Consider the following 57,671-nt stretch of genomic DNA (forward strand, 5'->3'; position numbering starts at 1 on the left):
TTGATTGCACGATCTGCTTACAATACCGGCGAAGAAGGGAAAAATTCATGCGTTCTCGGCTGAGGATTTTAGCAAAAACCTCTCGCTCCACCAGATAGAGATAATCTAGCTTCATCTTAAACACCACGCCGTCTAGAAACGCTCCATCCCGGCTCAATCTTTCCAAATGGGCAAGTCGCAATCGAAATACGCGAATCTCTTTCTCCATCCCGAGGTGAGAACTTGAACCAAACCCAGACATATTGTTATTGTGTATCCTGTATTTTCCCAAGGCCCGATCGATGTGCACCACCCGGCCCTTGAAAGGGGCGGCTAGGTAGGCAATGCCATCAATTCCGAAGTCGTAGTCGATGGCGCCAATCGTGAAATACACATCGCGACGGTAAATATTGCCCGAAGTTGGCGGCGTTGGATAGTATCCGTGACGATTGATACTCGCGATCATCTCTCGATTGTCGTAACCAGGTCTCAAACGCGGAAAGGCATCCCCTATCTCATGGCCCTGTGCATCTATGGGCTGCAGCATATACTGAATTTTTGCAACATCGGGCCCGAGATAGCGGGACACAGTGAGAAGAGCGTCTTTGTCCAAGACATCGTCGGCATCGAGAAACAGGACGTATTGACCGCGGGACGCCGAGAGACCGGTCAGGCATGCAGCAATAAAGCCGCGGTTTTCGGTATTGATTCCTATTAATCTGTCTGAATATCGGCTGATGACACTCCACGACGTGTCAGTCGATCCGTCATTGACCACAATAAGCTCAAAATCAGCAATCGGCTGATTGAGGACACTCTCGATAGCAATCGCGACATAGTCCTTGTAGTTGTAGCAGGTAATAATAACGCTAAAAAGCGGCTTTCCGTCGGCGATCATTGATCTCACTCCAAGCCCCACAGATCAACCACGATGCCCACGCTGTCGCGGAGGACCCACGCCCTGCTCGAGAAGTCCACCCACCAACAATGTGAGCACAAGCGATCGGCACCTTGAACGACGTTGAACACGTGGCTTACTCCGGAAGAGATTCAGTAGGCGTTCCTCGATCGAAACGCGGAAAGCGATACGACATTGGTGGCGCCGACGTTAGGATGTGAATGCTGACAGTAAGCCCGAAGCAACACGGTTTTCAGATCCGTGGAAGGCAGACCAGTTATCGGCTGGTTGGGAATACTTATGTTCGGCTTTCCCGGCACGTGTGACAACAATGCGCTTTTCACAGTCGCTCTTCGCACAAGGATCGGGTCAGCCTCATCTTTGATGAGGATGTCGATCATGGTGGTCTGCGAGCCGACGCCCGCTGCGCGTAGCGTGATCTGCTTGATTGACGACCAATGAACAATCTGACGCGAGAAACGGTGGTAGACGATCCCATCGGTCTTCACGGTGAACAATCGCTTCCACGGATTTCGTTTGCGCATAGACCATCCCAGAATGCTGAGATACACACAAAACAGACCTGTGACCCAATGGTTTAACATATCGCTCTGACGAAACAAATCGTACCGCTGGGCCGAAATATTGGCTGTATAGCAGGCGACCAGCACCGCACACACAATCAGACATCGCCATAGTTCTGTATAGGAACCGCAATAAATGACGATCTCATTGGGGTGCGCGGCCCCTACCACGGCTGGATGATTTTCTTCAAAGACGGCAATGGTCAGTGTTTTCGATCTGCTAGCACGAATTATGGCCATTGCCTGTCCCTTTCAGTGAAACGACTCCACGGCTACCGCCGAAGGTGTCAGGGCGTTGGTCTTTCCTTGACCATCTGTGGATCATGAGGACTCAGATGCCACCGGCTGACCTGCCGCGGCGATCGGCAAAATAAGCGACTTCAACGCGTGCCTCATGACTGCCGGAAGATGGACCGGTTGGACCGCGTTGCGGTACCGTCCGATGAAATCGCGCCCAATTCGCATCGAAAGTCGCGGCCCAGACAGATGAACTCCGTTGATATCCACACCAGATAGGACACGTATGCGAGGCACGGCGACGCCATTGATCGACGAGTCGCGTGTCATGTGTGTGCGCCCTAGGATGGAAACCAGATCATCGTTTGCGGTGTTGCCCCCAACCTTTTTGATAAGCTGGTGCAACTTTCCGCCAACAGGCCGTGTATGGCAGACGGTCACACTGTCAAGGATAGCAACGGATTCGAGGTTTCCGCTGAGTTCAACCGCTAGTTTTGGCCAAACGAAATCCATTCCGAAACCGCTCTTGGAATCTTTTAGACTTTCCAGGGTCTTTGCCAATATCGCTCGGCTGAGCACCGGCACCATAATCTCAACGAAGTTGCTATACCGCAGGTCAAAGCTCGGGTGCTGGAGCGTGATCAGATGAGAATAATAGGAATCGCGATCTAATGACGGCTGATACACCAAGAGGCCATGACCCCGTCCCGCAGCGAACAGTCGATTTATATCACTGGTCGTGGCCCTGATATCGTCGTCAGGAAACCAGAAATAGTCATAGTTCTCCAGCGCTTCAGGGTGCTCTTTAAAAAAGCCATAGATTCCGTCCCACTTCCCGCCCTTGCCGCGATGCACATAATTGGCCTCTGGAAATCGCTTTATTTCGTCCGATCCGAAGTAACTTACCGCCACATCGAATTGCCGCCCTTCTCCGCACCAACTGTGATGAAGACTTTGATCTCCGCAGCGCACCACGGCCAGTGTAGGTGCCAATACAGGAGCCATACAAACCTCCGACCAAATAATAATGGCACAACATTGGAGATCATACTATCGCACGGCCTCAATATTTCAAGCTTAATTTCTTATTAAAAAATGGGGTAATACATTCTTCCGACATATAGAAGTATTTACAAGGCAATAGACAAATGCGAAAGTCGACATATGAAATTTTTGTTTCTTAGACAGAGCAGAGAGCGCTGATGCCTATTGACTATAGAAGCTCGGCCGATCAATTTGCTGAAGTGGCAACGTCCATCAAATCACGCGAAAAGTGTATACCTTTACTTCGGGACCGCATGTTTGAACCTGTAACTTCGAAACTCTGGAATAGATAGTTTTATGAACAGGCATAATCTCTCAACATTGGAGGTTGACGACCTCATTAGCCTGTGTGGTGGAGACCCTGGCGCGATCATCATGCGAACGTCTATTGCGTCTGCTACCTTCTTTTTTCTTTATTTCAGTTTGTATGCTTATGGCTTAGGTGGAAGCTTGCTTTTTTGGGGACCCTGCACCGCTGGGGCACTTACTTGCTTTATTCCATTGGCAAAAATGCAACGTCGGTTTGAATCTCTCTAATTGGCTGCCTCAAAAAGAGGTGGGTGATTTCAACAGGTTATGATTCCTTCGGATTTGCAAAGATTCGATGGAGTTCACGATGGCCTGGACTGAAATCACCCGTCGGCAATATGCCCGGCGAACGGCTCGCTATGCAAGTGACATGACGGATCGGGAATGGGAACTGGTTGCGCCTTTTTTGCCGATGCCCCGCCGCTTGGGTCGACCTCGCACCACTGATTTGCGCGAGGTCGTAAATGCTCTGCTTTACATCGCCACCACCGGTTGCCAGTGGCGGATGCTGCCGAAGGATTTTCCGCCCTGTTCAACGGTCCAGCGCTATTTTTATGAATGGCGGGCACTGGGACTTTGGACACGCATCAACCATCATCTCGTGATGGAGGCACGCGAGTTGGAGGGCAGAGAGGCAAGTCCGACGGCTGGTGTGATCGATAGTCAGAGCGTGAAAACTACGGAAAGCGGTGGCATACGAGGCTATGATGCAGGTAAGAAGACGAAAGGGAGAAAGCGCCATATCATCGTCGATACGCTTGGCCTGATGGTCGGTCTCATGGTGCACAGCGCCGACATCCAGGATCGCGATGGTGCTCCTGATCTTCTGAAATCCATCCGCCACAGGTGGCCATGGTTGCTGCATGTCTTCGCTGATGGCGGCTATGCAGGCGATAAGTTGAAGCGGCGATTGAAGAAGATCGGACGCTGGACGGTCGAGATCATCAAGCGCTCGGACAAAGCGAAAGGCTTTGAAGTTCTGCCACGACGCTGGGTCGTCGAGCGGACCTTCGCGTGGCTTGGCAGATGCCGCAGGCTAGCAAAGGACGTCGAAAAATCCATCGCCTCCTCAGAGGCATGGATTATGATCGCCCACATTCGCCTGATAACCCGGCGGCTCGCAAGGTATCGATATCATTGAAGCCTTTTCGAGTCCGACTCTAAAGAACAGTTGGTATTGCACTTTGGGGCATTTTAATTGCGTTGCCGGGTGCAGTTAAGCAGCAAGACTATTCACAATGCTCGGCAGATCGACGGTTGCTGACGCACTCCATTATCAGGCGAGTTTTGTCGACATGGGGCCATTTTCCTAGGCTTGGCTTTCTACCGAGAACTGAATGACCGAGATCGGATACGACTTGGCTTGCCATTGCAGCCTCGAACGCGCAAGTCCTTGCCACACGGGGTCGGCATCGTTTTCGTGATTGTCCGGTCCAAACACGAACATGCCGCGACCAGTCGTCTGCATGTAAGCTGTTTCTATCATACACTTCAGAAGGTGCGACGCTGCACCAGTGACCACATCCTCTGCCGCTGCTGCCTCCATGAAGAACATGATCCGTCCAAACGTGATTCCCATAAAGCGAGCCAACGCCCTGTCACCACTAACGTTTCGAGCCGTGAAGCTAAACCTGAAGGTTGCAAGGACCCGGCTCAACGACCGAATGATCAGGCCTGGCCGTGACGTCAAAATGCGTTTCTTTTTAAAAAGGCGAAGTCTAGAGAGCTCCAGTGGAACGATGTCCCAGAAAATCGGCCATTTACGACGGATTACAAAATCAAGACCTGGATAGGACCGTTCGGCTTTCTGGACATTTCGTCGGGCATTTTTGCTGACCCCTTTGTAAAAAGCCTCAAAACTCTCCCACTGCTTGAAATCAATCGCAATCATATCGACGGCCGCTGTCGATATGACAGACACTCCGGCGAGCGCGTGGAGCTCCGCAGATCGGCATCTATCCAGGCACCAGTCAGATCCATAGCGATAGTATCCCTCTCCCAGATGGCTAAGCACCGCCCGCATCGACAACGACCAAAGATGCCGATAGTCCGGGAGCACTTGAATGGCGTCGCAGAACACATGGTCGCTCTTACGAATTCCGATCGCACATTGACCAATTTTCACCTGCTCATTGCCGGTACACAATACAATCTCGAGCCGCACCAGCCTCATCAACGGGTTGTAGTCGATCTGCCACATCCGGGATGCATGATAAGCGCAACGGAAAGACGCTTCGCATCTTTGAGCGAAAGCGTCCCAACTGGCAGCTCCCTGGGTGAACGCAAAAACACGGACAGCCACTTGGCTTTGCCGCGAGTTGCGGGACGCTACGTACAACCCTTGCGCCAGTTCATCCAAAACACATTCCTGCATACAACAGATGGGTAGCTTTTCCGACATTTTCTGCCACGTGCACTAAGGACTATTTTGCCGATGCACAAGCATATCAGTTGAATTAGTGTAAGCGGGTAAGGTTAATTAATCAATACGCGGACCTCGCGGCAACAACGCTTACTTCAGATATGTTGCAAAATGATAGGCAACGCCTTTTTCCCGACATCGATGCCTTGCCTCTGACCTCAATAGAGGACCAATACTTCAGTCGATAATATATTTTTTTGATTTTCAGATGGTGCGAGCAGCGGAGTTTCGGCCAGCTTCTGGCAGGGACGGTGGCCGCGCGCCGCGCAAAACGACGCGACCTGTGGGCGGCAACGAGTGCTGGCTTTGGCACCTCTTGGAGTGCGTAGCGAGGAGGAGGCTCGTTCGTCTGGAGAGGCCTGCTCGATCTCATACTGTCTTGGCATTTTCGATGCACTCGCCCTTTCACGGGACGTCGATTGAGCGACATCGGGCCAGATGTCTTTCTGTGCGGCTTGGCGCAAGTTTCAAGACCTATCGCTTGCCTAGCCGTTTTGTAGAACATCTTTAGGGTTAGCGATGATCGCACTACTTTGTATTCCCGCCGCAGCTTCATCGATGTTTGTTCTGCTGGCGGTTTTCGCGCCGAGACTGGTACCATTGGTCGACGACTTCGAGGAGAGCAATATTCTGCCCTTCAAGAAGCCACATAGAAGCAGCCATCTATCAGTCTGACAGGTGTCAACCACAAGCTTCGCTGTTTTGCTTGCGGGAAAGAAGATTGCGCGGTGAGAGGCTTCTGAGCGCTCACGTCGTATTCGCCTTTGCGTTATTTCCGGTAAGCGTGGACTATGACGGGGAGCTAAGGTCTGGGTTCCAACCGCAGACCCATCGTCGAAAAGCGGCCCAAGGGTCGGGGAGCTTCGCTTGATAAGGTGCATCGCCCCAACCGCTCTTATATCCCTGACGATCTTCCTTTTGATTCCGATGTCCACAGTCGGTGCGCGTGGAGGCAGAGCGAGCCCGGCTTGTCTCTATTCGATGACTGACGCCCCAGGTCGGGCACTTTGCATTCATGCCGGGAGCTTGAACCGCGACATTTGCAGCGCGTTGGAAAAGTTTGCGACGAGAAGCCAGCTACCCCCTGACTTCTTTGCACGTCTGATATGGCGTGAAAGCCGTTTTAGGGCGGAAGCAATCAGCCCAAAGGGTGCTCAGGGCATAGCGCAGTTCATGCCAGCCACCGCAGCGCTTCGTGGCCTCAAAGACAGCTTTGATCTCTTGGAAGCCCTCCGGGCATCATCGCAATATCTGATGAAGCTCCGGACCCGCTTCGGCAATCTTGGGCTCGCAGCTGCAGCCTACAATGCTGGCGAGCAGCGCGTTTCGACATTCATGCTTGTTGGAGACTTACCGTCGGAGTCCAGGAACTATGTTTTCGGGATCACGGGGCACACCGTCGACGAGTGGAGGCGCTCACCGAGCGACCTCGCCCTTCCGCCACTTGACGAACACAGGGCGTTCATGGATGCCTGCGTCGCCCTTGCTGCCACACGACGGCTCGTGGAGCCGGCAGAGCAGTCTGAAGGTGTTTGGACGCCATGGGGAGCACAATTGGCAGCAGCAGCAAGCAGTGTGACTGCACGGACGCTGTTTGCACGTGTATCTGCCAGGTTGCCGGCCCCTTTAAACACGGAGGCACCCATAATTCTGCGCAAGATTGATCGGGATTTTGGATATAGACCCCGTTATTCTGCTCGAATAGGAAGGACACAGCGTAGAGATGCGGAAGACACCTGCAAAATTGTCGAGCGCGCCGGTTTTCCATGTTTGGTGTTCAAAAACTTTTAACGCGTGCACGCGCTGACTTACCGCCGACGAACTATTCAATTCACTTGAGGGCCGTAAGGTTGCCAAGTAATGACAGACGGTCGACGTCGAGTTCGTGACGGTCTCCGTTTACAGTCAGCGAGACCTTAGATGTGAAGGTCGCTTCGCTCCCCGCCATTCAGTTGCCATTGCCTTGCCCGCTATCCCGGACCCCACCACGGTCGCGGTAGACGAAATGAGGAGGTCGCGGCGGGACTGTTCCAGATCGATGGGGCTTGGCATGGTCGGCTCCGCTTCGTTGGCAAAGATCTGGGCGCAAAAGTGCTCACACGGCGCCCGTGCCTTTTAAGCTTGCGCTGTGGGCGGCGACAAATAGGGGCGTCGTCGCATGCCTTCATCGTCCACCATCATATATCTGTGATGGTGCGCCGCGTCATATCGACCGATCAGGTCGACCGTTCCTGTATGGCGGACATAGTCGCACGCCAACACTTCACCTCATAGGATCGATCCGAGACGGGTCATTTGCCTTCCGCACGGACTTTTGGGAGTGGGCTCCGCTGAGGATCGGGCTCGGCATGGAACTCGTCATGCCGAACTCGGAAGGAGCGCACAAAAATGTCCCGCGGTCTGGGCGACGGTGCCCGATCTCTTGCGTCTCCACCTCCGGCAGAGCCATGGGCAAACTCGTCTCCCCGGCCCGCCGGCAAATTGAACGCGATCTCCCGGTCTGCAAGGCCGGACAGATCGCCTGACAGGTCGAACAGCTGCTGGGCGACGAGATGGACGACATCGCCTTCCCGCTGGATTTTGCCGTTGATCGCCATCATCGAGGCTCCCAGCACAACCCGACGCCGCCTTTCAAACAGCTTTGGCCAGACCACGATGTTCGCAGGTCCGGTTTCATCCTCGATCGTGATGAACATCACACCTTTCGCGGAGCCCGGCTTCTGCCGCACAAGAACCAGGCCTGCCGTCAGGACCCATCGACCATCCCGTGCCGTCATGGCCTCCTCGCAGGTCACGATGCTGCGCTTTGCCAGATCGGTTCGCAGGAAGGCGATCGGGTGGTCGCGAAGCGTGAGCCCGGTATGGCCATAGTCCTCCACCACATTATGGCCTTCGGTCATCTGCCTGAGCGCGACCTCGGGCTCCCGCTGCTCGGCGATCGTTTGCATCTCGCGATCGGCAGCAGCGGCAAACAAAGGCAGCGGCTCGTCGCGCAGCGCCTTGATCGCCCAAAGGGCGTCGCGTCTCTCGAGCTTCAGGGCCGGCCGAAACGCATCTGCCTCCGCAAGTTCGACCAGCGAGGCAGCCGGAACACCCGACCGGCGCCACATGTCATCGACGGAAGCAAATTCACTGTTCATTCGCGCGGCGACAATCCGGGCGGCGTCCGAGACGGCGAGACCTCTCACCATCCGCATGCCCAGCCGGACAGCATGGCGCTCGGTACTGCCGATCCGCTCCAGCGTGCAATCCCAACGGGATTGGTTGATACAGACGGGGCGGATCTCGACGCCATGGGCGCGGGCACAGCCGACGATCTGGGCGGGCGCATAAAAGCCCATGGGCTGACTGTTCAACAGGGCCGCGCAAAAGACGTCCGGGAAGTGGCACTTCACAAAATTGGACGCATAGGCGATCAGCGCGAAGGAAGCCGCGTGGGATTCCGGAAAGCCATAGGAGCCGAACCCCTCGAGCTGACTGAAGGTCTTTTCGGCGAACGCGGCGGTATAGCCGTTTCGCACCATACCCGAGACCAGTTTATCCTTGAACCGCGACACGCCCCCGCTGAACTTGAAGGTCGCCATGCTCTTGCGCAATTGGTCGGCCTCTCCGCCGGTAAAACCGGCACAGACCATCGCGACCCGCATCGCCGATTCCTGAAAAAGCGGCACGCCCAGCGTCTTCCCAAGCACGGCTTCCAGTTCCGGGGTGGGATACTCGACCTTCTCCTTGCCCTCACGCCGGCGCAGGTACGGATGCACCATGTCGCCCTGGATTGGTCCCGGGCGGACGATCGCAACCTGGACAACCAAATCGTAAAATGTCCTGGGCTTCAGACGCGGCAGCATCGCCATTTGCGCCCGGCTCTCGATCTGGAACGTCCCCAGCGTGTCGGTCTTGCGGATCATCGCATAGGTCGCCTGATCCTCCTGAGGAATTTTGGACAAATCCAGGTCTTCGTCCTTGTGCTCGCGGATCAGGTCGAACGCCTTGGACATGCAGGTCAGCATGCCCAGCGCCAGAACGTCCACCTTCATCATTTTCAGGGCTTCGACATCGTCCTTGTCCCACTCGATGATCTGCCTGTCTTTCATGCTGGCCGGCTCGATGGGAACGAGATCATCGAGACGGTCCCGCGTTAGAACAAAGCCGCCGGGATGCTGCCCGAGATGACGGGGTGCGCCCATCAGTTGCTGGGCCAGCTGCAGCGTCAGGACCAGCCGACGATCGTCGGGATTGAGATTGAGCTCTTTCACGTTACGGGAGCTCACCTCTTCCGACCACGACCACATGCCCGACGACAACGCCTTGATCAAATCTTCCGGCAGGCCCAGCGCCTTGCCGACGTCACGGATGGCGCCCTTGGCGCGATAGCGCGTCACGGTCGCGCAAAGGGCAGCCTTTTCCCGGCCGTAGGTCCTGTAGATCCACTGGATGACTTCCTCGCGCCGCTGGTGCTCGAAATCGACATCGATGTCCGGCGGCTCGTCCCGCTCCTGGCTGACGAAGCGCTCGAACAGGAGATCGTTCGTTTCTGGATCGATCGAGGTGACGCCAAGAATGTAGCAGACGGCCGAGTTCGCAGCCGAGCCGCGTCCCTGGCAGAGGATGCCTTGGCCCCGTGCAAACCGCACGATCGAAAACACGGTGAGAAAGTAAGGCGCGTATTTCATCTTCTGGATCAGGTCGAGCTCATGCCGGACGATCTGCAGCGTTTTTGGCGGCAGGCCTTCCGGATAGCGATCCGGCACACATTGCCAGACATAGTGTTCGAGGGACTCCTGGGCCGATTTTCCAGGAACGATGGCTTCTTCCGGATACTGGTAGGTCAATTCCTCGAGCGAGAATTTGCAGCGATCGACGATCTCCATGGTTCGCCGTAGCGCTTCTGGATAGCGAGGAAACAGACGCTCCATTTCCTCGGGCGGCTTGAGATACCTGTCGGCGTGACGCTCGCGTTCGAAACCGACCTCGTCGATCGTCGTATTGTTGCGAATGCAGGTGACAATGTCCTGCAACTGACGCCTCTCTGGCTCGTGAAACAGCACGTCATTGGTGACGACGGTCTTGACCTTGAGCCGCGCGGCCATATTCGACAGATCATGAAGCCGCAGCTGGTCGTTGGGGCGGCGTCTCAGCGACAGTGACAGATAGGAACGATCTCCAAAGACCTCGGTCAACCTGCGGAGTTGGACCGCGCAGATATCGTCGGTGATGTCCGGGATCAGGACACCGAGCAGGCCATCCGCATAGATCGCGACGTCGTCCAGATGCAGAATGCAGTTGTTCTTCCCGCCCCTTGCCTTCCCCAGCGTGATCAGCCGGGTTAGCCGGGAATAGGCAGCGCGGTCGGTCGGATAAACCAGGATCGACATGCCGTCCGCCAGATCGAGGCGACATCCGACCACCAGGCGCACGCCTGTTTCGCGCGAGGCCTCGAGAGCCCGGACGATCCCGGCAAGCGAGTTGCGATCGACGACCCCGATCGCATCGATACCCAGCGCCTTCGCGGTTGCAAACAGCTCCTGGGCCGAACTTGCGCCCCTTAAAAAACTGAACTGTGTGGTGACCTGAAGCTCGGCATATCTCATGCAAAAATTCCGTGGACAAACCAGGTGTGGGATCCGGTCCCGCCATCGACACCATCGCCGGAGCGGAAAATCCAGAGGCGCTCGCCTGCGTCGTCCTCAACGATGAAGTAGTCGCGAACCGCCGCCCATTCGGACGTGCGCTGCCACCATTCGCCGAAGATGCGCTCGGGCCCATCGGCGCGTCTGACCCGCCGGCGCTTGCCCCGCCACGTGACCGACACCGGCGGATGGTCGGGAAGCAGCGCGATCACCTCGACCTCCTCCGGATGGGCAAGCAGACGGACCGGACGCGGCCAATGATGCGACCAGAAGACGTCGATATCGTCAGCGGTGGCAGCAATTCGCCGGACGCTGCGCTCCGGGACATCGGAGGCCACCGGTGCCAGGCGGTAAACCCGCTGGCCGCGGTTGCCGAAGATGTCCACAAGCGGCGTGATATCCTGGACACCATCCTCGATGAACCACGATGTCGTCTGGGTCTCGCCGAGCGGCTGCGACAGGACGGCGACCAGGGTCAGCCTCTCGATGCCGAAACCTGGATCGATCCTTTCGGTGCGGTCCTTGAACAGCTTGGTGAGCCAGGCCACGTCCCTTGCAGGCTTTGCCGTTCCGGCACGAATGGCCTGGCGGGTATTGTCGACCGTGTCGATGATCAGGTCGGCACGCCGGACCCCCAGCCCTTGTCTTTGGAGTTCGGCGCAGAGCTCGACGACCAGGCGCCCGACATATTTATCGATCGTCTCGGCCGCACCGATCGGGTCCTGGAAAGAGCGAGCGACCGCAATCTGCCCAGGGCTTCTTATGGGCTCGATCGGCTCGCGGGCACGACCGACCATCTGGTCGAGCCGTCGCCCGATCTCGGGTCCGAAGCGAAGCGTCAGCGGCGCGCGCGGCGTCGCTGAGAGCTCCCCGATCGTGCGAAAGCCAAGGGTCCTGAGATCGCTGACGGTCTTGTCAGGCAGTCGCAGCAGCGCTATGGGCAAGCGCTCGACGGCGCGCACGGTCTCGCCTCTGGGTATGATGACCGTCTCTCTTTTGATCGCCCGTGCGCAGGCGTGCGCAGCGCCCCATGTGTCGGCAATGGCGACACGCGTTGTCAGACCCTTGGCGGCGAACCGATTGGCGATGCCCGTCAGCATGGCGCGCTCCCCACCCTTGAGATGGTCGGCGCCCTCCGTGTCCATGACGATGCCGTTGGGAGCGTCGACGGCAACGATAGGCGAATACTGGGTCAAAGCCCACAACGCGATCCGCTCAAGAGCCGCAGCATCGGCCTGCAGGTCCGCGTCGATCATCAGCAGTCCCTGGAACAGGGCCTGGGCTTTTGCAGCCGCCATGCCGATGCGCACACCTGCTTTTCTGGCGGGATCGTCGGCCGCCGACACCCAGCGTTTCGATCCGCTTTTTGCAATCACGGCAATGGCCTGGTCAACCGGAATGGCCGGATCGGCGGCGCGACGAATGCGATCCGTCGACAGATCCGGAAGGTAGATCGATACGACCCTGGTCATCACACGCTCCAACGATAAACTCGGCACAGGCGCCGGCCCGCGATCTCATCAGCTCCAGCAACCAGGTTGCCCGCCCGACGCCGGGCACGGGCAAGGCCACCGACGGCAGCACGCTCACGCGCCACCGCGTGACCGAAGCGGTCGGTTGACCGAAGTCGTTGGCTTCCGTCTGGCGGCGCCATCTGCGAACGACGAGGGCCAAGGTCCCCTTTTGTTCGGCGGCAAGCTGCAGGCGCCGGCTTTCCAGCATCGGCAGTCGCACGAGCTCGCCCACGACCGCGCCGAGGCCGCCATAGGACAAGGCCTCCTCCATGGAGGCAAGCACGTCCTCCTGCCGATCGCCCTCGACGAAGATGACGCGGTTCGCATCGAGGCCCGCTTGGGCCAGCGCCGGGAAAAACAGGTCTGGACGCGTCAGACACCAGACGATCTTGCCTTTGGTGCGGGCCGCAATCCCGGCAACGAACAGGGCGGCGGCGGCTCCATCGACGGCACCGACGCCACCGCCTGCGAACTCATGAAGAGCGCCGCGCGCAAGACCGCCTCCTGGCAGCACGGCATCGATCTCGGCGACACCGAAGGGCAGGCTTTCCAATGGCATCGCCGGGCCACGCCCAAGGGAGGCGATACGGCTGCGCAGATCGGCTATGACGTGCGCGCGTGCAGCCGTCATCGTTCACGCAATCCTCTCGGTTCGTGGGGCTCATCAGAACGACGTCATGCCGTTTTATCGATTGAAGTTCACGTTCTGTTCTGTCGCGCAACGAGAGTCAAGCCAGTATAAAATAGGAATATCCTCCTCCAATTTTAGCAAGGACGAAGATTCTTGAGCCGAATCAGCGCCGTATCCCCGTTTGCGCCGTGTCTGGCCTCACAAAAAAAATCGCTGGGCGCGTAGCTGGACGAGGCACCGGTTGCCTCCGGTCGCGGAATGGATGCGACCGGGGACACGGTTTACCTTTCGGGGGAAGGTTCGATGTGGCTCCCCGGTGGGGAGACCCCTTCGCCACTGTCGTGCAAAGGCTTGGCGGTGCCTATCGGCCGGAGACGCGGATCGCACCCGCCTCCCCCAGACTGCGTTGGACAGCGCCAACTTGGCTGGCGGCAATATCGGCGGACACCTCGATCTCGCCGCCAAGCGGCGCGTCATCGCGCGCACCCTCATTGTGGGACACGTCTCCGCCCGATGGCGAGGTGCCGACGGTGTTGTCAGCGGTGGTGGATTGGACGAAGATGTCCGGCCTTGCGATGCCGTGCTGCTGAACCAGATGCTCGACCGCCAGATCGGCTGCCGCGCGGGTCGCGAAGGTGGCTCGGATCGTCAGGGTGCTGTCGTCTGCCATGCGGCTATCTCCTCTTGCTGATGTCGCCGTTCACAACGTCTCTCGGCCCCACTGGTTTCCTCGTTTCCCGGCAGGTGAGCATCAGGCGTCTTGGCTATCGTTCCAGACGCTGGTATGTTCTCTTTTTGTTTCGCTGACATGCCCAGATGGCCGCCATGAACGACGTGACGCTACCGCCAACCCGCAAAATCATTCATGTCGACATGGATGCCTTCTATGCCTCGGTCGAGCAGCGCGACAATCCCGACCTGCGCGGACGGCCGCTGGCCGTTGGCGGATCGGCGGCCCGGGGCGTCGTGGCGGCGGCCAGTTACGAAGCGCGAACCTTCGGTGTCCACTCGGCCATGCCGTCCGTCACCGCCAGGCGGAAATGTCCGGAGCTGATCTTCGTGCCGCCACGCTTCGAGGTCTATCGGCAGGTGTCGCAGCAGATCCGGGACATCTTTGCTGAGTACACATCCCTTATCGAGCCCCTGTCGCTCGACGAGGCCTATCTCGACGTGACCGAAAACTTGATGGGCATGGAGATCGCCACGCACATTGCGCTGGAGATCCGCGCAAAGATCAAGGCTGTCACCGGACTCAATGCATCCGCTGGCATCTCCTACAACAAGTTTCTGGCCAAGATGGCAAGCGACCTGAACAAGCCGAATGGCCAGGCGGTGATCACGCCGAAGAATGGCCCGGGCTTCGTCGAAACCCTCCCCGTCAAGAAATTCCATGGCGTCGGGCCGGCGACGGCCGAGCGCATGAAACGGCACGGCATCGAGACCGGCCTTGACCTCAAATCGAAGTCTCTTGCCTTCCTCCAGCAGACGTTCGGCAAGTCCGGGCCCTATTTCTTCGGGATCGCCCGTGGCATCGACGAACGCCGGGTCAGGCCCGACCGGATCCGGAAATCCGTTGGCGCCGAGGATACCTTCGTCGAGGACATCGACGATCTCGATCTGGCCAAGGCCGAGCTGAGGCCGTTGGCCGAAAAGGTCTGGCGTTCTTGCGAGGCCAACGACATCAGGGGAAAGACGGTGACCGTCAAAATCAAATATTCGGATTTCAGCCAGGCGACCCGCAGCAAAACCCTGTCCGGACCCGTCTCGGATATCGACATGGTGCTGGAGGCCGCAGAGATCCTGCTTGCCTCGGTGTTCCCGTTCAAACGTCCTGTGCGACTGCTGGGCGTGACCCTGTCATCGCTGAACACGAGCGACCACGAGGCAGAACCGCAACTCGCCCTCGGCCTTTGACGCGATGGTCCCCAAACGAAAAGCCTGCCGCGGGAGGAGGAGGTGCGGCAGGCTTTCGAAAAGAACCGAACAGACAGCTTACGAGGAGGAAAGCCGCTGTTCCGACAGACGTCCCTGCGGGGGAGGAGTGGACGTCTGAATTCGAAGCGATGCGGGAGGAGATGCATTGCTTCGACGGCTAGAAGATATCCGATGTTTCAGCACATTAAATAGACTTTGTTGCAGCGCAGCCATGCGAAAAGCGACGAACTGGTTTGCGGAGGAAAAGTTGTCCCGTTTCCCTGATCGAAGGCGATCGGATATTCGTTTTAAGCGGGAAGGCAAGACTTGGCGAGGCATAGCGAGGTTCTTGGTTCCAAGCGCCCAGGGGACCTTTCGTCAATCTTGGCGCGTTTCACGATCAACGGAATTCGAAACATCGAGCGCGATACTGACTTCGACAACGAGAGTTATCGCAGCGGTGGCATCCGCCTCTATTATCCCGGGATGACAGGCGTGAAGTCTGAGCTAAAGGATGGCGTACTGCTCGAAGCCGGCTTCGATACAGTTACCCCCAATATCGAAAGGGATATTAGCTCCTGGGCATACGACTATGCGTCATTGCTGGTGGAACTGATCGACAATCGCGCGCTGTCCGTGCCCTGCTACGAACCCGGCTACACTCTGGTGGAAAAGCTTCAGACCATCTCCACAAAGTATCGACGGCAGCAGGAAACCGGACAATTGCCCGTCAATTTCCTTCGACATTATTATGACGTCTACTGCCTGCTGAACCAAGCCCACGTGCAAGCTTTCATCGGTACGGGCACGTATCGAGCCCACGTGCAAGCTTTCATCGGTACGGGCACGTATCGCGCCCACAAGAACCGGCGCTTCCCGAAACTCGACAATCCGGATATCAGCAGCAACCCGGCGTTCAGTCTTTCCAACCCCCAGATATTCGCACTTTACGAACGCGCGTATGAGCGGACCGCGGCCCCTATTATCATGGCAGGCCAAGCCTGAAAGAGATCCTCGCGCGCATCGCGTCATACGCGAAGCGTCTCTAGAGGTTCTCGTTGATCTAGGCTTGCACCGAGGGCGCCCAGAAAGTTTTCAACTGCTGTCACCGGCATTCTATCCGCGAAATGTCGGTTCGGACACGGAAACTGCGGTGTTGAAACTTGGCGAATGGAAGGGGTTCTGTCGAGCCCGCCCGCGAAAACCTTTAACTTTCAGTCATAGCTGGCAATCGCGTATCTCCTCCACCCGGCTCTTTTAAGGGTTGAACGGTCCTTGAGTCTAAAAAGGATGACCGGAGATTTGTGATTCGATAGAAGTCGCTTGCAAACCGGTCTCGGAAATTACAAAGGATCGAGTGGAACAGATGGGTGTATGATGAAGATCGACCGATTGCCGCTTGCTGGCCTGACAAAAATTACCCCTAACAGACTTGGTGATCATCGCGGGTACTTTTCCGAGACGTTTAAGGAGGGTTGGTTCCGCGAGAATGTGGCAGACGTCACATTTGTACAGGAAAACGAGTCTCTCTCGGCTTCTGTCGGAACGGTGCGTGGGTTGCACTTCCAGCTGGAGCCATTGGCGCAAGGTAAATTGGTGCGGTGTATCGCAGGAAGGATCTTCGATGTCGCCGTCGATATCCGCGTGGGATCGGCGACCTACGGACAATGGTACGGGCTCGAACTCTCAAAGGAAAACGGCGAGCAGCTCTGGATCCCGGCAGGATTTGCCCACGGCTTTGCGACCCTGGTTCCCGACTGCGTGATCTCATACAAGGTGACAGCGCCCTACAGCGCGGAGAACGATCGCGGCCTTCTGTGGAACGATCCAAGCATCGGTATCGCGTGGCCCCTGCCGCTCCAAGACGCCATCCTGTCCAACAAGGACAAGGAACAGCCAACTTTGGCGGAGCTTCCCGCATACTTTCAGATGATCAACGAATAAAGCCACGGAGACAGAAGAACATGCGCATTCTTGTCACAGGCGGAGCAGGGTTTATCGGTTCGGCACTCGTCCGTCATCTCGTGAAAGACGTCGGTGCCGAGGTCTTGAACGTCGACAAACTGACCTACGCCGGCAATCTTGCATCGCTCAGGGATGTCGATGGCGCCCAGAACTACAGGTTCCTTCGGGCCGATATCTGCGACCTGCAGAAGATGTCGGAGGCCATGGCCTCCTTCCAGCCAGATCGTATCATGCATCTGGCCGCCGAAAGCCATGTCGATCGTTCGATCAGCGGCGCCGCTGACTTCGTGCAGACCAATGTCATAGGGACCTTCAGCCTTCTGGAAGCGGCACGGCATTATTGGAACGACCTTCCGGCCGACCGTAAAGCGTCCTTCCGTTTCCTCCATGTTTCGACCGATGAGGTCTACGGCTCGCTCGGGGAAGAAGGCTTGTTCGAAGAGATCACGCCTTACGATCCATCCTCACCCTATTCCGCTTCGAAGGCAGCAAGCGACCACTTGGCGGTCGCATGGCACCACACCTATGGCCTGCCCGTTGTGGTGTCAAACTGCTCCAACAATTACGGTCCCTATCACTTTCCGGAAAAGCTGATCCCGCTCATCATCCTCAATGCCATGGATGGCAAGCCGCTCCCGGTCTATGGAAAGGGCGTCAATATTCGCGACTGGCTTTATGTCGAGGACCACGCGCGCGCCCTCGATTTGATCGCAGGGCGTGGCCGGTTGGGCGAGAAGTATAACGTCGGCGGTCGCAACGAGCGCCGCAACATCGACGTCGTCACCCGCGTCTGCGAACTGATGGACCAGCTGCGTCCCAAGGCAAGGCCTCATGCCGAGCTGATCACGTATGTTACCGACCGCCCCGGCCATGACGCGCGCTACGCCATCGACGCCACCAAGCTGGAGAGAGAGTTGGGTTGGAAAGCGCAAGAGAATTTCGACAGCGGTATTGAGCGCACCGTGCGCTGGTATCTCGACAATGAATGGTGGTGGCAGCCGCTGCGTCAGGGTGTTTATTCTGGCGAGCGTCTCGGCGTACTGAAATAGGTTCGGGAACAGTAACATGCGGATAGCCGTCACAGGAAAACGTGGACAAGTGGTGAGCGCGCTGATCGAGCGTGGGCCGTTTGCCGGTGTCGAGATTGTCGCTGTCGGCCGCCCGGAACTGGATTTGGCCGACAAGGAGTCCATCCGAACAGCTCTCGTTGACCTTAAAGCCGATGCGATCGTTTCGGCCGCCGCCTACACGGCGGTTGACAAGGCCGAGAGCGATGAGGCGGCGGCCTTTGCCATCAATGCTGACGGTCCGGCAGCGATCGCAACCATCGCCGAGGAACTCGGCATTCCAGTCGTGCACCTGTCGACCGACTACGTGTTTCCCGGCGACAAGAACGGTTTCTATGTCGAGACAGACGAGACAGGGCCTACCTCTGTCTACGGCAAATCCAAGCTGGCAGGCGAGCAGGCGATTGCAGCAGCGACCGCAAACCACGCAATCCTTCGAACCGCCTGGGTTTATTCGCCTTACGGTGCTAATTTCGTCAAGACGATGCTACGGCTGGCTGAAACGCGCGACGCCATAAACGTCGTTGCCGATCAACGGGGTACGCCGACCAGCGCTCTCGACATCGCCGATGCGGTGATCGCAATCGCTCAGCGGCTGGTCAAGGATGCCGTTCCGAAGTTGCGCGGTGTGTTCCATCTGACCGGCAGCGGCGAGGCGACCTGGGCGGAATTCGCCGAAGAGATTTTTGCCAATCTGCATCAGACAACCGGCAAGACGGTAACTGTCGGGCGCATCACCACCGCGGACTATCCGACGCCAGCCAGCCGACCGGCCAATTCACGGCTATCGAACGGCAAGCTCCATGATATCTACGCAATCGTGCTTCCGGACTGGCGACAGTCCACGAGAGTGGTTTGTGAAAGACTTTTAACGACCTAAGACATAGGGAGCGTTCCGGCTGCTGCCAAGCGGCTGGATGGGAGGACGCTTCTACAAAGACGCTCCCATCGTCTCATGACACAAGGAAAGAAGCATGAAGGGCATCATTCTTGCGGGCGGCTCCGGCTCTCGCCTTTATCCGATCACCATGGCCGTGTCCAAGCAGCTGATGCCGGTCTACGATAAGCCTATGATCTATTACCCGCTGACAACGCTGATGCTTGCCGGTATCAGGGAAATTTTGATCATCACAACGCCCCATGACAACGAGGCGTTCAAGCGCCTGCTGGGCGATGGCAGCAACTGGGGCATCTCCATCGATTACGCCGTGCAGCCTAGCCCGGATGGTCTCGCCCAGGCTTTCGTGATCGGTGCGGACTTTGTCGGCAGCAATCCCTCGGCGCTGATTCTCGGCGACAATATCTATTACGGCCACGGCCTGCCACAACTGTTAAAGTCGGGCGCAGACACTACCCGCGGCGCTCGCGTCTTTGCCTATCATGTCACAGATCCTGAACGATACGGCGTGGTCGAGTTTGACCACTCCATGAAGGCTCTTTCAATCGAAGAAAAGCCTGAGAAGCCGAAAAGCAACTGGGCGGTGACAGGTCTCTATTTTTACGACGAGCAGGTGGTCGACATTGCCGCTAACCTGAAGCCGTCCGCGCGCGGAGAGTTGGAGATAACGGACGTCAATCGCATCTATTTGGAACGCGGTCAGCTTTCGGTGGAACTGATGGGTCGCGGTTACGCATGGCTCGACACCGGTACGCCCGACAGTCTGCTCGAAGCCGCAGAGTTCGTCAGTACATTGGAAAAGCGCCAGGGCTTCAAAGTCGCCTGCCCGGAGGAAGTTGCCTACCGTATGGGTCATATCGACGACGCTCAACTGACAAAGCTCGCAATCGGCCTCGGCAAGAGCAGTTATGGAAAGTATCTGATGAAGCTCGCCGAGGCGCGAGACGACAGCGCGTTTTGAGATACCGTCTGCGGACCGCCGTCCGGTGACGGCGGTTCAACCGGCAGCGCGTCCCTGGCAGGCTGAGACCGTCCCATGGCATGGGTTCGTTGTCGTTCAGGACGCCAGAAAACGTCGGTAGAGCGCTGACACCTGCCCCTCCACATGCGCTTCCGTGAATCCAGCCACGATCCGCTCGCGGGCATCGACACCGGCCTTCGCCACCAGTGCGGGAGACGATGCCAGGGCACAGATCCGATCCGCGAGTGCCAGGACGTCGTCGGGTGGAACGAGCCAGCCCTCCTGCCCTTCCCGCACGAAGTCGCGGGTACCTGGAACATTGGTGGTCAGGATGGCCCGGCCGCAGGCGCCTGCTTCCAGGATCGAACGCGGCAGCCCTTCTCCGCCTCTGGTTGGCAGGCACGCCAAATCATGCGCGGCCCAAACCGACCGCACATCCTGTGTTGCGCCCTGCCATTTTATCCCCGGCCGCATCGACCAGCTGTTCAGCGTTTCTTCGGAAAGCGATCTCGGGTTGGATGGGTCCGGCGTGCCATACAAGGAAAGGCAGACATCATATCCGCGCGCACGGGCGATCGACACCGCTTCGACGGCGAGATCGGCTCCCTTGGACCAGACCATGCGGCTGACCATGGCGATTTTCAGTGCACCGGCCGTGGCCGGCGCGGCAGGCGTGTAGAACTGCGGATCGACCCCGGCGCCCGGCACGATGGTGACATTGGAAGCAGTGGGCGCCAGCCCGAAACTTAAGGGATCGGTGACGTTCTCGAAAAGAAACTGGTTTTGGCCGCGCAAGGCAATCAGCGTGATGGAACTCTTGATAAGACGACGCAAAATTCCAGCGCCTAAGCCCCTATTGGCAGTCAGCAAGCCGCCACCGGTAACCGCCATGACGCGGTTTCTAACCCCCGCCAAAGTGGCCGCGAGACCGCCGAGAATAATCGAACGCAACGCGATGCAGTGAACGATATCGACCTTTTCTGCCCGTAATATTTTTGCCATGCGCCGAACCGAAGAGGCGACGGCCAACGGTCCGATACTACGCCGTTCGACATTCAGCGGAATCACGCGAGCGCCCAGTCTTTCCAGGGTCGACCGACAACGGCCAACGCGGGTAATGATGAGCGGATCAAGGCCGGCATCCTGCGCGGCACGCAGCATGGGCAGGAAATGCGACACGAAAAACCAGTCTTCGGAAATGACGAAGGCGATGCGCGTTTTATTCGTAACCATGACGATGAGCCTAACCCTTCTGGTAGCGGAATGCCGTCAGCGCTGAATTGCTGTGCGAAGGACGCGTATGATACCTTTGGGCAGGCGAGCGTAGACAGCATGCGCCACTCTCAGGAGAAGCGGATTTTTTCGCCAGAAATCCCGGAGAGGGAGCGAGAACGGGTTTTCGCGGATCAAGGTCCGCTCAATGAGGTCAGCCAACTGCGCGGTCGAGAGCGTCGATGACGGCGCCTCGAGGACGGGCACGGCGTTTTCCATGGCGCAGGACAGGAAACCCTGACGCACGACGATGGCGGAAAACAGTCGTTCGAGCGCATGTGCCGCTGTTCCGTCCAACTGTCCATGTTCGGCGGCGAACTGAGCTTCGATATCGTCCGTAAGTAGCGGCGTCAGCGGCGAGCGCCGGAACCAAAACATCGATCCGGCAGCGAAACGGGTCGCTGTGACATCGACTGCCATATCCGGGCCGAAAAGGCCGGCGAGCATGCCCGACATGATGCCGTCGTTGATCGACGTGCGACCATTGAGCGGCATGAGATGCGCCCGCGGAGCAACAAGAGCGATCCGTTTCTCTTGCGCCAGCAATTTATGGCCAAGAGACGCGTCCTGCCCGTCTGTTTCCAAGAGCGAGCGACACATGAAACGCCGCCAGTCGGCCCCGTCGGAGCGATGTGGTGAGCGCTTCGTATGCAGTTTCAAGCCGATATCCGTCTGCGGCAGGTCCGGGTGGCGGAGCGCGCGCAGGAAAGGCAGGATGTCGCGCCCGCGGTTTTCCAGTTCGATCTGGCATGAGAAGGTGAGAAATGGCGTGTCCGGAATGGCCACCGCGCCTATGCCGGGCGGCCGCGTGACGATGAGACCAAAAGGCTGCCGGACGACATCGGCGATTTCCAGGCGCATTTCCTCCCAGACTTCGGGATAGAAGACATGCACGAAAATCGTGAATTCGGTTGGCTTGTCAGTCTGCTGGGTCAATGGCGATCGCCCGTAAAGGTGTGTTATTCATAATTTTCCGCTGCGTCCTAGGACCCCGTGTAAGACACCACGTGTCATCATCCAAGCATTTTCCAGCCGTTTGCCGGGTACGAAGACGCTGAAAAAGACGAATTGCTTTGCCATGCGCCGAAGGAGGATAAACCGCCAGGGCCAGCCGATCCAGGGACGGCGAGCAAGCAGAAGTGAGTTGCGTGTATAGTAATAATGCCGGAGCGGGCTATGAACTGGGAACCGCCGCCCTCTGTGGACGATCCAGTCGTCACCGAGACTATGCTCCATCTGCGCCACCGGTATCCCGTAGCTGGAATATCCCAGATGCTGCGCGCGAAGCCCCCATTCGATATCGACGTAGTCTATGAACAAGCTCTCGTCCATGGCGCCGACAGCGCCCAGAACGGCTGTGGGAATAAGGCAACCCGAAGCAATCAGGAAGTCTGCCGACACCGCTGACGATGGCGGGTCGTGAGGCGAGCGCTCCTTGAGCGCCAACCCTTCCCGGTAGACAAAAGGCGAATGGGCGCCTTGACGAGGATCGCTGTACTGTGGCCCGACCGCCGCAACCGCAATCCCCGACTGCTGCAATTGGGTCAGGCCTTCCAGAAGACAGGCCACCATATCGGCCGCCGGCAAGCTGTCCTGATCAAGTAGTAGTATGTGGGTTGCACCCCGGTCGAATAACCTTTGTATTCCGACGTTTTGAGCCCGAGCAATGCCATCGTTCGCGCCAAGGCAGATCACCTCCAGACCGTACTCTTCCGGAAACGTCGGTAGCGACAAACCATCGCCGTTGTCGACCAGGACGATGGTACCGACTTGCATGTGAATGGCGGCGACCTGCCTCAACAACGGCTCATGGTGGGGCCGATAGGTGACGATGACACAGCCTACTCGCTGCCAACCACTGCCCGTTAAGTCGCCTGCGAACAGCTGCCTGTCCTCCGGCTCATGATTGCCATCCATCACCGACCGCATTTAATTGATCCAAATTCAGTCGCGCAGGCATACCATGAGAGGAGTGTGATCAGTGCCCGACGGATTCCTTGTAAGCGTCTAGCACCTCCTCGACGGGACCGCGCATCCGCACGCGTCCATGCTCCAGCCACAGACCCTCCGAACACCATTCCCGGATAAGTTCGTTCGAATGGGAGGCGAGGACGAGGATGCCAGCTGAACCGATAAAAGTGCGCATGCGTTCCTTGGCCTGCGCCAAAAAGGCCGCGTCACCTGCCCCGATGCCCTCATCGATAAGAAGAATATCCGGCTGGATAGAGGTGGAAACGGCAAAGGCCAGGCGAGTGGACATCCCGGCGCTGTAGGTCCGCAAAGGCATGTCCAGGAACTCGCCCAAGCCCGTCATCGCGCCGATTTCCGGCGAGGCGGCAACGATATCCTGTTTGGAGTACCCGAGATACATACCGCGCAGGATGATGTTCTCCCAGCCGGATGCCTCTGGGTCCATACCAAAACCGATATCAAACATCGACGCCACGTCACCTTCCACCCGGACACTGCCTGCGGTCGGCTCATAGATGCCGGCCATGACACGTAGAATGGTCGACTTGCCTGCGCCGTTGTGGCCAATGAGGCCGACACGGGCGCCGTGATCAAGATCGAGGGTCATGTCATCAATTGCCCGGATAACGATGCTGTTGGTGCCCTGTTTTGGCCTGATCTGGCCACCGGTGACCGAAGCTAGCAGGTTGTTCTTGAGCGAGCGGTTTGCCGGCTGATAGATCGGGATATCGACGACAATGTTGTACAGTGAAAGACTAGCCATGATGCTTAGCTCCAATACACGACGCGCGCGCGGTAACGCGCGAAGAAAATGGTCCCAACAATGCCTAGAGCGGTGGTCATGGCGACGCAGGCAGCCCAGTTGGTGAAGGTGGCGGTACCGCCGAGCAAAGGATCGCGCACGATCTCTATGAAATGGTAAAACGGATTTGCTGCCAGGACCAGCCCGCGTCCTTCTAGAGCCTGAGCGCTCCAGATAATCGGTGTCAAAAAGAAGGCTAGCTGCATGACGCTGCCGATGATCATCGGGATATCTCTGAAGCGAGCACAAAGCGGGCCTAGGATCAAAGATATAAAGAAGCCGTTGATGATGATCAAAATCAGTGCCGGGATAAACAACAACGAGGACCAGCCAGGATTTATGCCAAAGAATGCAATAATTAGGAAATAGATGATGAAGTTGTGCGCGAAGGTAAGAACCTGGCTCCACACGAACTGGTAGACATGGATGCTTAGCGGCATTCGGATTTGCCGCAATGACCCGCCGGCAGCGATAAAGATATTGCAGCCGCCTATTATAATGCCGCTGATTAGCCCCCAAGCAATCAATCCGATCGCTAGATTCGGGAGGTAATGAGCCACATCGACTTTCATGATCTGAGAATAGAGCAGGCCAAGCCCGACTACCATGACGCCCATCGAAAGCGTCAGCCAGAAAGGGCCGAGCACAGATCGATTGTAAAGGCGCTTTACGTCTCTCCAGCCCAGGTAGATCCAGAGTTCGCGCCGCCTCATCCCCTGACACAGATCGGCCAGCGCCAGCTTCATGTAGTTTCTTTTATGGGACATGATTCTCTTTTAGGTCGATTCTGATAGACGCGCGATTACTAAATTCGCGACGCGAGCGATACCTTATATCAAAGGTGCGAAAAAATCCGCGCATGCAGCACACCTCACGATGCGAGAGTTGGGTCACCATCATTTCTGGGTGGCCACGCAAGTGAGAAATTGTCGCTATTCAGCGCGAGATTGGGATTGTATGCAGGATCACATTGCAGGTGGTCTTTCCACTTGTCCATCATGAAAAAAACTTCCGCGCGGAAACGGGCCATCTTCTCAGGCGTATCCTCATATCCCCGCGATGCGGACTCATGATGATAGAGCTCTGCATAGGGTGTCCATACGTTACGGAAACCGGCCTCGCGGACTTTTAGACAAAAGTCAACGTCATTAAAAGCAATCTTGAGATTGTCCGCGTCCAACCCCCCAACTAATTCAAACGTCGACTTCCGTACGACAACGCAAGCTGCGGTGACGGCACTCATAGTTTGGATAACTTCGCCGCGGCCAAAATATCCATGCGCGCCTTTAGACATCATTTTGTGGGCATGGCCGGCTACACCATGTATGCCAAGAATAACGCCGCCATGTTGCAGGGTGTCATTGGGATACCAGAGCCGCGCCCCAACTACACCGACTTCCCGCTGGATGGCAATCCCCATCATTTCGTCAAGCCAAGTGGGTGATATCACCTCAATATCGTTGTTGATCAACCCTACATATTCGCCGTCTGCCAATTCGACAGCACGGTTGTTAATGGAAGAATAATTAAAGGGCTGGTTGTCGTGAATAACCTTCACGCGATCATTTCCTTGCAATCGCTTGAAATAATCCAGAGTTCGTTGATCGTCAGAATTATTGTCTACGATAAGAATCTCATAATTCGGATACGTCGTCTTTTTTAAAATTGAATCAACACACTGGCTGATTAATTCAAATCCATTACGAGTAGGTACAATCAAGCTAACCTTCGGGGCAATATCTGGAATTTTATATGTCACACGATACATACCTGTCGGCAAAACTGTAATGTCGCCAGATAAGCCAATCCGCTCCAAGTGATCTAATAATGCTTTTCGACCGGCCATAGATGCATAACTTTTGTTGCCTCCAGACTGGGCGGTGCTCTCGTTATGGCTACGCCAATGATAAAGCACACGCGTGACGTGCCTAATCTGAGAACTCTTAAGTCCCTCTGTGAAGCGCAAAACAAGGTCGTGGTCTTGCGAGCCTTCGTAGCCTTTCCGGAAGCCGCCTAGAGTGCGGATACGATCCAAGCGATACACGGCGAGATGGCTAATCATATTCTGGCTTCGTAGAAGATCGGGATTCCAATCCGGCTTGAAGTATGGATCACGCCGCACGCCGTCCTCTATCTTGTCCTCATCGCTGTAAATGAGGACGCAATCAGGGAACCTATTAATTGTTCTGGCGATGTAATATAATGCGTCTTCGCTCAGAAGATCGTCCTGATCTAGGAGAGCCATCCACGAGCCGGTGGCAAGCATGATTGCGGAGTTAGACGCTTCAGAAATATGTCCGTTTGTCTCTCGCAGAACGACTTTAATCCTGGGGTCATTTGCAGTTTGCTGCTCCAGAAACTCTCGCACGCCCTTGTTTGTTGAGCAGTCGTCGGCGATGCACAGTTCCCACTTGGAGTACAACTGGCTAGTTACCGACCTTATAGCCTCATCAAGCCACCGTAGATCGGGGTTGTAAACGGGCATGACGATTGAAATTAAAGGGCACGCCTGAAACGCATCGATGTCTGACCTGATCTGTCTACGATGCTCATCGTTCAACTCAGCGTATGTCCGCAACCAAGACGCGTAGTCTGTGGCGATCGTCAGGTTCTCGCTGTACGCCGTCTGCTCTGAGGGCGGCATGTTTGCCAGACGCCACGATGACACAGCGCCGCGCACGCCGCGGCGCGAAACTACTCGCGCGCCGGCAGTTAGAAACTTTAGATATCCACCGCGACTCTTGGCCAATTTTGGCAGCACCCGTGCAACGTGGCGAGCGCGCAGCGCTTGATGGCCGATCTTGCGATAGGGAGCTGTGAGCCACCAGCTTGTAGAAGTGCGCATTGCATTCACCGCTGAGAGAGCGGCCGAAACTCTTTCGTTCAAGTCGACAATGACGGCGTCTTTTTCCGCCTTTTCATTGTCCTTGGTGCTCCTATAACTCTCGACTTCTGATTCATGCTGCACCTTCATAGTCTCAAGGGCATCCCGATAACTATTGACTTCCGTCTCGTGGCGCAGCTTCATCTCAGCCACGTGTGAATTGCACTCATGACGTAAGTCGTTTAGGCGACGTTCGTAATCGGCGTGAACATCGCCTAGATGACTATGCTGCTCCTGCAACTGCTTAAGATGGTCCATACGCATTCGGACTATTAAGGCGTAAGCCTCTAGTTCCTCATCTGTCGCCGGAGTGTCCCGGCGTTCAAGCAGCATGGCCCAAGTGCAAAGATAGCTTGGATCGTGCGCAGCGCGTGGCGCAAAACCGTGTTCTCTGAAAATTCGTAACCAGTAGAGAGGCGGCTGCACGTTTATGTGCGTTGGCTCGTCGAATGCGTCAGGGCTGGAGGAAAACAAGATCAGCGGTGCTAGCGCGCAGAGGTTGGCGATGGCAAGGCGACCATCCGACTCCGTCATGTGCTCGATCACTTCGATGCAGGTAATAAGGTCATAGGCGCCCTCTATTGGGTCAACGATCGAACCGACCTCGCAGAAAGGTTTGAGGGTCTCGGGCACCTTCTCGATTGCATATTCAGAAAAATCGCGACCAAATGCCTCGATGTGGCGCTTTCGCAGCTCCTCGACAAGAAATCCTATGGCGCATCCTGCGTCAAATACTCGCTTGGGGTTGAAGCTTTTAGAAAGGTGCTCCGCGACGTTGCCGAAAAATTGGGACCAGTGTGCCTCGGTTCGACTGTATGCGACCCCACAAAAATGTCCTTCATAATAATTTTCGTCGTAGTCCATCTGCGATATTTCTTTTGTCACGTCTATTTCGTCCTTCACCGGCGGCCTGCTCGTAGCGACTCTAGATCGTCAACATATCGCTCAACGCCGCTCCCCTGCACCCATCCGCGCTTACTATAGGTTCAATATTTAACCACCAAAACCAGATTCCATATGTCCAAAAAAACATTTTTTTGCGGCACATTTTTATTACGAGCAACCACAATTTAATGCGTATAATATTTTGGCAGCAATTTCCACCCGCTTCCACCTCCTGTCATAGTCGAATCTGGAAAGCATGACTCGGGCTTCCTGCCTGAGAAATTCTGACGTATCCCTGCAAATATCGTTTGATACGCCGATCTTCGAGCCAAATAAAATCCTGAATAGGAATATTATGAAAAGGTCAGTTCTGTTTTTATTTAATAAATACTGTCTATATGATCAAAAACAGTCGATATAAGCAAATTATACAATATTATTACCAATAAAATTCCTTTAAAATGCGGTGCGATTTACCTAAATAGTGGGAGCGTGGTGTCCGGTAGCACGCTTATACCCCAATCACTTTGGATATTCCGGGAAATCCGTTTCCTGTTCGTACCAAGTCATATTTCGTTCTGCCATCATTGTGTAATGAGACCGTTCCTGGCAGGCTTCTATCTCCTGCATGACGAATTCAAGCGGCCCGACCTGGAAATGCTCGGCATCTAGTGCCGTATAGTCGACAACGGGAAAGTCCCTGACGATCAAAGCGGGAATGCCGCGGCCCATCCCTTCGAGCAGCGCTGTCGTTCCCAGCGAAACGGAAACGAATATCATGTTTGACAAATTTAGTTCAGCGGTCGCCTGATCGCTGAACTTGAACCGGTGCCCCAATGGGAAAAATCTTTCGAGCCAGTCCGCCGGCTCCCAATACGCCTTAGGCTTTACCACGACTTGGAAGCGCCACGGCAGCGCATTTAGCGCGTTAAAGAATCGGTGCAGCGCCTTTTCATGTCGTTTGTAGTCAAGGATAGGCATTCTGTTCAGTTGGTGCGCACCAGCGAAGACAACAACATGAATAGGAGCCTCGGCGGAATAAGGGCGTGGAGTCTGACCCTTGGACAGCATCAAACTTGAATCGACAGAAATCTTGTCCGAATCAACGACAGTCGCCCATAAGCGTTGAGAGCTGCGTGTCATTGCGATGACGACGGCTATGTCGTTATGCTTATGAAAGGGCACATGTACCGCATTGGAGGAGTGGGGCCACAGATGCACCTCACCTCCTGCTGCTCCCACCGCATGTCCGATCAGCGCGGACTCGAAAAACAAATGGTCGGATATGTGCGCCTCGCGAGCCCCGGTTGCAGCGACGGCCTTGTGTGCGGTCGCCAATGCGGCTTTCGAAACGCTGCCGATCAAACGAAAGAAGCCAGTGGCGAGATCCGGAATTTCGTGGGATGGGGAAAATATTATGAAGTCTCTGGAATTTTCTGCCACTTTGAAGTTCACACTGATTCGCTCACCGTTGTCCTGTTGGCCCCATAGCAAAATATCCGCTGTGGCATGAGGATCCCTGGCGTTGCCGACCTCTGCCGCCGCGCCTATCGACGCCCTTGCAAAGCTAGGATTTCGCATTCCGCCGCTGCTAAAAATCCGCTCCCTTCTATCAGAAGGGACCTTGGCGGCGCCCTCAGACCGCCACCAGGCCGGATCCGCGATAAAATCGAGATCCGATTTTCCGGTCAGGAATTGGACTCTTAGTTCCTCGGAATCGGCGAGCAAAAACACTTTAGTTCCGCGTCGCCGGAGTTCTCCTGCCAAAATTACCGGCTCAAGCTGACTAGGGGCCCAATGACTGAGACAAGATATTGCGCTACTTCGAATTGGAATGAGGATAACCTTGTTGCCGAGTCGGGAAGAGATGTGCCGTGCAAGATGGCGAATTGGGTAAATTACACAAATTTCCGACCAGACGGAAAAGAACCATGCCGCAGAAAACGCCTCCGCATCGGTTGACTTGTGCGGCGAGAATATCCGCGCCAGACGCCGGCACATGCGAGCCGCCAGCGCTGAGCCAATCCGGCTTCCGGCCGAGGGATCATGTCCGCCGAGCGGGTAGTTTGCTTCCTTTTGCATTCTTTCCAGGAGGTGGGCGTCGATGACGGTAAATTTATCACTGAAATACGCTTGTGTGTCAGGGTTCTTTGCAACGAGAATGTCTAGCTGCGAATGGTTCCGGAGAAACACGCTGCAGAGTAACTGCCTTAGTAAAGCACGAATGCTCTTCGTTCCTATCATTTAAACTCCAAGTTTCAATTTCAAAAACGTGCTCGAAAACGTCGCAGATTGCGGACAACAATCAAGCAGTTATTTTAGATTCATAGTCGGTCAGCGAGGCGGTTTTCACGTGACGGGTTTCGAGTAAAACAACATCAAAGCCATCCATAGTCAGGCTTTCATACAGCCATTTAGACAATGGGCATGCTTCCAGACCGATCCACTGCAACTCAAGCTCCAGCGAAACAGAGTATTCGATAAACACATCTGGATCGAACGCCACCTTCGTCTCGCGGATGATCTTGCCTGCAGAATCCACTGACCACACACCACCTACTTCCAAAGAATTTCAATTTCAGCATGACAGCCCAGGGCTGTTCCTCGCCTGATATTTAGGGCCGACCCGTTTTGACCGCGTTTTAAAATCGTGATTCTGAGGGGCAACCCACCGATCTGGCTACAATCTTGAAGCGCCGGCACCGACCGGAGGTATGAGACAGACGCCATCAGTAACTTCGCCAAGACCGCAATCCTGGGCAAACATTCCAACGAAGAGCGACCGCAAGCAGACCTTCAGCTTCAGCCGTAGGCCCTACCGCCAGCGCAACCTCGTCGAGCGGTTCTTTAATCGCATCAGAAAGATGCGGGTATTGGCAACCCGATATGATGTACGCGCAAATAAATACCTCGCCGCAGTCAAACTGGTCGCGGATCGCCTTAGATTACGAGTCCGCTACCTAGTTCTGGGCTATAGCCCAAAGATTTACAGACCACGCTTGTCCATCGGTGTTCGCGTTATGAAGTTGCCCGATCTCTATGTGCGAGAAATGGCGAGAGAGTGCCCTCCTAAGACTTTTTGGAGTAAAGAAATTGAAGTGTGTCGCCTCTAGCAAATGCCAAGGAACCACACCCGCACCCGCAAGCCGCGGGATTCCAGTGGCGTCTGGCACTGTCATAATTAACCCGCCGCTAACACGAGCAATATCTGCAAAGGCTGCATCGTAATTGTCAATGTGCTCAACTACTTCGATCGCTGTTACCCAATCGAAGGATCCATCTTTGAAAGGTAACCTATCACCCTGGTAAAAACGTACGTGGGGCCTCGAAACATCGATGACATCGCGACGGATCTTAGGAGTATCGAGATCCACACCCTCTGCGTTATGTCCGGACGATCGCAGATAGCCGACCAGAGCTCCACTCCCACATCCGAAATCCAATATACGCCCACTGGCCGACGTTATAAGTTCGGCAACTTGGGAGTCAACAAAGGTCACTGAGGGGCCGGTCCCATATATTTGATCTCTTTTATAGACTTGATCGCCTGTGAGAAGGCCAGCGTAGGGAGGCAAAGGTGCAAAAGGAAAAACTACGACAAATGATGCGATTGAAAGGCGCGCTTCACCAACTACCAAATAGTCATGAAATACTCCGGCATTGGACCTTTCGCTTATGTCGTCTCTGTGGTAGCGCAGGCTCCATAGATGCTGGGCATTTTCAATCTCAGGGGGGCTAGTCTCAGCAGATCGTGACCAGCCGGATAGCCGTAAAACACCTCCGTGGTTAAGAAAAGCATGATCCACGTATCCGTCATCATAAGGCTGCCCAATATAAAAGGTTGTCACATTCACCCCCGCAAAATACCGTTAGTTGCGTACTATTATATTAAGTTGCAGGAAAGTCACTCTTTTGATCGCCTCTCTCAGCTTGATCACCAATATCCCCTTTCGACCGTCGGAAAGAGTATTGACGATGACGCGGCGCTGGGGAAGATTCAAACGGCACTATTGGGGAGTATTGCTCCGGTGCTGACAGGCGCGGCGCAGGGCTCCTTCGGCGTGCCCGACACCATGCACTGCATCTGCAGCCACCCACGAAAACGGCACATTGGCGACGAGCTCACGCCCTATTATATCGACGGCAAGCGGTGGCTTGGTGGCGAACGTTACGGCTTCAGGAACATGAGTGGCAGCAAGCCTCGCTGGTTCTCTGGTCCAACTCTTGGGCAAGTAGAGGGCTCGATCAATAAAGGCATGCCCGCGAGCTGACACATAGGCGGCGAACACGCCAGTTTGGCAGTTCGTTATCTTGCCCACTGAGCCGGTGTATTGACGCGAAACTCCACAGCATGCCTTACCCTGCTTGAGAACCCGGTCTCATCAATGACAAGGACCGCATCATCAGTGGCAAGATGCTCGATGACATACGCTCGCACAATGTCGCGGATTTCGTCGGCCTCCCACCGTCCGCGACCAAAAATAGTTTTTGGTTCCAAGGACCTGAATCACGAGCCGCATTAGCCCGCATCCAGCCCGGCTTACGACGCCCGACACCCAGTAAGCCATCTAGGAAAACGTTTGCCGGAGCCGCAACACGCTCCTGCGTAAACAGTCCTCGATACCAGCCTTCACGTCACGCAGCGACGATGCCGACAGTTCCAACGTTGTCTCGATTGATGTACCCATCGCCCAGGACCTCCGGATCATGGAGGCCTATCAGTCCATAGCTTGCGGGAAAATAGCAACTGTAATGCTAACAGCAGCGAGATCTCCGAATATACATGTTTTGCCAGCCTAATCATTTCATCACGCGGAAAAATCCGGTAAGGAACCATCTAGGTATGTTCAATCCACCGTTACGTGCCCGCGACCTGGAATTGCGTGAGAGCCCGCACGAGTGACTGGCATGAAAGATAATGTGAGACAATGTTAACAGGTCAATCAATTCTCATCACTGGCGGCACCGGATCATTCGGCCATACATTCCTTCCCATGACGCTGGACCGTTATAATCCTCGTCGCATTATCGTATATTCTCGCGACGAGATGAAGCAGTGGGAAATGGCCAAGAAATTCGAGGGTGACAAGCGCGTCCGTTTTTTTATTGGCGACGTCCGAGATCGTGAACGGCTCTACAGAGCTCTGGACGGGGTCGATTTTGTCGTCCACGCGGCAGCGACAAAGATCGTTCCAACGGCGGAATACAACCCTTTTGAATGCATAAAGACAAATATTAACGGTGCTATGAATCTCATCGATGCCTGCATCGACCGCGGCATTAAGCGGGTCGTAGCCTTGTCGACCGATAAGGCAAGCAGTCCGATTAATCTTTACGGCGCGACCAAGCTTGCCGCCGACAAGCTTTTTGTCGCCGGCAACTCTTATGCGGGCGGAAATTGCACCCGTTTTGGCGTAGTTCGATACGGAAACGTCATGGGCTCGCGGGGCTCAGTCATTCCTTTTTTTCTTTCGGTCCGGGACAAGGGCGTTCTTCCCATCACCGACGAGCGGATGACTCGGTTCATGATAACGCTCGAACAGGGCGTGGAACTAGTGTGGCATGCCTTCGACGACATGGAGGGCGGAGAAATTTACGTTAAGAAAATCCCCTCCATGAAAATTGTCGAACTCGCCCGCGCGGTGGCGCCAGAGGCTCAGATCGAATTTGTCGGCATTCGGCCTGGTGAAAAGCTCCATGAGCAGATGATCGGCGAAGAAGATTCATTTTTTACGTATGAGTATCACGACCACTTCAAGATATTGCCTGCGATCAACAATTGGGGAACTAGCGCTGAGCGCATCAAAGACGGCGTAAAGGTCCCGGAGGGCTTCAGCTACACGAGCAATAACAACAAGGAATGGATGAGTACCGGCACCCTGCAAAACTGGATTGACCAAAACCGCGGCAAGATCGGAATGATATGAGTTCTTCTATTCCCTATGGCAGACAGGATATCAGGGATTCTGATGTCGATGCAGTCGTTGCTGTTCTGAAATCCGATTTTCTGACACAGGGCCCTGTCGTGCCTCGCTTCGAAAAAGCCGTCGCATCTTATTGTGGGGTGGGCCATGCTGTTGCCGTCAACAGCGCAACATCCGCCTTGCACATTGCCTGCCTTGCTCTGGGGCTTGGTACAGGCGATTTGCTTTGGACCAGCCCGATCACCTTCGTCGCATCGGCAAACTGCGCACTTTACTGCGGAGCAGATGTGGATTTCGTTGATATTGACAAGGACAGCTACAATATCTCGCCGGTAGCACTCGAGAAAAAGCTAGAAGAAGCGGAGCGCGCGGGCCGTCTCCCGAAGGTCGTAGTTGCTGTCCACTTGACAGGGCAGCCATGCGATCTTGCCGCTATTCATATACTTGCGCTTCGCTATGGGTTTTCGATTATCGAGGATGCTTCCCACGCGATCGGCGGAAGGTATCTCGACGAACCCATAGGCAACTGCCGTTATAGCCAAATCACGGTGTTTAGCTTCCATCCGGTGAAGATAGTCACGTCGGCGGAAGGCGGCATGGCGGTTACAAATGATAAGGAACTAGCCCGCAAAATGGCCCTCTTTCGGAGTCACGGGATCACACGTGACGCCGACACGATGACGCATGAGGCCGATGGCCCTTGGTATTATCAGCAGATAGAACTTGGCTATAATTACCGAATGACGGAGTTGCAGGGTGCGCTTGGATTAAATCAGATGAGCCGTCTTGACGAATACGTCTCCAAGCGCCACCAATTGGCAAGTCGATATACGGAAGCTCTTGGGAACCTCCCGGTTACTACGCCTTGGCAGAATCCGGACGGTTATTCCGGGCTCCATCTTTATGTCATCCGTCTCAGGCTAGACAATCTCACGAAGTCGCACCGAGTTGTTTATGAGACAATGCAGAAACAGGGTATCGGCGTAAATCTGCATTATATTCCGGTCCACCTGCAGCCCTATTATCAACGTATGGGCTTTCGATTTGGAAGCTTTCCGCAGGCCGAAGCGTACTATGCAGAAGCCATCACGCTCCCGATGTTCCCAACCATAACTGATGTACAGCAGGAAGAGGTAATAACTGCATTGCGGAGGGCGGTCGCGCCATGAACTTGGCCGTCATACCGGCCAGGGGAGGCAGCAAGCGCATACCGCGCAAGAATATTCTGCCTTTCTACGGGCACCCCATGATTGCCTGGTCGATAAGCGCCGCACTAGACTCGAATTGCTTCGATCGTGTTATCGTTTCTACCGATGATGTCGAAATCGCCGCCGTTGCCCGCTCATACGGTGCGGAGGCGCCCTTCTTGCGGCCTGCTATATTGTCAGATGACCATGTAGGCACGAACGCAGTTATGGCCCATGCCGTCGACTGGTGCGACGATGACGGGCTCCAACCGTCCGCTGTCTGCTGTATTTACGCCACCGCACCGTTCATTCAGCCGGAAACAATTCAGGCCGGGCTTCGTCTTCTTGAAAGCCAGGACTGTAGCTACGTCTTTTCGGCGACGAGTTTTGCCTTTCCCATCGCGCGGGCTTTTCGGATCACCGCGGAAGGGCGGGCGGAAATGTTTTCTCCCAACCATTTCCACACCAGATCGCAGGATCTCGAAGAAGCCTATCACGACGCCGGGCAGTTTTATTGGGCAAGAGCGGAGGCTTGGACACAGCAAAAACCGATCTTTTCTCCCGACTCCGTCCCCTTCCTTTTGCCGCGGTATCGCGTGCAAGACATAGATACCTACGAAGACTGGAGACGCGCCGAGATCATGTTTGCGGCGCTAGACGACGGCCGGCGACCGGAATTCGCGCACGTTACCGCTCCATAGGATGGCTCAGACAAATCACTCGATTAGGCTCCAGTTCGTTGCCGTCGCCCTGCGGACATCTGACTTGAGCTTCCTACCGATCAGAGCTTCAAGATGCTTGGGTGCAAGGCCATAACCGGGGCGAACACTACGGAGACTGTCCGGCGTGATGATATCGCCCGCCTTCATATCCGTGATGAAATAAAGCGAACGACGAAATTTAACATTCCCCATTTCACTTGATTTCCGCCCATAATCAACATGGCCAAGGGCACGCCAGGCCGTTTTCACTCCGCTGCAAAGAGCCGTCATCTCCGCTGGCTCCAGCGAGAAGCTGTCGTCCGGGCCGCCACCGGCGCGGTCGAGGGTAAAATGCTTTTCTATTATAGCGGCACCAAGTGCAACGCTAGCAATCGCTGTCGTGTTATCCATTGTGTGATCGGAGAGACCGGTCACCAGACCGAAGCGCTCGATCATGTCGGGAATCGTAAGCAGATTATAGTCTTCGGAGGGGGCTGGGTAACCGGAAACACAATGGAGGATTGCCAAATCGCGGCATCCACCGGCACGCGCGGCATCGATGGCCTCCTGGATTTCCGCATCGTCGGCCATACCGGTCGAAATGATCAGTGGCTTTCCGGTGGAAGCCGCATATTTAATCAGAGCGTGATCGACCGCTTCGAACGAGGCAATCTTGTATGCTGGCGCATTAAGTTCCTCCAAAAGATCGATCGCCGTCGTATCAAACGGGGAGGAAAAGATCGTTATGTCGAGCTCTGCAGCACGCTCGAACAAGGTCTTATGCCATTCCCAAGGCATATGGGCCTCGGCGTAGAGCTCGAACAAGCTGCGTCCGTCCCAGAGTCCTCCACGAATCTGAAAACTCTCATCGTCGCTATCAAGTGTGATAGTATCAGGTCTGTAAGTCTGTAGCTTGACTGCGTCGGCCCCGGCCCGTTTGGCCTCTTCTACAATCCGCAGCGCCGTCTCAATGCTTCCGTTGTGATTGGCAGAAAGCTCGGCGATAACATACGGGCTTGCCTGCGGACCAATCAGACGTCCGGCAATCTCTATTGCTTTGTTGCGATCCATCTCAGCAATCCCTCGTTGTGGTCAGCCAATCGGTCTTCGAAAGTGTGAAGCAGACGACGTTCACATACGAACCATTAATCTCATAGGCGTCAAGTTTAAGAGCTCCCTGCCTAAAACCAAGTGCTTTATGCAGACGAGCCGAGACATGATTTCCTTCCAGCACTTCCGCCGATATGGTTTGCAATCCGAGTTGTTCGAAGCCATGGGCCAACGCTGCCCGTCCCATCAAATACCCTGTTCCCTTCGCCATTTCAGGGCCCTTGTAAAAACCCCAGCTCGCCCCGACGCCGGTTGCATCGATTTTGAAATTAACAAAGCCTCGCGGCTGGGCTGCAGTCTCGAAGATCAGAAGTCGCTTCAACGGATCATTTTTGACCCGTTCATACCAACTCACATGGTCGTGAAGCGAGATGATTTCTTGGGAAAACATATACTTTCGAACGCGTGTATCATTCCGCCAGGTAAGAATGACTGGCAGATCCGCTTCCTCAATCAAACGTAGACGAGGCGCGTCTCCGGGAGACCGCGCATTTTCAAATTGAAGGGCAACCTGCTCTGTACCAGAACCTTCGATATTTAGAGCGTCTAGGTTTTCTATCATGGACGCGAGGCCCTCCTCAACTAATCTCGACAACGTTGTTGGCAAGCTTTCGTCTAGCGCTTCCCGCCCAGTTGGATTCAGCACGACGGCCGCCTTCGATAACGAAAGCGCCAGCGCGCCTTGTCTCTGATTATCCGCAATAATGACAATCAAGCTGGGCAATGCGAGGCAACAACGTTCCCACGCCGTACCTCCTGCGGCTCCAATGGCCAAGTCACTCTCCGCCATTAAGCGCGCCATATCGGGCACATTGATGTGCACACTCGTCAGCCAAGGCATTGTTCGCGCCAAACAACCTACATCGGAAAACCATCGCGATTGCGACCCCATGACGACTGTAATTCGACAATCCAGTGGTAATGGCGATTTTTTTAACGCATTAAGAATGTCTGAAGTCACATTGTTATTATCCGCACCGCCCATCGTTATCAGCAAGCTGTTCAATTGTGGTTTTTTCCTGCGGGCAAGGCTATATTGCCGCATTTGAGCAAATTCTGGTCGTAGTAACGCAAACCGCGGTCCAAGTAGTAACCTGCAGCTGGCAGGAACCTTGCCATCATACTTCCGTAAATCGCTCCCCAGATTTTGATCCAGAAGCAAGTCGCAATCATGCCTGCGGTCGCCCAAATCGTCGATTACCATCAAACAATCACAAATCGGACGAACCCGTTCCTCCCAACGAACGTCGAGTGCGTAGTGGTCGACGACAATCCAGTCCCACCGTAGAGTACCACTCAGGCGAATGCATTGATCGGCATCGGCTCGTTGGTCGGAGCCCAGCCAATCGGCGTGATCCAGGACCGGCGGCTCATGGGTGATATACGTGTAGCCGCAGTCAAGTCGTTCCAACTTATGACCCGCGGCGGCAACTAGCTTCTCAAGACCTTCCGGCATGAACCGAGCGGCAAATACACACTCATACCCGTACAACTTCAGGACGTTGGCCAATGAAAGGCACCTCATAACGTGTCCCGACCCGATGCTGCTTGACGCGTCGACGCGAAATAGAATACTACTCCGATTCATCCCCCGAAAACTCCGTTTCTGAACACCCCGCCTTCTCTCACATGGCGGACGCATTCAGCATGCAATCGAATACATATTGCGCCAATCACTCTACGCATTGAACGCAGAGGTCCTCTCAAACCGGTATTAAATCTGCTCTCTCAGTCAGCGGCTTTACTTACCTTCTTCAACCACGGCGCTGCTCCAATAACTCCAATCCCACGCGCAATTTTTTCCACACTCTGTCCTTAGTTCGATTTCTTTGACGTCTGGAGGGATCAGAATTACGCTTGTCTGCTGCTCACGGTCCGCTGCCTTCTTTACAGGATCCAGGCACTGTCGCATGAGAACCGAGCTCTCGGCCGCAGCAACAAAGCATACCCCGTCCGTTTCCCCGCCGTCTTGCCACGTGCCTTTACGCATGCCGAACGCCAAATCCAGTTTGGAACCGGAGACGACAGGTATTTTCAGAGTCATCGGCGCATGCGCAAGCAGCCCTTCGGGTACCGCGGCCAAGGTCACACCGTTCAGAGGATTGTTAGCAACAAGAAGCTTCAAGTTTTCAATGGCTTTCAATTTTCTCGAGACGATCGGCCCAGGATCGGCCTGCTTCAAAGCGTCGTTGTTCAAGGGGGCGAATCCGACCTCAATCTTCTGATGATAGCCGAGCCAGAGGGGAGAGTTAACGTTGACGCGAATGGATTTTGCATATCGGAGCCCGGCCTCACGGGAAAAACCGGTGGATGCCATCGCATAGTCCGAAGTCGTGCTGATGAGCGGGGAAACAATGAAGCCTTCGGTAGCCATCGCCGGAATCAGCCGGTATCTGCTTTCCTTTCCGTCCACATAGGTGACTAGCAGTTCCGTCAGCGGAGGACGATATATAATGTCGAGGAGGCGTCCAAAGATCGTCGGATGCATACGAACGGATAGCATGATCGGTCCATCATGATCGGGGACGGGTATCTGCTCCCCAATATTTGCATCGACTTCATTCCACACAGTTAAGAGATTTTGAAGCGGCGAGGCGCGCTTCTTGAGAACAAGATTGCGGCCAAGGTCCATCTCCGTAGCATAGGATGCGAAAAACAATGGCCACAAAGCACCTTCCGCCGACGCCGGATGCCGGCCATCAATGGAGCCAGGCGCCATAATTAGGTATCCTGGAGCGCGGCTACCCTCGAAAAATGCGCGGTTGCGATTGATAAGTTTCGGGGAATACGTGGTGTATTCTTGGATCGTGGGCCGCGGCGTGTATTGCAAGCTGTTTGCAAGGAGGTCGGATTGCTCCGATTGGATGATATCGACCGTCCCGTTCAGCGCTGGCAGGGACAGCTTTGTTTGGATTTCTGCAAGGGAGGCTCTGTTGCGTTCCTCGAGTTTGGCTTGCCATTCGGCAGGATGAGCAATCAGACTGACGGAATTGCCAATCTCACGCATTATTATCCGTGTTGTCTCAAGCCCGGTGACGAACGGCAGACGCCCCGTAGTATGGTAAAGAAGTTGATAAGATGGAATGATGCTGATGATCGCCAACGCGAGCGCGCACCACCAAGACGCGCTGAAACAGTTCGCGCCAGCGATGCCTGTGAAGATTATTGCCATCGAAAGGCTGCCCCAGGCGATCAAAGAATGAAGATCGTGCCGCACAAAGCCAGCTTTCCAGGCAATGAACAGAAATGCCAAGATAATGAAGATTTTAGCGATGCCGGTCGTAAATTCTTTCGAACGCCTGCCCACATATAACTGCCAAACAAGAAAAATGATGAAAAGTGCCGCCAGCACAAGCCATGCCGTCACTTCCATTACATGTGCGGGAAGGCTCATCGCGGCGGAATAACCACTGGAGACATCAAAACTGGAAAGGAGAAACGCCGGAAGTTCGCTAATAGACTGACCACTCGCAATCAAGCCGATCCAAATGCCGACAGCAAGCGCCAGCGTCTGAACGGGAATGGCCCTACGGCGAACTGTCAACACGTCCAGCACAAGAACGGTCACTACAGACAGAGGGAAGATTGAGAACTTAGCTAGAACAAGGATGCCGCAGATGAAAGAGCCGACGGTGGCGTGGGCGGTTACCGATTTGCCCTGATTCTCCAAAAATGCGATTGCCGTTAGCATAGGCACGATTAGGAGGAGTGTATCGGGGTAAGTGTAACAGACATAAATCAGGGTGATACTAGAAAGAGCCGCGAAGACACTCCCACTCAAAGATAGAATTCTTGCTGTCGAGGCCGCCAGATATAGGGCAATCAGGATCGAAAAAAGGGCAACAGGATAGGTATATCCGCCAACATACTGCCGCGTGTAAATAGATGAAAGCGGCCCCCCGGTGAATACGACATCGGTTCCGAACCGCCGCCCATTTTCCAGTGAAAACGCTAGGCTTGCCTGCCAAGAAGGATCTAGCCCGGCATTGGTCGGATGAAAACTCAAGGGCTGGAATTTGGCATAAAACAGGAGAAGGGACAGGATAAGAATAGAGCAATATGCTGCTGTGTTAAGATTTTTATGCATCGCATGTCCAGTTTCGAAAACGTAATATTTTGCCGTCAGAAAAAAGCTATTTTCCCGGGTGTCTTCACGCTTTATTTCAGTTTTCTGCTGGCTGATCAACAACCGAAAAGCGCGTTTGAAAATGCATTAAAGAACTAATGCGCATATTTGAATATCTTCGCAAGCGAGCGTTCCATCTCGTTAGAGACATAGCAACCCTCGGCAGAGCGTAAATCCACCTGTATGTGAAACTCTGCACTAAAGCTGGAAAAAAATGACCAAGTAAGATTGCGTGTTTTGCCCTGCGTTTGCTATCAAAGTCTCAGAATGTATTTAGTTGTTTGAGGTCGGTACAAGGACCGCTGGGACCGTTATCACCCCAAGCACCCCATTCTGAGTCGTTATCAACAAGCTTGACGAACCTGCGCCCGCCAGATGCATCATGGATGTTCAGCCACCTCCACTGGTGTGGACTGACAGAGCCGAGCGTTACAGTTTCCGTCGATCCCCCTTCCTCCCCGGTCCTGACCGTGACTCCCTTACTTGTAGGCCCACGCATTACTCTGACGTAGCCTCCGAGCATGTGCCGCCCGTATTGGGCAAGATGAAGGTAATGCTACCAGTGGCAGCGTCATCCCTCTGCCAGTTTGATTTTATCGCCGCAAAAACCTTACGATCGGTCCATCAATTGATGGAGGGTAGCAGGCCGAAATAGTAGTTCACAGGCCATTATCAGGCCAGCAAAACCAAAAGCGGCGAAAGTGCGCATACTGCAACCGACGGTACTGTAGCGAACCATAAAGGAACGGCACATGGCTGCAAGCAGAGAGCAATATAGAAGAATGCTAGGTGTGCCGTACCTCGAAGCGAGCGCCGCGCCTACGCCCAGAGGAATACGCCCGACTGTGACAGCGGCCGCGCTTCCCATTGTGAACATCGCTACGGCAAGAAAAACGATCGTCGGACTGTCGATGACTTTTCCATGAAGTCGTGCAATCAGGCCTGTGATAGCAAAAACTCCAACGAAAGACGCCAGCATCAAGATACCGATGAAAGTGGCTGTGCCGAAATCGCGAGTAACTGTACCGCCCAGGTCGGCCATGAAAAAACGGACCAGGCTGACCAGGCCGCTGAGGTCGACATGTGTGGATGCGGCTGTGCCAGCGGGCTCCATGACAAAGATTGCGAGGCAAAATCAAGACACAAAGAACATAGCCAAGACATTCGCCAAACGGGAAAACGAACCAGAACTATGACTGCCGCGAAAGAAGCTGCAAGGGCAACTCCGTTGCCCATCGAAAATACCGTGAAAACTGTGAACATCGTCAACGCGGCAAAGTTTATCTTGGTGCTTCCCATGCCGGTCACAAATCTGGCGGCAAATACACATGACAGCACGGCAGACAAGCTAGTCAGTCCGAATTGCGTCTGGAAACCGATCGTCAGGTTTTCCCACTGGGTAAGAGACAGCATCATCGCGCCGAAGATGCAGAATCAGAGAAATTTTTCCAGGTCCCCTCCCGCGTGCGACCAGAATTGATGCAACGCATAGGCGATCGACAGATGGACGATCACGATTGCCGCCACTAGCGATCTATTAGCATAATAAAACAGCCACAAGTCCGCATAGAACAGCAACTTGCTGGGCGATGATATGCTCATTGTGCGGCGGCCTTAAAGGATAAGCGAGGGAAAGATGCCCCCTTGTGGAACATATTTCGCCATCTCCCACTGATGCCAGTTGGAACGGGTGTTAATAGTGACGCGATGATGAAATTGCTTCCGGCAATCAATGCCGCACCCAGAACGGCGATTAGGCTCACAAAAAGACGCATTGTTTTTCTTTCTGGCGCGATTTTGTCAACATCGGCGATCTTTTCTGCACTGTGGTCGCCATGTTTCCTGAAACAGGCGTTCTCAGCTAAGGCTCCGACAACCCAGGCGATCAGGCGCGAGCCCATTTCAGGTGGACATTTGGTCATTTTCTGTCGGAAAGCAGTAAGCAAAGCCAGCCAAAGAAATATCCTATTCACTTTTTCTTCATCCGCGGCGGGCGCCCCGAAAAGTAAAATACTTGTGCAGGAAGTAGCTCGTCGCGATCGGGCTCAAGACCCCTACGACATGGCCGATCGTTTCTGCATGCGCTCCGAAGCCTGCCGCTGGTAGGAAATAACGGGCAAGTCCCATACTGACCAACCAGACCTGCGCAAAGGCAACCGCGTTTACGAGAGCAAAGCGGATATATTCCTGATAAACACGCTGTCCTGACTTCTCAAACACCATGAGCTTCATGAAAACATAGGCCGTCGTCATGCCGAAAAGGTAGGCGATCGTCACGGCGACTTGATAGGATACAATTTGCGAAAGGGCGATTCGCGACAAGATATTGATACCCGCTGCCAAACCTCCGGAGATGGCAAACCGTACGAATGGCAGAGACAGTACAGCGGTCACGGACGCTTTCATCTGACGACGGCTTCCGCCATGTCCCGCCCGTATCTAACGCTTTCCGAAATTCCTCTGTCCTCTGGATAGTAATAGCAGGTATCCGCGATCTGCAGGCCGGCGATCGGGGTCTGGATGGGGGGCAGCTTATCAAGGAAATTGGGCTCGCAGACCGGCTGGGCATATTTCAGACGTCCGACCTTGGCGTCGATAAAGTCCTCCACTGCTATCGCAGGGTTGACCTTGCGAATGTAACCGAACGCCTCTTCGACGAACTTCTCGTCGCTCCATTGCCATTTGGGCTGGGTCGTGGGCATATAATAGGGCACGTAGACGACGGTGTCGTCGACCGGGCGCAGGTTCGAAAACTCGATGACACCGGGGATCTCGATGCTATCGTCGACGATATTGATCCAGAAGTGCTTGCTGATCGACTTCTTCAGGCGGAAGATCAGGCAGACGACGCCGATATTGCGGACTGCGTCATATTGCGTTTTCAACGTCTCCGGCAAATCGGGAACAAGGGTTGAGATCAGCGGGGTTGGGACGGTGGAAATGACCGCATCAGCTGGATAGAACTTATCGCCGGCCCGCACGCCTTTCACCTTGCCGGCCTCCGTCTCGACCTTCTCTACCGAGGTTGCCAGATGTAAGCGGCCGCCCTTAGAGGTGTACGCCGACACGAGCGCATCGACCAGCGTCTGGCTGCCGCCCTCGATGTATCCAAGTTCTTCCTGAAACAGCGAACGTCGTGAACTTCCAATACGGCGTACGCGGGTGGCGATCCACGAGGCGGAAATATCGTCAGCAAGCTCGTAGAATTTTAGTTCTATCAACCGCTTCCATAGCGTGTTGTAGACTTCCCTTCCCGATCCACCTTCGAGCCACTCGCGGGCAGTCTTGTCCTCGATCGATTTGAAGCTCTTGGATTTGGTGGTTATGAACATTTGCAGGCCAGTGCGGATTTTGGCCATTAGGCTGAGGTGCGGGAACCGTAACAGGGAAATCGGATCCCCCCAGGGATAGATTTTTCCCTTGATGAAATAACCCATCGAAGTAGCGCGCCAATGCATCTTGTCGCCAATCCCGAGCTCGCGCATCAAAGCAAAGGTCGGCTCATCCGTCTTGCACACGAAATGGTAAAAACGCTCGATCGACAGCGGACCGAAATCGAAATGCGCGGCCATGCCACCTGGGACGCTGTCGATTTCGATCAGGTCGACCTCATGCCCTAGCTGCACCGCACGATGTGCAGCCGCCAACCCCATGGCGCCAGCGCCGATGACCACAACTCGGCTCATCATTTTCTCCTAGAAGTCCAGTATAATCTTGCTGTAACGCGGGTCCAGATAACTCTCACTGATGGCGTCCTTAAGCGGCGTCGCCTGCACGTTGAAAATATTCGGCCAGTCGATCACAGGGAAAGTCTCGGGGATCACAAGAGCTTCCAGCTGGCTAGTTGTGAACGGCGGCTTCTTGGAAACCTTGCCATAGATGAAAAGCAGCCACCAGAACAGCTGGTAGGGAATATGCACGATGCGCGCCTTAGGGTTAACGGTGTCATGAATAAGCTGAATGACATCACCATAATATGTTTGTTGAAGCCCGGATATGTCGTAGGTGCCAACCTGCTTGCTTTGGAGGGACGAGATGATAATGCTAGCGAAATCCCCGACATAAAGCGGCTGGCGGATGAATTTCCCATCACCTGGGATCGGGAAAACCGGTACGCGATCCATGAAGCGGCGCAACCAGCCCAAATGTTTACGATCGAACCAGCCGAACATCAGCGTTGGGCGTAACACTACATGTGGGATGTCGGCGACAGTATCTATGAAGCGCTCCTGAGTGGTCTTGGAGCGCGTGTAGAAATCGTCCGCCTTTGAGTTGACCACCGATGAGGAGATATGAACGAAATAGGGCGTGCCGTGACGGCGCATCGCCTCGACGATTTGCTTCGTGGCAGTCACGTTATTATCGGTGAACTCCTGCTCGATCAGTCCGCCGATCTGGGCCTGGTTCAACAGCACCGAGCCGGCGCCGGCAAAGGCATCCATCCAAGGGCCCTCAACCGCCAGATCCGCCTCGATCACTTCGATTTCCGGGTGCAGGCTCCGCAGCAGCGTCGTGTTGCTTGGATGCTTATCGATACCGACGATTTTCAGCCCAGGTGTACCCTTCAGGCGAGCGATCACATTTTGCCCGACCAGTCCGGCGGCTCCGGTTATGACGATTTTTTCCACTAGAGTTCCATCCGGTTGAATATCGCCGCAGGTAGGTTGCGAATGATCAGCATAATGTAGCGCCAGAACCCGGGCGCATAGGCGATCGGCCCGCCACGGTGGGCGCGGGCGTGGGTGATGGCGGCGATTTGCTCAGGTTTTGCCCAGAGAGCGCCTTTACGATTCATTCCTTCGGTCATTGGCGTGACTGTTGGGCCGGGCTTGATCAGAACGACGCGTGGCCCTTTGTTGGCGAAGCGATGGGATATTCCTTGAACCAGGGTTTCCAATCCAGCCTTGGCTGCACCATAGATAAAATTGGCGCGCCGCCCGCGGTCACCGGCGACTGATCCTATGACAACAAGACTACCGCGTCCCTGGATTTCGAGCGTATTGGCCGCGGTCAGGCACCAAGCCGCAGCGGAATTAAAGTTGACGCGCAAAATTTCCTCGGCTGCTACCAAGTCGCGCTCGGCGGCACCTTGATCACCGAGGATGCCGTATGCGATAAGGACATGATCGACGCCACCTATTTGCTGCACGAAACCAGAAAACTGCTCAGCAGCGTCAGTTGCGGCTCCGAGATCGCTTAGTGCGACCTCCGCCCTCTCTGCTCCACGCACCGTGAGATCCACAGCGAGTTGCGACAGCCGGCTGCTGTCACGGCCCACCAGAAGAATCGAGGCCCCCTCCTTAGCGTAAAGTCGGGCCGTGTATGCAGCGATCGACGAAGTCGCCCCCAAAATGATGACGCGCAATTTTCTTTCCTTTATACTTGCGAAACACGCTGCCAAAAGTGCGAGCCGAACCCGGTATCTACGTGTTTAGCGAATTCCCGCCAATTGAGATAACCCTGCTGAAACATCTGCGCTGACATCCTGCCGTCCTTAGCGGGATAAAGCCGGCCATTGGCCTCCAACACGATCGCGTCGAGGCGCTCCATCAACTTAAGCGTGCTGCCGCCATGATTCGGGAAGTCCAATGCTAGCGTTGTACCCTCTCTAGGAAACGACAGCAAACCTGGTGATTTTGCCGCGCCAAAGGTCTTTAGAACTGCGAGGAAAGATCCCTGCCCGCTTGCCGATATGGCCTTCAACATGTCTCTGGTCGCATCCTCTTGGACTGCGGCGGGAACAACCGACTGATACTGGTACATGCCAGCGCGGCCGTATAGTCTGTTCCAGCGACCGATCGAATCCAGCGGGTAAAAGAAGGGATGTAGGCCAATACGAGCCCCTCCACTTTTGCGCCTGCCGTTCCAATAATAAAGCGCATTGAAAGCGCTTATCGAATATCTGTTCATCGCCAATTTGGGCAGATTCGTAGGCATCGTGAACATCGTGTTGCCCGGATCAGGCAGCATGGAGCCGGTCCTGGCATGATTGCCGCACGAAAACAAACCGCGACCGAGAGACGAGCCTTTTGCGAGGCAGTCGATCCAGGAGACCGTATAATCAAAGTTCTGTTCGCTCTCCCTCGTCAAGGAGAAAAAGTCATGCAAATTCCCAAAAGGGATATTTTCGGCATCGATCATCGCACTTTCAACGGCGATCAGCTCAAGTTCGACCCAAGTGATTAAACCTGTGAGACCTAGGCCGCCTATCGTCGCGGCAAACAATTCGGAGTTTTGCGTCGGCGACAACTCAAGTTCTTCGCCATCTGAACGCAAAAGGCCCAAACTTCGCACCCAGCGTCCGATCGAACCGCTCTTATGGTGGTTCTTGCCGTGCACGTCATTGGACACGGCGCCGCCAAGGGTCACGTATCGCGTCCCAGGGGTCACGGGCAGGAAAAAACCTTGGCGGACGATTATCTGCAGCACCGTGTCGAAGGATATACCGGATTCTGCTCGCAAGATACGCGTGGCGGGATCGAAACGGATAAATTTATCAAGCCCGGTCATGTCTATCACGCCACCGCCAGGATTAAGGCCGGAGTCGCCGTAGGAGCGCCGAAGGCCAGCGCCAAGCAGGTTCAGCCCCTGTTGCCGGCCGTTCAACACAGTTCTTGCGAGTTGATCGCGCCAAGCGGGTTTAGCAACATTATGCTCCAATTTCAGCACATTGCCCCAAGACCGAAAATTGTCTTGATGAGTGAAATCTGTCATAGCGCAACCAAAAAAAATAATGCCACGGCAATACCCAGGCCGACACTGGTACGATCGCGAATGGCAAAGCTGACGGGATCGTCGTTCATCTGGCCTCGGTGCGACAGGAGCCAGATACGGCCAAGCCAGATCGATAGCATTACTGGGATGCCGTTCAGGAACTCTGGGTGACTATAGGCAAGACCCGGCGTTAATTCCTGGAGAACAAATATCACAAACACGACCAACGATGCCATGGCCGAACCGACACCGAGAGCCAGCGTCAACGCAGCATCCTCAAGTTCGTACCCGCGACTTTTAAGACTGGCACCTCCACTGGAGGCGGACCGAACGATTTCGGTATGTCGCTTTGCGGTTGCCAGCGAGAAGAAGAAGAACACAGCGAAGGTAAGAAGCCAAGCCGGGCGCGAGTTATCAAGAAGTGAAGCGCCCATCACGAGTCGGGTCGTAAACAATACGCCAATGATAAGCGTGTCTAACAGCGGTACGCGTTTTAGGCCGAGCGAATAGGATCCAGTAATGATTAGATAGGCCAGAAGAATGGCAGCAAAATCTAAAGACAACATACTGGCGGCGAGGAAGCCCCCGATAAGAAGGCAGCCCGCTATAGCAAAACCTGACTTGATAGATAGTCTGCCGCTAGCTAACGCACGATTTCGCTTCGACCAATGCTGCCGGTCTGCATTTAGATCGGCAATATCGTTCAGTAGATAAGTGGCAGATGTAATAGCAAGAAGGCAGAAAAAAGCCACTATTGTATGAAGGATCAGGGCTATATTTGTCCACTCGTGAGCCAGAATAATTGGCACGAAAAGTAGGATATTCTTCGTCCAATGGTGGACGCGTATCGCTTTTAAAAACTCCTTTGGCTTCAGCGAAGTATTATGGAACTCCATTAGGACCGGCTTACCGAGAGCCCGGGCGCGTCGGCTCACTTCTTTACTTACACCGGCGAGCACGATACCAAACGACGCTTCCCAGACGTAAATATCGGCGAAATGGTCGCCTGCGTAAATAAAGCCATTGGGGAAACGTTGTGAAAGGTATGAAGCCTTGGCCTTACCTTTTAAATTGGTTGCAGCCGAACCGGTCGCAGAAGAAAAAATCCCGACCCGCTGCGCAATCTTATCCACGATTGTCTGGTCAGCAGCAGAGCACAGGTGCAGCTCATGGCCATCAGCTGCCCGCTCGCGTAGCCATTTTACAAGATCTTCGCGCAGCGGAAGGATCTCGTCAGTAACATCCACTTCTCTAGCCAGTGCGGCTTTCAGCATATGGCGACCCTTGCGGAGATCAATCATAGCCCTTGCGAACCCGAGAGGATTGCGGAAAAGCGCCATAGCCGCGGTTTCGTGGAGCGTGTCGGAAAGAACCAGCGTACCATCGAGATCAACTACGATGGGAAGCTTTCCCCCAGATGCGGACGGGGCACTTTCGTGCGAAACAAATAATTGCATAGTCCGTGATACTCTAGTGTGCTCAAGAGCGGTTGCTATAGGGGAAATAAGATTGAAAGGCCACACAGTTACCTCTATATGTGCAATATCCTTCCAACTACTGCTTCAAGTCGGCAAAAAGGTCCTCTTTGGAGCAACCGGTCTTGCGCCGCGACATGCGCGCGCCCCTGCAGCTTGCCACAGGCCTATCTGCGGTAGACGGCGTGGCCCCTCCCACGCCGTCTACCGCGCTTTACATTCAACGCACAAGCCAAGACATTTACCGCACAAGCCAAATGCGCCGATATCGAGGGGCGGTGCGTTGATGAATATTCCACCGACAAATCGCTGTGGGCGGGCTATTACCGTTAACGCAAAGTCCAGCAGTTGTCATTGTGTGGACCAGGCGCTTAGTGCGAAAGGCGATGCCGGCCAGGTCAAAGGACTGAAACTACTAATAGGTGTAGAATTGGAATTCGGGACCGAAACGAACTTTGCTTAGAGCCGCCCCAAGCTAGTCAAAGATTTATTAATCTCGTGGGTTGTTAAAATGGACCATTGCACGTAAAAAAATAATGCGTCCTTGTTAACAGTGAGCCGTTAAAATGGATACGATCCCCGATGACGATTTTGATGCGGCTTTGACATTGACTGATACGCTCGACCATTTGCCTTCCAACAAAAGACGTGAACTGGCGCGCGTCCTCGAAATCCTATTCGACGAGGTGCAGGCCTTCCAGGCGCACAAGCTGTCAGAGCGCAAGACAAGCGGGAAGGTTTTGAAGGTCATTCTTTATGGCTCTTATGCCCGTGGGGATTGGGTCGAAGATCGCGCTAGTGGATATCGCTCTGACTATGACCTTCTGATCGTCGTCAATAGCGAACGCTTTGCCGCGGAAGACGCTCTCTGGTTGGCGCTCGACGAGCGGCTAACGCAGGCGCAGGTCGCCCACCATATTAAAACGCCTGTCGTGCCGATTGTTCACAGTCTTGCAGATATCAACGATCAAATGGCGCGCGGCCGGCCGTTCTTCATCGACGCCATTCGTGACGGCAAGCTCCTCTACGGGACACCGGGGTATCCGTTTACCTTGCCCAGAGCGTTGACGCCCGAGGACGCATCGGAAGAGGCGAAGCGAAATTTCGATCAGTGGTTCATCTCATCCATAGAGGCAATGAAATTTGCAGTCTTCGGAATCTCCGAGGGTAGTTTCCGTGATAGTGCATTTATGCTCCATCAGGCTACCGAGCGTACTTACCATTGTTTACTCCTCACGCTGACGCTTTACAGCCCAAAGTCTCATCGCCTCAAAATCCTTCGATCAAAGGCGGAAGATGTCGATAGTCGGCTGATCGACGCCTGGCCACGGGATTCTCGTGTGGGACGCCGGCGTTTCGAGCTCCTATCTCGCGCCTATGTCGAGGCACGCTACTCCTCCGAGTACAAGATTACAGTCGAGGAACTGGAATGGCTCAGAGAACGGGTCAGGATACTTCAGCAGATCGTGTGGCAGATTTGCCGGGAGCGCTTGGATGACCACGAAGATAAATAGCTGCCAGACTTTCGACTTTTTGAAAGGCGCTGCGAGAAACATCGTGGATAGGATTAACCCCAAGCGCACCTAGTGTTTGCGCGCTAGGAGTGGGCACAGAGGTACTATACGAGCGAACCAGCCACCTAAAGGTGGACAGACCAGAGCGCTGGGCGATTGATGTGCAACGTATCCGCCTCGCCGCAAATAATTCCGGCACTCCTTTGCTGTGAATAGGTCGCTTTCGACGGCTTTCCAGATTGGCGACGCTCGCGCCGAATATATGATTCCCGCAGCACGTCGGTGGGTTCGCGTTTCAATGCCAGCAATGTTTTTTAACGGGCACCTGCCCCGCAAAGCAGTTTTGACAGGATCGATGGATCAGCCTTCGCAACATGGTAGTTTTCAGCCACGGCGCCAAGTCGTGCTTGGCTAAATCTTGTTACGCCTCCACCTTGGCGACAATGGCATTCTGATAGGGCCCAATTTGCCGCTACCGCTCAGATGTCCCTGCCGGGACGAGTCGACCGAGCCCGCTCGATCCGTGCGCCGCTTAAGCCGAACAGCCGTGGCGAGTGAAACTTTGAAAGCAGCCGCTGCTGCCCTGCCCGTTTCGCACTGCGTTATCGCATCAACAACCCGCTGGCGAAGGTTCGACAGATAGGTGCGAGCTCTGGCGAGTGCTGCCATGTTAAGTCACGAAATTGAGGCGGATGGAAATGACGCCCGACGCTCTAACCTTTGTCGCTGAATACGTTTTACAATTCTTATCATTCAAGTACGTGTCCATACTCTTCAGGATACGCAACGCACCCCGCCGATCAACCCACAAGATGAGAGGTGGCTTGGGTTTGACCCACAGGGCGGCTGCTCGATAAACCCTGCGGTGTTCAGCATTGCGGTATTTCGAGTTTCTCGCATCTATCTTGGGCGACGTCGCCGGATCATACTTTCTACCAGGCATCAATCCATATCAAAAGATAGGAAAAAAATGCCTAGATACATTGCGATTATTACAAATTGTATATTATACTAATACCTGGTTTCTATAAATAAATCTATTATTTTGTTAATATCATACATTCGCGAAATTAACGGCGCAGGACCACTTTTGTTTGTTTAAATATACGTGCACAAGTCTCCGCACGACTGAGACTTTTCATCACTCAGCAAGAATAGAGATAAAGTGAGAGATCTATAAAAATATAAGACAATTTCTTGGAAGGAACGTGCCTCAGCCGATACCTATCATGATGCTACCGCTGCTGACGATATTGGATTAAGATTGTACGTCTCGATATTTATATAAAGTATTTCTAGGAATTTGCTTAAACACCAAAGAAATACTCGAGGTGGGTTGCGGAGGTGGACTCATGGCTATAGCCTTACATGATCTCGGCTATCGTGTGACTGGTTGCGATTCTACTGGATTGCTTGAGACAAAGGAGTCCCGGTTCGGATTCCAATTTTTGCGCGAATATGCAACGCATGTTGAATGCGCACAGGTATCACATTTGAGGTTTCCGCTGCCGACCGGGTTCGGTTGAAGGCGATCGTTTCGGCAGGCAGCTCGCCACAAAAGCACGTGTGGCGGGCGAAGATCATCTTGATGAGCGACGAGGGTCTGGGATCAGTCGCCATCATGAACGCCACGGCTAAGTCGAAGACCTGCGTGTGGCGTTGGCAGGAGCGTTTCATGACGGAGGGCATCGACGGCCTTTTGCGCGACAAGAGCCGGCCGCCCGGCACTGCACCGCTTGCCGGTGATCTTGTTGAACGGGTTGTCGCCTTGACCCATCAGCCTCCCAAGCAGGAAGCCGCCCACTGGACGGTTCGTGCAATGGCAAAGGCAGTCGGGATTGCCGCATCATCAGTGGTCAAGATCTGGCATGAGCATGGTCTTGCACCCCATCGCTGGCGAAGCTTCAAACTATCGAACGACAAGGCTTTCGCCGAGAAGCTTCACGATGTGGTCGGCCTCTACGTCTCCCCGCCTGCACATGCGATTGTCCTTTCCGTTGATGAGAAAAGTCAGATCCAGGCGCTTGATCGAACCCAGCTGGGTCTTCCCATGAAGAAGGGCCGTGCCGGCACGATGACCCATGATTACAAGCGCCACGGCACCACGACACTTTTCGCCGCCCTGAATGTTCTTGACGGCTCGGTCATCGGCCGCAACATGCAGCGCCACCGGCATCAGGAGTTCATCCGTTTCCTCAACACGATCGAGGCCCAGTTGCCGAAAGATAAGGCGGTTCACGTCATTCTGGAACTATGCCACACACAAACAGCCTAAGGTCCGGGCTTAGTTAGCAAGGCACCCGCGCTGGACTTTCCAATTCGTTCCGACGTCATGCTCCTGGCTGAACGCCGTCGAGGGCTTCTTTGCAAAACTCACCCGTCGCCGCTTGAAGAACGGAGTCTTTCATTCCGTCATCGACCTCCAGGCGGCTATCAACCGCTTTGGCAAAGAACACAACGAAGAGCCTAAACCTTTCATCTGGAAAGCTGATCCTGACGACATCATCGCAGCCGTCAGACGCGGGCACCAAGTGTTGGAATCAATCCACTAGCGAGGGGATAATTGGGCGTTTCGCAGTGGAAAAAGGCGACCGCGATATCGGTCTTCGTCTCGGAAGTGGATATGAGATCCCTGCCGAGGATAAAGAGTTCGATGCAGTCATCTCTCGCATTTTCATACAGCATTTTTCAGATTGGACTGAAATTCTCCGCGAAAAGCGCGTGTGACGAAAATCGGGGGTATAATTTACTACGATTTCGGAAACTCGGAGCATATTAGGCACGCTCCCAGAATAGAAGATCCAGAGTTGGGTTTTCCTTACGGCACCGATCCGACGAACCCTCACATTACGCTGTTTGTGACGAAGAAACCATCACACGAGTAGCGGAGATGGATCTCGAGGTGGTTTCGGTTCGTTCATATGCGCTTTTGGTGGCCAACGCCCAACTATGGCAGGAGATTGGAGCTGTTGAATCTCGCAAGTTTTTGGCCGAAGCGAGTGTGCATTTGAAAAATCCGGCAGTTGCGGATTTTATGATGTGTCTTGAAGAAAAATTTGTCTCTCGCAGGCCGAAAAGCATTTCCTTTAGAAACATCACAGTCTTGCGAAAGCTCGGTGATCCAATCGCGACAACCAAAAGCGGGAAGTTATTGCGAGTATGGGCGAGTATCAACAAAGCCTTGAGCTAATCGCACTCAACTTGCTATTGGCCATCTCCAGCCACTGCTGGGTCGGCTCTGAATACTCGATTGCCCCGTTTCTTTAGGGGCGACTTTGCGCCGCACATCATTACTGCAAATCCGCAATCCCAAGGAGACCAACGCCCCGCCCGGACGGCATGATGACGATGTTTGTGCTGAAAACCAATCCTTTCGCCGAGGTCGACGGTTTTTCGCTGCCCTCCGGTGCTCGCGTAGCAGTCGTCACGTCTAAACCCGCGGCTGCAAGATCGGCTGCGCGCCGCCTGGCCGAGCGCATCCAGAGCGATGGGTTTCTCGTTCGTACGGCTCAATCGGAAACCGGTCGCCGGGAAACACCGCGAACAGATGCAAAAGCTGGGATCGACAGAGGCGCTTTCGAGCCTGACGCTCGTACAAGGCAATCCTTCAGGGCATCCGCATCGCACAATCCGATCTGAAGGCCGCATGCGGAGCCTATGACCTTGGGGAAGTTCAGGCCCTTCTCAATGGCATCACGCGCCAGGCGGTGGACAAGAGGGTTCAGGAAGGCAGCTTACTGGCGGTGCCGGGACCCAGCAACCGGCGCCGCTATCCCGCCTTGCAATTTGATCGGTCTGGAGTCTTGATCGACGGTCTGAAGGAAGTCCAAGCGGCATTGCCGGTTGAAAGCCCGTGGGGCGTGTGAACTTTCTGGCAAGGGAAGACGACAGACTGAGCGGAAGACGACCGATCGCCGTGCGTGAAGGCAACATCACCATCGTCGTCGATACGGCGCGCAGATTTGGAGAACAGGGCGCTTGAGCCCTCCTCTCCCACCTGCGGATTTGCAGAGCAAACTCCAGATCGTATCGATCGCTGTCAGATCGGAGATGCATCGGGTCTACACGTCGACATTCGAACCGGTTCATTTCGATAGATCCGATCTGAGCCGTTTCAACGCGCCAGACGGATCCTGTGGCGTTCGTTGTATGGCTTGGAAATTCGAGGGGGTTTTTGCAGAGACATTCCTCCAGACGCCTGGCAACACCCTCACCGATATCGGGTTTCTCGAAAGAAAAATCTGTAAGGGCGTGTCCGCAACCGAGGGCCGCCCACGATCACCTGACTGTCGGGGACTTGCCGTGGCTGATAAGACCGCGTGGAGGTTCCCATTCTGCCCTGCACTATCGCGTGCCGCAGGCATGGACCTGCCCGGTTGCCGCGTTCGAGACCTGGATCAAGTTCGAAAAGCTGGCCTATATCCCCCTCTTTCGCCGCGTGACTGGGCAAGGAGAGGCTCTCGGGTCCGATTGGCCGAACGGAACGGAAGGGAGCCCGCCCCGCTTGTGAAGCGGGCTGCAGAGCTCGCGGCGAACTCAGCAGGGTAAAGCGCGCATTCACGGTCTCTGGTCACTCCCATTGCGCTGGCCTCCACTGCCGAGTTCGACGAACGCTTCGTCCAGGAAACGGCTTGGCCATGTTCCTACATGACCCGCAGATATAAGCGGCGGCGCTATCGCCTACGCTTAACTCGAAGAAAAGCATCGGGACTTTTGCTGCCCCTACCGCAGCATTGTCTGGCGACGCTCTTGCAAAGACGTCGCTTAGGAAATATAGTCACGATGGTCATGATAGTTATAAGCGAGACAATGCGGGCATCAACGCACGATGATATGAGCTGGACAGTTGCGGGAGCGAAGGCAAGGCTTTCGGAGGTGATGGAGCGCGCGCAGTCGGCGCCTCAGACCATTACCCGCAACGGGAAGCCGAGCGTGGTGGTCGTCTCTGCCGAGGAGTGGGAGAAAAAAACTGCGCGTCGGGGATCGCTTGCGGAATTTCTATTGGCGTCGCCTCTGCGTGGCGCCGATCTGGACACCGAGCGGCTAAGAGACGAGCCGCGCGACTTGTCCCTATGAGACTGCTCCTCGACACCAATGTTCTGTCCGAAGTTACAAAACTTCGCCCCACTGAACGTGTCTTGAATTGGCTTCACGGACTTGATGAAGATCGCACATTCATCAGCATAGTCTCGATTGCCGAAATCCGTCGCGGCGTTGCGCTGATGGAGATTGGGCGAAAGCGCGACGCCCTTGACGCGTGGCTTACGCATGATCTGCCCCAACGTTTCGAAAACAGGATTATTCCGGTGGATGGGCATGTTACCTTGGCTTGGGGTGATCTCATGGCTCTCGCCAAGCAAAGCGGTCGGGGACTTGCATCCATGGACGGTCTGATCGCGGCCACCGCCGTCGCTTGCAATCTGACGCTTGCGACGCGCAACACAAAGGATTTCGAAGGCTTCGGAATAGACCTCGTTGACCCATGGGCGGTCTGACCTGGCCTTCGCATAGGTCCTGAAAGGATACTGCGGATGCTTTCCTACCGCTTGCTCAAGAACTACGCCGGCATCCTGTTGATCGGGGACTACACGTCCCTGACCTGGCTGCATGAAGTCGTTCACGATGTAAACGATCGCTCGCCTCTTGTGAAAGACAAGGAAGGCTCCTTCCTCGGGTTGGCGTATGATGTGCGAAAAGCTTATGAGCGGCAGCGCGAAATTATTCAACCACCCAAACACTCTGAGGAAGTCGGCGTGCGCTATGGTGTCCAGATCCTGTGGCCTGTACTTATGCTGCAGCAGAGATTGCTGAGGCAATCTCTCGCGTTTCTCGATCATACGGCCAAGACACAAGCCATCGCTTATGCCTTGGAGGCGGTCATCGAGGATGGATTGCGCTATTATTTTGGGGCGCAGGCCGGGATTATCATCGATCTTTGGCAGCGCCTCGATCCAGCTCGGTCTGAAGTATTCGACATGATGGCTAGTCGCGGAGGTCTTTATTGCTCATGGACGAAAACGCAAAGGAAGGCCGGCTTTGCGCAACTTCTGTCCAGTTCGACCCGATGTATGAGCGCTTTTACCCTATGCGACTGAAAAACGGCGAGAAAAACCTGATTTCTCCGGCGGAATTCGCCGGCTGGGAACATGCAGAGTGGCCCGATCCGCGCTGGTAGAACGCCGGCGTTTCATCGGCGGTCTGAAAGGATAGGTCCCCCCCCCCCGATTGCGGGTGGAACCGTGAGGTGAGATCTCAGAACCGGAAGTTTTAAGGTGGCGCTTCAATTGAATTTGACAGTTGAAGGCCACAGCCTGAGTTGGCAACAGGCCGAGCAGTCGCCTGTCATCGATTGGCACGACCAATCCGATGGCCTCATGCAGGCGACACCGGACGAACCATGGCCCGACAAAGCATGAAGTCACCAATCCTGAGACCAAGTGTGGCCATACACCCCTGGCAGGGAGACGGACATGGGGCCTTGCCGTTGACTGTGATATCGGCAGGCGGGACAGCGCAATTCGCAAAACGGTAGGAGCACGGTCGTGGAGTTCTGGAGTGCAGTGGTCGTGCTGGCCTATTTTCTGGCGGGGGTCACCCGTATCAATAATGATATGCGGAGCGGTCGGCTCGGTGAACCAGGCTCTGATCGCAATCGGACAACGGGGATTGCCGTGGTGGGAGTATTTATATGGCCCCTCTATCGGCGCCTCGCCGGGATTGTTTTCTCGATGATCATTGCAATCTTGGTCACGGCGCTTTTGATGTGGTGTGTCTCCGTGTTTGCGGGTCTGGTATGGCAGATAACAATTGTAGCCGTGATCTATGGCCTCTTGCTGCTGTCCAATCTCGCGACGATCAGAGGGTGACGTTGACGCAGGTCTGGAGCCACCATGCCAGAAGCGGCGGGTTCCTTTTTCAGTCTATGTGCGAACAGGGTCGGCGGGAGCGATCGGCCGTACCGCGACTGGCAATCATTGCGGATCAACACGCCGATGTCCCACCTTATCCGACGTCCGGTCTCATTTCGACCGAAGCAGTCGACAGTGATCAACC

47 protein-coding genes and 3 pseudogenes (1 of these 50 running past the window's edge) are annotated in these 57,671 nt (G+C 54.9%); 22 read left to right on the plus strand and 28 right to left on the minus strand.

The genetic code is table 11. From position 1 onward, the window contains the following. The 3 genes from PR017_RS20970 to PR017_RS20980 form a co-directional block, all read right to left on the minus strand. Positions 1 to 877 carry the 5' portion of a glycosyltransferase family 2 protein gene (locus PR017_RS20970; protein ID WP_111219058.1) on the minus strand. It extends 152 nt beyond the left edge of the window, so only the first 877 of its 1,029 coding nucleotides appear in the window; it begins with the start codon at positions 875 to 877; the stop codon falls past the left edge of the window. A 152-nt stretch (positions 878 to 1,029) separates the two neighbouring features. Next, the gene (locus PR017_RS20975) at positions 1,030 to 1,701 is read right to left on the minus strand and encodes a hypothetical protein (RefSeq protein ID WP_111219056.1); all 672 of its coding nucleotides are present in this window, start codon (positions 1,699 to 1,701) and stop codon (positions 1,030 to 1,032) included. Between the two features lie 81 nt (positions 1,702 to 1,782). After that, complete coding sequence (locus PR017_RS20980; RefSeq protein WP_111219054.1) at positions 1,783 to 2,703, minus strand: DUF707 domain-containing protein; 921 nt, start codon at positions 2,701 to 2,703, stop codon at positions 1,783 to 1,785. Positions 2,704 to 3,358: 655 nt separating this feature from the next. On the opposite strand from PR017_RS20980, the gene PR017_RS20985 reads away from it, so the two are divergent. Further along, complete coding sequence (locus tag PR017_RS20985) at positions 3,359 to 4,192, plus strand: IS5 family transposase (protein WP_111218080.1); 834 nt, start codon at positions 3,359 to 3,361, stop codon at positions 4,190 to 4,192. 168 nt (positions 4,193 to 4,360) lie between these two features. Here the strand turns inward: PR017_RS20985 and PR017_RS20990 are convergent, their stop codons facing one another. Next, positions 4,361 to 5,410 carry a hypothetical protein gene (locus PR017_RS20990; protein WP_133255544.1) on the minus strand — a complete coding sequence of 350 codons (1,050 nt, stop codon included), beginning with the start codon at positions 5,408 to 5,410 and terminating at the stop codon, positions 4,361 to 4,363. Between the two features lie 1,044 nt (positions 5,411 to 6,454). Between PR017_RS20990 and PR017_RS20995 the strand changes: the two genes are divergently transcribed. Then, the gene (locus PR017_RS20995) at positions 6,455 to 7,264 is read left to right on the plus strand and encodes a lytic transglycosylase domain-containing protein (RefSeq protein ID WP_240538868.1); all 810 of its coding nucleotides are present in this window, start codon (positions 6,455 to 6,457) and stop codon (positions 7,262 to 7,264) included. Positions 7,265 to 7,764: 500 nt separating this feature from the next. Here the strand turns inward: PR017_RS20995 and PR017_RS21000 are convergent, their stop codons facing one another. From PR017_RS21000 to PR017_RS21015, 4 genes are all read right to left on the minus strand, one after another. Beyond that, a complete protein-coding gene (locus PR017_RS21000; protein WP_111217134.1) occupies positions 7,765 to 11,064 on the minus strand; it encodes an error-prone DNA polymerase in 3,300 nt (1,099 codons plus the stop codon). Beyond that, on the minus strand, positions 11,061 to 12,575 hold the full coding sequence (locus tag PR017_RS21005) for a Y-family DNA polymerase (protein ID WP_111217132.1): 1,515 nt from the start codon (positions 12,573 to 12,575) through the stop codon (positions 11,061 to 11,063). The genes PR017_RS21000 and PR017_RS21005 overlap by 4 nt, the downstream gene beginning before the upstream one ends. Further along, positions 12,493 to 13,248, minus strand: coding sequence for an ImuA family protein (locus PR017_RS21010; RefSeq protein ID WP_111217130.1), 756 nt, complete (start codon positions 13,246 to 13,248; stop codon positions 12,493 to 12,495). Before PR017_RS21010 ends, PR017_RS21005 begins: the two co-directional genes overlap by 83 nt. A 361-nt stretch (positions 13,249 to 13,609) precedes the next feature. After that, complete coding sequence (locus PR017_RS21015) at positions 13,610 to 13,918, minus strand: hypothetical protein (RefSeq protein WP_111217128.1); 309 nt, start codon at positions 13,916 to 13,918, stop codon at positions 13,610 to 13,612. 155 nt (positions 13,919 to 14,073) lie between these two features. On the opposite strand from PR017_RS21015, the gene dinB reads away from it, so the two are divergent. From dinB to rfbA, 6 genes are all read left to right on the plus strand, one after another. Continuing rightward, entirely contained in the window at positions 14,074 to 15,162 is a 1,089-nt protein-coding gene (dinB, locus tag PR017_RS21020; protein WP_111217156.1) for a DNA polymerase IV, read from the plus strand. Positions 15,163 to 15,546: 384 nt separating this feature from the next. Beyond that, on the plus strand, positions 15,547 to 16,167 hold the full coding sequence (locus tag PR017_RS21025) for a nucleotidyl transferase AbiEii/AbiGii toxin family protein (RefSeq protein WP_206423117.1): 621 nt from the start codon (positions 15,547 to 15,549) through the stop codon (positions 16,165 to 16,167). Positions 16,168 to 16,539: 372 nt separating this feature from the next. Beyond that, a complete protein-coding gene (rfbC, locus tag PR017_RS21030; protein ID WP_111217154.1) occupies positions 16,540 to 17,106 on the plus strand; it encodes a dTDP-4-dehydrorhamnose 3,5-epimerase in 567 nt (188 codons plus the stop codon). A gap of 20 nt (positions 17,107 to 17,126) precedes the next feature. Then, a complete protein-coding gene (rfbB, locus tag PR017_RS21035) occupies positions 17,127 to 18,176 on the plus strand; it encodes a dTDP-glucose 4,6-dehydratase (RefSeq protein ID WP_111217126.1) in 1,050 nt (349 codons plus the stop codon). A gap of 16 nt (positions 18,177 to 18,192) precedes the next feature. Then, a complete protein-coding gene (gene rfbD / locus PR017_RS21040) occupies positions 18,193 to 19,074 on the plus strand; it encodes a dTDP-4-dehydrorhamnose reductase (protein ID WP_111217124.1) in 882 nt (293 codons plus the stop codon). Between the two features lie 94 nt (positions 19,075 to 19,168). Continuing rightward, positions 19,169 to 20,053 (plus strand): glucose-1-phosphate thymidylyltransferase RfbA, encoded by an 885-nt coding sequence (gene rfbA, locus PR017_RS21045; protein ID WP_111217122.1) that lies wholly within the window; start codon positions 19,169 to 19,171, stop codon positions 20,051 to 20,053. A gap of 96 nt (positions 20,054 to 20,149) precedes the next feature. On the opposite strand, the gene PR017_RS21050 is transcribed toward rfbA, so the two are convergent. The 8 genes from PR017_RS21050 to PR017_RS21085 all read right to left on the minus strand — a co-directional run bounded on the left by PR017_RS21050 (position 20,150) and on the right by PR017_RS21085 (position 30,409). After that, positions 20,150 to 21,286 (minus strand): glycosyltransferase family 4 protein, encoded by a 1,137-nt coding sequence (locus PR017_RS21050; protein ID WP_111217120.1) that lies wholly within the window; start codon positions 21,284 to 21,286, stop codon positions 20,150 to 20,152. A 36-nt stretch (positions 21,287 to 21,322) separates the two neighbouring features. Beyond that, positions 21,323 to 22,261 carry a rhamnan synthesis F family protein gene (locus PR017_RS21055; protein ID WP_111217118.1) on the minus strand — a complete coding sequence of 313 codons (939 nt, stop codon included), beginning with the start codon at positions 22,259 to 22,261 and terminating at the stop codon, positions 21,323 to 21,325. Positions 22,262 to 22,288: 27 nt separating this feature from the next. Continuing rightward, on the minus strand, positions 22,289 to 23,254 hold the full coding sequence (locus tag PR017_RS21060; protein ID WP_240538867.1) for a glycosyltransferase family 2 protein: 966 nt from the start codon (positions 23,252 to 23,254) through the stop codon (positions 22,289 to 22,291). Between the two features lie 49 nt (positions 23,255 to 23,303). Further along, a complete protein-coding gene (locus PR017_RS21065; protein WP_111217116.1) occupies positions 23,304 to 24,059 on the minus strand; it encodes an ABC transporter ATP-binding protein in 756 nt (251 codons plus the stop codon). A 5-nt stretch (positions 24,060 to 24,064) separates the two neighbouring features. Further along, complete coding sequence (locus PR017_RS21070; RefSeq protein WP_240538865.1) at positions 24,065 to 24,844, minus strand: ABC transporter permease; 780 nt, start codon at positions 24,842 to 24,844, stop codon at positions 24,065 to 24,067. A 125-nt stretch (positions 24,845 to 24,969) separates the two neighbouring features. Further along, on the minus strand, positions 24,970 to 27,885 hold the full coding sequence (locus tag PR017_RS21075) for a glycosyltransferase (protein ID WP_279619537.1): 2,916 nt from the start codon (positions 27,883 to 27,885) through the stop codon (positions 24,970 to 24,972). Positions 27,886 to 28,389: 504 nt separating this feature from the next. Further along, positions 28,390 to 30,111, minus strand: a complete 1,722-nt coding sequence (locus tag PR017_RS21080) for a hypothetical protein (protein WP_111217110.1) — start codon at positions 30,109 to 30,111, stop codon at positions 28,390 to 28,392. Between the two features lie 61 nt (positions 30,112 to 30,172). Beyond that, positions 30,173 to 30,409 carry a hypothetical protein gene (locus PR017_RS21085; RefSeq protein ID WP_206423116.1) on the minus strand — a complete coding sequence of 79 codons (237 nt, stop codon included), beginning with the start codon at positions 30,407 to 30,409 and terminating at the stop codon, positions 30,173 to 30,175. A 208-nt stretch (positions 30,410 to 30,617) separates the two neighbouring features. On the opposite strand from PR017_RS21085, the pseudogene PR017_RS28500 reads away from it, so the two are divergent. After that, positions 30,618 to 30,809, plus strand: a pseudogene (locus PR017_RS28500) (IS5/IS1182 family transposase); the annotation flags it as partial. An 18-nt stretch (positions 30,810 to 30,827) separates the two neighbouring features. Here PR017_RS28500 and PR017_RS21095 read toward each other — a convergent pair. Together PR017_RS21095 and PR017_RS21100 are read right to left on the minus strand one after the other, a co-directional pair. Next, the gene (locus PR017_RS21095; RefSeq protein ID WP_240538869.1) at positions 30,828 to 31,673 is read right to left on the minus strand and encodes a class I SAM-dependent methyltransferase; all 846 of its coding nucleotides are present in this window, start codon (positions 31,671 to 31,673) and stop codon (positions 30,828 to 30,830) included. Positions 31,674 to 31,904: 231 nt separating this feature from the next. Next, a pseudogene (locus tag PR017_RS21100) lies at positions 31,905 to 32,576 on the minus strand (IS701 family transposase); the annotation flags it as partial. A 219-nt stretch (positions 32,577 to 32,795) separates the two neighbouring features. Between PR017_RS21100 and pseB the strand changes: the two are divergent. Genes pseB through pseF form a run of 3 tightly spaced genes read left to right on the plus strand, consistent with a single transcriptional unit; the run spans position 32,796 to position 35,679 of the window. Then, positions 32,796 to 33,794, plus strand: coding sequence for a UDP-N-acetylglucosamine 4,6-dehydratase (inverting) (gene pseB / locus PR017_RS21105; protein WP_111217104.1), 999 nt, complete (start codon positions 32,796 to 32,798; stop codon positions 33,792 to 33,794). Then, positions 33,791 to 34,960, plus strand: coding sequence for a UDP-4-amino-4,6-dideoxy-N-acetyl-beta-L-altrosamine transaminase (pseC, locus tag PR017_RS21110; protein ID WP_111217102.1), 1,170 nt, complete (start codon positions 33,791 to 33,793; stop codon positions 34,958 to 34,960). Before pseB ends, pseC begins: the two co-directional genes overlap by 4 nt. After that, a complete protein-coding gene (gene pseF, locus PR017_RS21115; RefSeq protein WP_111217100.1) occupies positions 34,957 to 35,679 on the plus strand; it encodes a pseudaminic acid cytidylyltransferase in 723 nt (240 codons plus the stop codon). The genes pseC and pseF overlap by 4 nt, the downstream gene beginning before the upstream one ends. A gap of 15 nt (positions 35,680 to 35,694) precedes the next feature. Here pseF and pseI read toward each other — a convergent pair whose 3' ends face one another. The 3 genes from pseI to PR017_RS21130 all read right to left on the minus strand — a co-directional run bounded on the left by pseI (position 35,695) and on the right by PR017_RS21130 (position 40,978). Next, positions 35,695 to 36,750, minus strand: a complete 1,056-nt coding sequence (gene pseI, locus PR017_RS21120) for a pseudaminic acid synthase (RefSeq protein ID WP_111217098.1) — start codon at positions 36,748 to 36,750, stop codon at positions 35,695 to 35,697. Position 36,751: 1 nt separating this feature from the next. Further along, a complete protein-coding gene (pseG, locus tag PR017_RS21125; RefSeq protein ID WP_341798956.1) occupies positions 36,752 to 38,431 on the minus strand; it encodes a UDP-2,4-diacetamido-2,4,6-trideoxy-beta-L-altropyranose hydrolase in 1,680 nt (559 codons plus the stop codon). A 99-nt stretch (positions 38,432 to 38,530) separates the two neighbouring features. Beyond that, a complete protein-coding gene (locus tag PR017_RS21130; protein WP_133255543.1) occupies positions 38,531 to 40,978 on the minus strand; it encodes a hypothetical protein in 2,448 nt (815 codons plus the stop codon). Positions 40,979 to 41,837: 859 nt separating this feature from the next. Here PR017_RS21130 and PR017_RS21135 point away from each other — a divergent pair. After that, on the plus strand, positions 41,838 to 42,395 hold the full coding sequence (locus tag PR017_RS21135) for a hypothetical protein (RefSeq protein ID WP_133255542.1): 558 nt from the start codon (positions 41,838 to 41,840) through the stop codon (positions 42,393 to 42,395). Positions 42,396 to 42,513: 118 nt separating this feature from the next. Here the strand turns inward: PR017_RS21135 and PR017_RS21140 are convergent, their stop codons facing one another. Genes PR017_RS21140 through PR017_RS21170 form a run of 7 tightly spaced genes read right to left on the minus strand, consistent with a single transcriptional unit; the run spans position 42,514 to position 49,086 of the window. Beyond that, on the minus strand, positions 42,514 to 42,888 hold the full coding sequence (locus tag PR017_RS21140; RefSeq protein WP_133255541.1) for a hypothetical protein: 375 nt from the start codon (positions 42,886 to 42,888) through the stop codon (positions 42,514 to 42,516). A gap of 7 nt (positions 42,889 to 42,895) precedes the next feature. After that, positions 42,896 to 43,309 (minus strand): GtrA family protein, encoded by a 414-nt coding sequence (locus tag PR017_RS21145; RefSeq protein ID WP_240538863.1) that lies wholly within the window; start codon positions 43,307 to 43,309, stop codon positions 42,896 to 42,898. 8 nt (positions 43,310 to 43,317) lie between these two features. Next, positions 43,318 to 44,604, minus strand: coding sequence for an NAD(P)/FAD-dependent oxidoreductase (locus tag PR017_RS21150; protein WP_240538862.1), 1,287 nt, complete (start codon positions 44,602 to 44,604; stop codon positions 43,318 to 43,320). A 6-nt stretch (positions 44,605 to 44,610) separates the two neighbouring features. Further along, the gene (locus PR017_RS21155; RefSeq protein ID WP_111217084.1) at positions 44,611 to 45,543 is read right to left on the minus strand and encodes an NAD-dependent epimerase/dehydratase family protein; all 933 of its coding nucleotides are present in this window, start codon (positions 45,541 to 45,543) and stop codon (positions 44,611 to 44,613) included. Then, the gene (locus PR017_RS21160; protein WP_206423115.1) at positions 45,543 to 46,280 is read right to left on the minus strand and encodes an SDR family NAD(P)-dependent oxidoreductase; all 738 of its coding nucleotides are present in this window, start codon (positions 46,278 to 46,280) and stop codon (positions 45,543 to 45,545) included. Before PR017_RS21160 ends, PR017_RS21155 begins: the two co-directional genes overlap by 1 nt. An 11-nt stretch (positions 46,281 to 46,291) precedes the next feature. Continuing rightward, a complete protein-coding gene (locus PR017_RS21165; RefSeq protein WP_111217082.1) occupies positions 46,292 to 47,629 on the minus strand; it encodes an FAD-binding oxidoreductase in 1,338 nt (445 codons plus the stop codon). Further along, positions 47,626 to 49,086 carry a UbiA family prenyltransferase gene (locus PR017_RS21170; RefSeq protein ID WP_111217080.1) on the minus strand — a complete coding sequence of 487 codons (1,461 nt, stop codon included), beginning with the start codon at positions 49,084 to 49,086 and terminating at the stop codon, positions 47,626 to 47,628. Before PR017_RS21170 ends, PR017_RS21165 begins: the two co-directional genes overlap by 4 nt. A 584-nt stretch (positions 49,087 to 49,670) precedes the next feature. Here PR017_RS21170 and PR017_RS21175 point away from each other — a divergent pair. The 9 genes and pseudogenes from PR017_RS21175 (at position 49,671) to PR017_RS21215 (ending at position 57,484) form a co-directional block, all read left to right on the plus strand. Further along, positions 49,671 to 50,618, plus strand: a complete 948-nt coding sequence (locus tag PR017_RS21175; RefSeq protein WP_111217078.1) for a HEPN domain-containing protein — start codon at positions 49,671 to 49,673, stop codon at positions 50,616 to 50,618. Positions 50,619 to 51,970: 1,352 nt separating this feature from the next. Further along, positions 51,971 to 52,144: a hypothetical protein gene (locus PR017_RS21180; protein ID WP_206423114.1), complete on the plus strand. Its 174-nt coding sequence runs from the start codon at positions 51,971 to 51,973 to the stop codon at positions 52,142 to 52,144. Next, positions 52,093 to 53,170: pseudogene (locus PR017_RS21185) on the plus strand (IS630 family transposase). Before PR017_RS21180 ends, PR017_RS21185 begins: the two are co-directional and overlap by 52 nt. Positions 53,171 to 53,195: 25 nt before the next feature. Further along, positions 53,196 to 53,345: a methyltransferase domain-containing protein gene (locus tag PR017_RS21190; RefSeq protein ID WP_161959286.1), complete on the plus strand. Its 150-nt coding sequence runs from the start codon at positions 53,196 to 53,198 to the stop codon at positions 53,343 to 53,345. Between the two features lie 163 nt (positions 53,346 to 53,508). Next, the gene (locus PR017_RS21195; protein ID WP_111217072.1) at positions 53,509 to 53,808 is read left to right on the plus strand and encodes a hypothetical protein; all 300 of its coding nucleotides are present in this window, start codon (positions 53,509 to 53,511) and stop codon (positions 53,806 to 53,808) included. A gap of 1,619 nt (positions 53,809 to 55,427) precedes the next feature. Continuing rightward, positions 55,428 to 55,694, plus strand: coding sequence for a type II toxin-antitoxin system Phd/YefM family antitoxin (locus PR017_RS21200; protein WP_111217148.1), 267 nt, complete (start codon positions 55,428 to 55,430; stop codon positions 55,692 to 55,694). Next, positions 55,691 to 56,113, plus strand: a complete 423-nt coding sequence (locus PR017_RS21205) for a type II toxin-antitoxin system VapC family toxin (RefSeq protein WP_111217068.1) — start codon at positions 55,691 to 55,693, stop codon at positions 56,111 to 56,113. The genes PR017_RS21200 and PR017_RS21205 overlap by 4 nt, the downstream gene beginning before the upstream one ends. A gap of 36 nt (positions 56,114 to 56,149) precedes the next feature. Next, positions 56,150 to 56,713, plus strand: coding sequence for a DUF6904 family protein (locus PR017_RS21210; RefSeq protein WP_111217066.1), 564 nt, complete (start codon positions 56,150 to 56,152; stop codon positions 56,711 to 56,713). Positions 56,714 to 57,160: 447 nt separating this feature from the next. After that, complete coding sequence (locus tag PR017_RS21215) at positions 57,161 to 57,484, plus strand: hypothetical protein (RefSeq protein WP_111217064.1); 324 nt, start codon at positions 57,161 to 57,163, stop codon at positions 57,482 to 57,484. The last annotated feature ends 187 nt before the right edge of the window (positions 57,485 to 57,671 follow it).

The organism is Rhizobium tumorigenes, from assembly GCF_003240565.2.
Classification (GTDB): domain Bacteria; phylum Pseudomonadota; class Alphaproteobacteria; order Rhizobiales; family Rhizobiaceae; genus Rhizobium; species Rhizobium tumorigenes.

Coding starts and splice junctions, on each gene's coding strand:
- pseB (WP_111217104.1), top strand. CDS start 32,796: ATGTTAACAGGTCAATCAATTCTCATCACTGGCGGCACCGGATCATTC.
- PR017_RS21005 (WP_111217132.1), bottom strand. CDS start 12,575: ATGACCAGGGTCGTATCGATCTACCTTCCGGATCTGTCGACGGATCGC.
- PR017_RS21170 (WP_111217080.1), bottom strand. CDS start 49,086: ATGCAATTATTTGTTTCGCACGAAAGTGCCCCGTCCGCATCTGGGGGA.
- PR017_RS21175 (WP_111217078.1), top strand. CDS start 49,671: ATGGATACGATCCCCGATGACGATTTTGATGCGGCTTTGACATTGACT.
- pseI (WP_111217098.1), bottom strand. CDS start 36,750: ATGGATCGCAACAAAGCAATAGAGATTGCCGGACGTCTGATTGGTCCG.
- PR017_RS21165 (WP_111217082.1), bottom strand. CDS start 47,629: ATGACAGATTTCACTCATCAAGACAATTTTCGGTCTTGGGGCAATGTG.
- PR017_RS20995 (WP_240538868.1), top strand. CDS start 6,455: ATGACTGACGCCCCAGGTCGGGCACTTTGCATTCATGCCGGGAGCTTG.
- PR017_RS21060 (WP_240538867.1), bottom strand. CDS start 23,254: ATGCGGTCGGTGATGGATGGCAATCATGAGCCGGAGGACAGGCAGCTG.
- rfbD (WP_111217124.1), top strand. CDS start 18,193: ATGCGGATAGCCGTCACAGGAAAACGTGGACAAGTGGTGAGCGCGCTG.
- PR017_RS21050 (WP_111217120.1), bottom strand. CDS start 21,286: ATGGTTACGAATAAAACGCGCATCGCCTTCGTCATTTCCGAAGACTGG.
- PR017_RS20985 (WP_111218080.1), top strand. CDS start 3,359: ATGGCCTGGACTGAAATCACCCGTCGGCAATATGCCCGGCGAACGGCT.
- PR017_RS21150 (WP_240538862.1), bottom strand. CDS start 44,604: ATGATGAGCCGAGTTGTGGTCATCGGCGCTGGCGCCATGGGGTTGGCG.
- PR017_RS21195 (WP_111217072.1), top strand. CDS start 53,509: ATGGATCTCGAGGTGGTTTCGGTTCGTTCATATGCGCTTTTGGTGGCC.
- pseF (WP_111217100.1), top strand. CDS start 34,957: ATGAACTTGGCCGTCATACCGGCCAGGGGAGGCAGCAAGCGCATACCG.
- PR017_RS21080 (WP_111217110.1), bottom strand. CDS start 30,111: ATGATAGGAACGAAGAGCATTCGTGCTTTACTAAGGCAGTTACTCTGC.
- PR017_RS21180 (WP_206423114.1), top strand. CDS start 51,971: ATGGCTATAGCCTTACATGATCTCGGCTATCGTGTGACTGGTTGCGAT.
- PR017_RS20980 (WP_111219054.1), bottom strand. CDS start 2,703: ATGGCTCCTGTATTGGCACCTACACTGGCCGTGGTGCGCTGCGGAGAT.
- PR017_RS21000 (WP_111217134.1), bottom strand. CDS start 11,064: ATGAGATATGCCGAGCTTCAGGTCACCACACAGTTCAGTTTTTTAAGG.
- rfbC (WP_111217154.1), top strand. CDS start 16,540: ATGAAGATCGACCGATTGCCGCTTGCTGGCCTGACAAAAATTACCCCT.
- PR017_RS21010 (WP_111217130.1), bottom strand. CDS start 13,248: ATGACGGCTGCACGCGCGCACGTCATAGCCGATCTGCGCAGCCGTATC.
- rfbB (WP_111217126.1), top strand. CDS start 17,127: ATGCGCATTCTTGTCACAGGCGGAGCAGGGTTTATCGGTTCGGCACTC.
- pseC (WP_111217102.1), top strand. CDS start 33,791: ATGAGTTCTTCTATTCCCTATGGCAGACAGGATATCAGGGATTCTGAT.
- rfbA (WP_111217122.1), top strand. CDS start 19,169: ATGAAGGGCATCATTCTTGCGGGCGGCTCCGGCTCTCGCCTTTATCCG.
- dinB (WP_111217156.1), top strand. CDS start 14,074: ATGAACGACGTGACGCTACCGCCAACCCGCAAAATCATTCATGTCGAC.
- PR017_RS21205 (WP_111217068.1), top strand. CDS start 55,691: ATGAGACTGCTCCTCGACACCAATGTTCTGTCCGAAGTTACAAAACTT.
- PR017_RS21210 (WP_111217066.1), top strand. CDS start 56,150: ATGCTTTCCTACCGCTTGCTCAAGAACTACGCCGGCATCCTGTTGATC.
- PR017_RS21200 (WP_111217148.1), top strand. CDS start 55,428: ATGCGGGCATCAACGCACGATGATATGAGCTGGACAGTTGCGGGAGCG.
- PR017_RS20975 (WP_111219056.1), bottom strand. CDS start 1,701: ATGGCCATAATTCGTGCTAGCAGATCGAAAACACTGACCATTGCCGTC.
- PR017_RS21015 (WP_111217128.1), bottom strand. CDS start 13,918: ATGGCAGACGACAGCACCCTGACGATCCGAGCCACCTTCGCGACCCGC.
- PR017_RS21065 (WP_111217116.1), bottom strand. CDS start 24,059: ATGGCTAGTCTTTCACTGTACAACATTGTCGTCGATATCCCGATCTAT.
- PR017_RS21135 (WP_133255542.1), top strand. CDS start 41,838: ATGAAGTCGTGCAATCAGGCCTGTGATAGCAAAAACTCCAACGAAAGA.
- pseG (WP_341798956.1), bottom strand. CDS start 38,431: ATGCGTCCGCCATGTGAGAGAAGGCGGGGTGTTCAGAAACGGAGTTTT.
- PR017_RS21070 (WP_240538865.1), bottom strand. CDS start 24,844: ATGAAGCTGGCGCTGGCCGATCTGTGTCAGGGGATGAGGCGGCGCGAA.